The organism is Faecalimonas hominis (assembly GCF_054660755.1).
In genome coordinates this window covers 57672-115342 of the sequence record NZ_BAAHSH010000024.1, presented here as the reverse complement: position 1 = coordinate 115342, position 57671 = coordinate 57672, and the positions used below count along the sequence as shown (strand labels likewise).

Here is a 57671-nt window from a genome sequence, read left to right as displayed (position 1 = left end):
CTATTGAAGAAGGAATTGGAAAAGGGAAAACTGATGATCGGTGAATCGGCAGGTGCGATTATATGCGCTCCAACTATCCAATATATTGAACAAATGGATGAAAAGCCGGAGGACTACTCACAAGAAGATGATGCAGGGCTTGATTTGATTGATTTCTATGTTCTTCCGCATTATCTTACAGCACCATTTAAGAAAGTTACCGAGAAAATAATAACTGAGTTTTCGGATTTGAATCTATGCCCAATTAACAACAGTCAGGGAATTGTAATTGATGGTGAAGATTCAAAGGTTATTTGCAAAGACTAATTTGAAAATTCAAGTTTGTTAAATTGGAAAACTAGAATTTTTGAGGAGATAGATATAAAATGACCTTCCAATTAGTTTGTATAGAACCAAAAGAATTAACGCAATACAAGGCGGATATGCAGGAAGCATTTCAGAAAGGTTTTGAAGATGCTTTTGGGAAAACAGATGCTGTTATTCTGCCTGAAAAGGACATTGACCAGTCGCTGAATGCGGAGGGTTCTGCTGTCTATAAAGCCGTTGTCGATGGAGAAATGGTGGGCGGTGCTGTTGTTATTATCAATGAGAGTACACAGCATAACCATCTTGACCTGCTTTTTGTAAAGAACGGAGTTCAGAGCAATGGTATCGGTAAGAAGATATGGTTTGAATTGGAACGAATATATCCGAACACGAAAGTATGGGAAACCTGTACGCCGTACTTTGATAAGCGCAACATTCATTTTTATGTGAATGTCTGCGGCTTTCATATTACAGAATTTTTTAATGAAAAACATCCTATGCCGGATACACCGGACGATTTTGTCGGTGATGGCAATGAGGGAATGTTTGCGTTTAAGAAGCAAATGCGTTTATGAAATTCCAGCTTGTCGAACTGAAAAACACTGTAATAACATGTGTAAAACAAAATGTAAAACACCCCACTGAGTAGGTAGGACTAAATACTCCTATGATTTCGATTTTGAAGTCATAGGGGTATTTTTTTGTGCAGAAAAATAAAAAATTTCCTTTTCCACCCTGTATTTTCCCCTCTGAGCCTTTCGTTATATGAGGACAAAAAAATAAAATTCCTTTTTTATTTGTAAAAAGTCCTCTCTACGTTCTGATATATGAGGAACAAATTACATTTGCCTTAAAAGAATCGGGCCTGATTCAAGAACAAACAAAAAACGAAAAGAGAAAGGAGAAATTACATGAACAAAACAATCTTAATGGGAAGACTGACAAAAGATCCGGAGGTGAAATATCTCCAGGATGAAAACAGTACTGCAATGGCAAGATACACGCTGGCAGTAGACAGACGATATCGAAAGGATGGAAAGGCAGAAACAGATTTTGTTTCTTGTGTTACCTTTGGGAAGAATGCTGAGTTTGTAGAAAAATATCTGCAAAAAGGTTTGAAGATTTTAGTAAGCGGACGGATCCAGACAGGAAGTTATGTGAATCAGGATGGGAATAAAGTTTATGCCACTAACGTGATTGTAGAAGAACATTATTTCACAGAAGGGAAGAAACTGTCAGGATCAGAAAAGAAAGAAGATACCGATCCAGATGGATTTATGCATCTTCCAGACGGAGAAGAACTTCCGTTTGAGTAAGAGAAACTCGGATGCTGAAAGCAGAAGGGCGCACTTATATACCTTAAAAGGTATGTACGTACTACGGAAGCAGCATCTTTCTGAAGGGGAATTCCGAAAGTGTTTGCGGATGATCCATCCGAAGAAGGGTTCCCCTTCCGGCAGAAATGCCTATCCCATAACAGAGAAAATAGAAGAGTAGAAAAAGGAGGAAAAGAACGATATGGCGAAGAAGAAAACATTACAGGAATATACCCAGGAAGCACTTTTTGAGATTGAAAAAACAGAAGCGGCATTGAAACAGGCAAAGCTTGAGAAAGAACAGGCAGAACATAGGATCCAGAGATCCTTGAATTATCTGGATACACAGAAAAAGAAAAAACGAAAGGCACGAACCCATCTGTTGATTCAGAAAGGAGCAGTTATAGAAGCAATCTGTAAAGATACCAAATATCTGACAGAGGCAGAATTTTATCAGCTGATGGACGAACTTCTTCATGATCCTGCTTGTAAGTTTTGTGACGTTGTTCATGAAATGGTTCGTGGTCGGGCAGAAATTGCAGAAGCGAAGGAGCGAGAATTCGTAGAAGAGGAAGCACTTTTAAAGGCAATGCAACGAGGCGAACCGCTACAGGGAGATGAGTAAGATGGGATGTTATCACTTTCATCTGAATCAATTATCCAGAGGAAAAGGACAGTCTGCCATTGCCAGTGCTGCCTATCGAGCCGGTGCAAAACTGGAATGTACGTATTACGGGGAAGTAAGTGATTATACGAGAAAAGGCGGTGTGGTGTTGGCGGAAATCCACCTTCCCGAACAGGCTCCGGAGAGATTCAAAGACAGGGAGACCCTTTGGAATGAGGTGGAATGGATCGAAGGAAACAAGAAAGCACAGTTGGCACACAGCTTTGATATTGCTTTGATGAATGAGTTTTCTATGGAAGAAAACATTGAGCTTGCAAGAAGATTTGTGGAGGAACAGTTAGTCGCAAGAGGGATGATCGTAGATCTAGCAATCCATGATCCGAAGAAGACAAAGGATAAAATTCCCAATCCCCATATGCACATCATGGTTCCCATCCGCCCTTTACAGGAAGATGGTACCTGGGGACAAAAGCAAAAAAAGGTTCCAGTACTGACACCGGATGGACAGCCGGTTTTGAATCAGAAAGGACAACCGGTATTTCGGGCGGTACATACAACGGATTGGAGTAGGAAAGAAACCTTGGAAGAATTGAGAAGTGCCTGGGCGAGGATGTGCAATGAACTGTATGAAGAAAAAGGACTTACAGAAAGAGTCGATGCCAGATCTTATGAGGAACGGGGGATTGATAAAATCCCGATGGTGCATGAAGGACCGAATGTACAAGCAATGGAAGCACGAGGAATTTCCACTGCACTGGGAAGTTTAAACAGACTCATACGTGCCTTGAATGATATGAAAGAACGGGCAAAGAATCTTCTTCAATGGTCTTTGTTTCGACAAAGCCAGTTGATGGAACGGATGCTGTTCTTACATCAGCCAACTTTAGCGGATTATCTAAGAAACTATTATGACAAGAGAAATGCAGTCGCAGGATCCTACGCTTATGGAACACAAAAGGCGAAGAATACAAATCTGAAACAATTTGCAGAGACGATCCGCTTTCTGGAAGAGCAGGATGTGAGAACCCCAGAACAGCTGACAGAGAAAATCCAGGAATTAGATACTCAGCTAAAAGAGGTAAGTCAGCGGTTGAATCGACAACTGGCTGCTTTACAAAGGGTCAATGTCAACCTTTATGCAATGAAAGAGTACTTTGAAACAAGACCTGTTTATCTGGAATTAAAGAACAAATATTTTGGCAGGGAAAAATTCAAAGAGGAACATAAGAAGGAACTTAGCGGATATTATCGTTCGGAAAGGATCTTAAAAGAAAACCTGGATCCAAGTGGGAAGATTCCAGAAGGACAATGGAAACGAGAAGTCGCTAGTTTATCAGAAGAGATAGCTGCTTTACGAAAAGAAGACAAACGGATCCATACGATGTTACGAAAGTATGAGGGGATCAAAAATCATGTGGAGGCTTTGATGGCAGAGGAGGACGAAGGAGCTTGTCTTCTAGAAACAAACAAGAGGGAGCAATCCACAGAAACAAAAGAGGTAGTGAGAACCATGAAACCAAAGAAGAAACATCATGTAATGGAGTTATAGGAGGAATTTTAGAAGATGGAAGAATATACAAGAGAACAGATCCAAAGGGCAGATGATACCGATTTATATGTTTTTCTTTCTGGGAGAGGAGAACAGTTCAAACGATGTGGAAAGGAATACCGGTGGTTACGACATGACAGTGTGATGATCAACAAGAATGAATGGTATCGTTTTAGTCAGAATAAAGGCGGTCATGCCATCGATTTTATGAAAGAATTCTACGGTCTTTCTTTTGCAGAGGCAGTTAAAGAATTATTAGGAGAAGAGGGAGCTGGAGAAACCAACAGAAGAACGGCAAAGGAAGATGCAGGCAGACAGAAGGTCTGCCCCATCCCCTTGCCTGGATTGGAACTGCCAGAAAGAAATGAAAGCTGTGAGATTGCAAGGAAGTATCTCATTGAACAGAGAAAACTATCGGAACAACTGGTAGATCAGATGATTGAAAAGGGGGATATTTATGAAAGTAAAAACTACCACAATGTGGTGTTCGTTGGAAGAGATAAAGAACAGAATCCCAGATATGCAGCTATGCGTGGAACTGATGAGAACAGATATCGTGGGGAGGCAAGAGGTTCGGAAAAAGCCTATGGATTTGGCCATATAGGAACGGATGAAAAACTGTTTGTGTTTGAATCTCCCATTGATCTTTTATCTTATATCACCGCAGTTCCGGAAGAATGGGAAAAGCATAGTTATATTTCTCTGGGAGGATTGAGTGAAAAAGCAATGAAACGGATGTATACAGAATATCCTCAGATCCATTCCATCTACTTGTGTCTGGATAATGATGAGCCTGGAAATGAGAGATGCAGGCAGTTTGTTTCTCTTATTCCGGAGGAACTGAGTGTGTACCGATTAGAACCGGTGAAGAAAGACTGGAATGAATGTCTGGTAGCAGAAGTTCCGGTAGAAAATATGGCAAAGCAGATGTGTTGGAAAGATGCCAGGGAAAAACCAGTTCCGGTCATGAAAATGTCGGAGGTTGAGGAAACGGTGGTTCAGTGGTTATGGTATCCGTTCATTCCCTTTGGAAAGGTTACTTTGATCCAGGGAAATCCGGGAAAAGGAAAAACATGGCTTGCAATGGCAATTGCCGCATACTGTACCAACGGAAAGGAACTTCCCAATGCACTACCCATAGAACCCTTTAATGTGTTGTATCAAACAGCAGAGGATGGGATTGCAGATACCATTAAACCCAGATTAGCAAAATGTGGTGCAGATATGACAAGGGTACGATTCATCAATGAAGAAGAAAAACAGCTTTCTATGACGGACGATCGGATTGAAAAAGCCATCCGACAGAATAATGTACGACTCATGATCATGGATCCCATACAGGCTTATCTGGGAGCCAATGTGGATATGAACCGGGCAAATGAGATCCGTCCCTTATTTCGACATCTCAGTACGATTGCAGAGAGAACTGGATGTGCCATTGTTCTCATTGGACATTTGAATAAGTCGTCGGGAAGTCAGAGCGATTACCGTTCCCTGGGATCCATTGATATCGCAGCGGCAGTACGAAGCATCTTATTTGTAGAAAAGGTGGAAAAAGAGAAGGAACAGGATGTCCGAGTGGTATATCAGCAAAAGGATTCTCTTGCTAAAAAAGAAAATCCGATAGCATTTTCTTTAGGAGAAGAAGGATTAACCTGGTTAGGAGAATATGATATATCCATTGAAGATCTGCTGATGGGAAAAGCAGGAACGAAAAAGGAAACGAAACTGGAAAAGGCACAGAAGTTGATCCTGGAGTTATTAACCAAACGAAAAGTAATGTGTTTAGAAGAATTAGAGGCAGAACTACTAGCCTATGGGATTTCTTCCAGAACAGGAAGAGATGTAAGAAAGCAATTGGAAAGTAGATTAAGCTATGACTGGTGTCAGGGAAGAAAAACAGTTGCGTTAATCACAGAATAAAAGATGACATTGGCAAAAAAATACTTTGGCATTGGCAGTCTTTATAGATACCTTTGCCAGCCGCCAATGTCAAAAACAAAGATAATAGAAGGAGGCATACAAATGACAAGTTATGATATACCTTATTGGAAGAAGTATACATTATCCATTGAAGAGGCAGCATCCTATTTTCGTATTGGAGAAGGAAAGCTTCGTAAGTTAGTCAGTGACAATCCAAATGCAGAGTATTTGCTTTGGAATGGGAATCGTGTACAGATAAAACGAACAAGATTTGAAAAATTTATTGATACACTCAGTGCGATATAAAATGAAATTTAAAAGAAGGAGGTGTTCGAATTAGGGGTTACATGATATACTAACAATATCATGTTGCGTCCCCTTGGAGGTAGGATATGATTTCAAAGAGACGTGATGATAAAGGCAGAGTTCTCCAGCAAGGAGAATGGCAGGAACCAAGTGGACGTTACCGCTATAAATATACAGATTCACTTGGTAAGCGTAAAATATTATATAGTTGGAGATTGACAGAAGCAGATAAGATGCCGGAAGGTAAACGGGCAGATCTTTCTCTCAGGGAAAAAGAAAGAAAAGTTCAGTCCTTACAGATGCAAGGGATTACAGGAAGTAACATTACAGTGCTTGAACTTGTGGAACGATATCTTTCCCTGAAAACAGGAGTAAAGCATAATACTTTAGCAAATTACAAATTTGTGGTGAATGTATTGAAAAAGGAAGAATTCGCTTATAAGAAAGTGGATGATGTGAAACTTTCTGACGCAAAGATTTTTCTGATAAAACTACAAAGAGATGGTAGAGGATATAGTTCCATTCATTCCATCAGAGGTGTTTTAAGACCTGCTTTTCAAATGGCTGTGGATGATGACTTGATTCTAAAAAATCCATTTGGATTTGAATTAGGTACAGTACTTGTTAATGACAGTCAGAAAAGACAAGCTGTTTCTCCGGAAGATGAAACTAAATTTCTTGATTTTGTAAAGAATGATCCGCATTATAATCAGTATTATGATGCATTTTATATCTTATTCAAGACAGGTCTTAGAATATCTGAATTTTGTGGACTTACTGTAAAAGACTTGGACTTTAAAGAAGATATTATCAATGTGAATCATCAGTTGCAAAGAACTCGAGAAATGAAGTATATCATCGTATCTACAAAGACAACAAGTGGTACGCGGTTACTTCCAATGGAAGCGGATGTAAAAGAAGCATTTCTTCGAATCTTGAAGAATAGAAGGAAACCAAAACGTGAGCCGATGGTGGATGGATATGGAGGATTTCTGTTTCTGGACAAGAATGGAAGGCCAATGGTTGCACTTCATTGGGAAAAGTACATGCAGCATGCAAGAGAAAAATATAATCGTGAGAATTTGTTGCAATTGCCGCCAGTTACTCCACATATATGCAGGCATACTTATTGTACAAATATGGCCAATTCAGGGATGAACCCAAAGACACTGCAATATCTGATGGGGCATTCAGATGTATCTGTAACACTTAATATTTATACGCATACCGGCTATGATGATGCAAAGAAAGAACTTGCCAGATTAAAAGAAGCAAGGGATGAACTGGAAAAGAAAAAGTTTATAACCCAAAAACATGCACAAACAACTCATGTAAGCCTTATCTCATAAGGAATTTGGGACTTTAAAAATAACCCATTTGTACCACAAATGCCCGAAAAAACATGAGAAAATACAAGAATTTATAAGAAAAAGAACCTTTCAAGTAAAAAATGCACAAAGGCTGAAAAGCCAGTATTTATAAGGCTTTGAGAGGATATGAGGAGATAAAATGGAGAAAATAAAGGTACTATTTATTTGCCACGGCAACATCTGCCGCTCCACAATGGCAGAATACGTTATGAAAGATTTAGTAAAAAAATCAAATTTAACAGAGGAATTTTATATTGATTCTGCTGCCACAAGTCGGGAAGAAATCGGAAATCCGGTTCATCGCGGTACGCGGCAGAAACTAAAAGAAAAAGGAATTTTTTGTGGAGACCACCATGCGCGTCAAGTAACTAAAAAAGAATATGCAGAATACGATTACATTTTAGGTATGGATACATGGAATATGAAAAACATGATGAGAATTTTCGGAAGTGATCCCGATGAAAAAATACATAAATTGCTTGATTTTTCGTCCGCGCCAAGAGACATTGCGGATCCGTGGTATACGGGAAATTTTGATGCCACATATGATGATGTATCCGAAGGGTGTCATACACTTTTAAACCATATTTTGGAGAAAGGACAAGTTGCTCAAAGACAGTAGGTTTAAATAAAAGGATTTGAGTATCGTTTAATAAAATGAAAACAAAAAATATAGATTTAACGCAGGGAAACGAAATGAAGTCAATTGTTTTGTTTTCGCTTCCCCTGATTGCAGGAAACCTGTTTCAGCAACTTTATAATCTGGTTGATACAATCGTTGTCGGAAAATTTGTCGGAGCGGACGCATTGGCAGCGGTTGGTTCTTCCTATATGACAATGACTTTTTTGACTTCTATTATTATCGGACTTTGTATGGGAAGCGGCGTTATCTTCTCATATTTTTACAGTGCAAGAGATTCAAAACAGTTGTCTCAAAGTTTTTTTCAGTCATTTATATTTATTTTTGGTGTGACCGTTGTAATTAACGGGCTTAGTTTTTTGTTTATTGATGAAATTTTGCGGTTGTTGAATATAGAAAAAAGTATTTTTGCCATGACAAAAGATTATCTGTTGATTATTTTTGCGGGTATGTTTTTTGTCTTTCTGTACAATTATTTTGCCGCAGTCTTGAGAAGTATGGGGAATTCCTTTATTCCGCTTATATTTCTCGTGATTTCGTCCGTGGTGAACATTGTGTTGGATTATCTGTTTGTTGTGCCATTTCAGATGGGCGTGCAGGGAGCGGGATATGCCACTGTCATCGCTCAGATTATTTCGGCAGTGGGGATAGCGTGGTATACATTGAAATGTGTTCCTGAAATGAAATTTCAAAAGGAAATGTTTGTCATAAAGAAAAGTTTAATGAAAAAGATAATAGATCAGTCTGTTATGACAAGTATTCAGCAGTCTATTATGAATTTTGGAATCCTGATGGTGCAGGGGCTGGTAAACAGTTTTGGGATTACCGTTATGGCAGGATTTGCAGTTGCGGTCAAGATTGACAGTTTTGCCTATATACCGGTACAGGATTTCGGAAATGGATTTTCTACTTATGTGGCACAAAATCGTGGTGCGGGCAAAACTGAACGGATTCATACGGGAACAAAGGCAGCGGTAAAATTGATTTTAATGACCTGTATCGTTATTTCCACGATTGTTTTTTTATTTGCTTCGCAATTAATGAACTGCTTTGTTTCGGCAGGAGAAACTGAAGTAATCGCAGAGGGAGTGCGTTATCTCCAAATTGTCTGTCCGTTTTATTGTCTGATTGGATTTTTGTTTATGTTTTACGGATTGTACAGAGGAATGGGGAGACCTCAGATGTCTATCGTATTGACGGTTATTTCTCTTGGAACGAGAGTTGCTCTTGCATATATTCTGTCAGATATAAAATGGATAAGTGTTGTTGGCATATGGTGGGCAATTCCGATTGGCTGGTTTTTGGCGGACCTTGTGGGACTTGTGTACTATAGAAGATACAGGGGAAAAGGAAATTTGGAGTGATAATCCTTATAAAAACTTAAGATTATCCTAAAGTATTTTTACAGTTTTTTTGATAGAATACTTTCTGGTAAAATTGTTTTTATTTGTAGAAGGAGAATTATCTATGCGTACAGTAAGAAAAATCATTAAAAATATTTTTATAGTGCTTTTAGTTGCATGTATCGGAATCTGCTCGTATTTAATTTATCAGGGTTATACAATGTATAAAGATGCGGTAAATGAAGTGAGTATTGAAGAGAAAGTTGCAGAAATCAGAAGCAAAAAGCAATATACGTCTGTTGAAGAATTACCGCAGATTTATAAGGACGCCATCATTTCCGTGGAGGATCACAGATTTTATTCCCACCCGGGTATCGACATACTTGCAACCGCAAGAGCGGCAATACATGATATTCAGGCAATGTCTCTTGTGGAGGGAGGGAGCACGATCACTCAGCAGTTAGCAAAAAATCTTTATTTCACTCAGGAGAAAAAGTTTGTCCGCAAAATAGCGGAAGTATTTGTAGCAGTAGAAATGGAAAGAAAATATACGAAGGACGAAATTCTTGAGTTGTATGTAAACTCCATATATTTTGGAAATAACTGTTATTGTGTGAAAGACGCAAGTATGACATATTTTAATAAACTGCCAAAAGATATGACGGACTATGAGAGTACTCTGCTGGCGGGAATTCCAAACGCACCTTCCGCATATTCGTTAAATGTAAATCCCACTTTGGCAAAACAACGTCAGAGACAGGTGATAGAGAAAATGGTTGAATTTGGACATTTAACACAGAAAGAGGCAAATGCTATTATAAAGTAATAAATCTGAGTATATTACATATATTACTATAAACTTATATGTGTGGCATTTGTGATGAAAGAGTCTTTGAAAAAGAAAATGGCGTGTACGACAAATCTTCCAAAAGATGTCATTTTTGGTGTTCCGATTATAACGATGACGGGACAGTTGGAAGTTTGCGTTGAAAATTATAAAGGGATTATGGAGTATACGGATACATTGATACGCATTCGGAGCAAAGTCGGTCAGATACGGGTAACAGGAAGAAATATGCAAATTGAATATTATACGAATGATGAGATGAAAATAACAGGTCAGATTAAATCGGTTGAGTATTCTTAAAGGAGGCAAATGTGTGCTACTTTCTATCATTCGCTATATAAAAGGCTATCTGCGTATAAAAATTATCGGATATTCTCCGGAGCGTTTTTTAAATTTATGCCGCCATCATCATATTTATTTATGGGGGCTGACTCCGCGTATGCATGATTACGAAATGTTTATCAGCATAAGCGGTTTTAGAAAATTAAAACCTATTTTGAAGAAAACGAAGACAAAAGTTGTGATTTTAAATCGATATGGTCTTCCTTTTTTTTTACATAAATATAGAAAAAGAAAAGTGTTTTTTATCGGTGCAGTCGGCTGCATGCTTTCTATCTATCTTTTTTCTATGATTGTATGGAATATTCATATTGAGGGAAACTATTCACAGACAGATGAGGTAATTTTGGAGTTTTTGGAAACGAAAAAAGTGTATCATGGAATGCCGAAGGCAAAAATTAACTGTGAACGTATTGCAAAAGATATACGGAAACAATTTGATGATATAATATGGGTTTCGGTCTCCATACAGGGAAGTCGTCTGATGATTCAGGTAAAAGAAAATACGGATACAGTTCCGCAAAAAGTAAATAAGGAGGAGAAGGTCACTGATCTGGTTGCCTCTGAAAATGGAGAGGTAGTGGAAATCATTGCCCGTTCAGGAGTACCGCTTGTTTCTGTCGGAGACAAAGTAAAAAAGGGAGATGTACTTGTCAGTGGGAGAGTAGAAATTAAAAATGATGCGAAGGAAGTGGTGGAGTATCGTTATCAGCCGGCTGATGCAGACATTCGCCTAAAGGTCTCGCACTCATATCAGTCTGAAACTCCCACAGATTACATGAAAAAGAAATATACGGGAAAAACGAGGAGCCAGATGTTTTTGAAAACGGAACAACATTTTTTTGGTCTCGGATTTATGCACAATAAGTTCAAATATAAGGAGACGTATACAAGCGAGAGCAGGTTAAGGCTTGGAGAACATTTTTATTTTCCGTTATCTTACGGCAAAATGAAAGTGAAAGAATATAAACCGGAGAGGAAAAAAAGAAGTGATAAAGAAATACAGAGGATTTTGAGTGAAGAGTTTCAAAATTTCTGTAAAGATTTGGAAGAAAAAGGGGTAGAAATAATTGAAAAAGATGTTAAAATATACAAAGGGTCAAAAACCGCTAAAGCAAAGGGGGAACTGACTCTGATTAAATCTGAAAAAATGAGAAAAGATACGACTATCCTTCAGATAAAAGAAAAGGAATCAAAAGGAGTTGATTAAATGGGAATACTTGAAAGAGTTATGGAAGTTTCAGCGGAACATGAGAAAAATGTTTTCGGGGAATTTGATAAATTTGCAAAAAAAATTGAGCGTACACTTCATGTGACATTGATTGCAAGAAATGGGGAAGTAAAAATATTGGGGGAATCCTCTTATGTGGAAAAGGCGGAGAATGTTCTTTCCCAGTTGCTTGAATTATCAAGGAGAGGGAATGTGATTCAGGAACAAAATGTGGATTATGCCCTTTCGCTTTCGTTTGAGGACAATACGGACGGACTTTTGCAGATTGATAAAGAGATTATCTGTCACACACTGCAGGGGAAACCGATTAAACCAAAAACATTGGGACAAAAGAAATATGTAGACGCCATCAGAAAGCAGATGATTACATTTGGACTTGGACCGGCAGGAACAGGGAAAACATATCTTGCTATGGCGATGGCAATCACTGCATTTAAAAATAATGAAGTGGGACGCATTATTTTAACCCGTCCTGCCATTGAAGCAGGAGAAAAACTGGGATTTTTGCCGGGAGATTTACAGAGTAAGATTGATCCGTATTTAAGACCTCTGTATGATGCGTTATACCAGATTATGGGAGCGGAGTCTTTTATTAAAAATTCGGAAAAAGGACTGATAGAGGTAGCACCGCTGGCATATATGAGAGGACGTACTCTTGACAATGCGTTTATCATTTTAGATGAGGCGCAAAATACGACGCCTGCTCAGATGAAAATGTTTTTGACACGAATTGGTTTTGGCTCAAAGGTTGTTGTCACAGGTGACTCTACACAAAAAGATTTACCGTCAGGAACAACCTCCGGGCTTGACATTGCAAAGAAAGTATTGAAAAACATAGAAGATATTTCTATTTGCAACCTGACAAGTAAAGACGTTGTGAGACACCCGCTTGTACAAAAGATTGTAAAAGCATATGAGGAATTTGAAAAGAAAAATACATCTACACATGAAAAAAGGAGAAGATAATGACAATATATTTTGAAGAGGAAGGCGAACTGAAACTGGATTTAGAGTGTGAAACACTTGCAGAGACAGTTGTTGAGGGCGTGTTGGATTATGAAAAATGTCCTTATGAGGCGGAAGTGAATTTACTTTTAACGATGAATAAGGAAATTCAGGAGATGAATGCTGAGTTCAGGCATATAGACAGGGCTACAGACGTATTGTCTTTCCCGATGATTGATTATGAAAAAGCAGGCGAGTTCGCTTTTTTGGAGGAAGATGACAGTTATTTTAATTGTGATACAGGAGAATTGATGCTTGGTGATATTGTGATTTCTAAAGAAAAGGTAATCGCACAGGCAGAGGAATACGGGCATACAATAAAAAGAGAATATGCTTTTCTAATCGCGCACAGTATGTTACACTTACTTGGTTATGACCACATGGAAGAACAGGAACGTTTGGAAATGGAAAGAAAACAAAAGGAAATTTTGGAACAGTTAGGGATAACAAGATAACTTAGGTGAGGTATAATACATGGAAACAAAAGGAAAAAAACACGAGGGAGCATTTCTCGTTCAGGGTATGATTTTGGCTTCGGCCGGAATTATTACGAAAATTATAGGGGTTATTTACCGTATTCCCCTCATTAACATTATGGGGGATCAGGGGCAAGGATATTATGGTATTGCCTTTGAGATTTATTCGCTGGCGCTTCTTTTGACTTCATACAGCCTTCCCCTTGCCGTTTCAAAACTGGTATCGGCCAGGGTGTCAAAAGGCGAGAGAAGAAATGCGTTTAAGGTGTTTAAATCGGCATTAATTTTTGGACTGGTGTCCGGTTCGTTAATCGGTCTGATTGTCTTTTTTGGAGCAGATTTTATTGCAACAAAAATTATGGCGATGGGTCCAAGCCAATATGCATTAAGGGTACTTGCACCTTGTCTTCTCGTTGTGGCAATTATGGGAGTTGTACGCGGATATTTTCAGGGGCTGGGTACAATGATTCCCACTGCAGTGTCACAGATTTTAGAGCAGATTGTCAATGCGATTGTCAGTGTTGTCGGAGCCAGTTATTTATTCGAGTTTGGGAAAAAAGCGGCTGAAGCAAAAGGCAAAGAATATTTAGGACCGGCTTATGCGGCAGCAGGAGGTACTCTTGGAACCTTTGTGGGAGCGGTCTCAGGACTTTTATTTTTACTTTTTGTTCTGTTTATCTATAGAAAGATTATTAGAAAACAGTTAAGACGTGACCATACAACTTATCAGGAAGAATATGGAACAATTTTTCCTATTTTATTGATGACAATTATTCCTGTCATTTTAAGTACTGCCGTATATCAGAGTACAAAGATTTTAGATGCGGGTATTTTCAGTAATATAATGTCGATACAGGGAATGTCGAAAGAAAAATACGAAACACTCTGGGGAATGTATACGGGGAAATTTAATACACTTGTAAATGTACCGCTTGCCATAGCGAATGCTATTGGTGCATCTGTTATTCCGAGTCTGACTGCAGCGATGACATCGGGTGACCGCAGACTGGTACATAGTAAAATTCAGTTGGCGACACGGTTTTCCATGTTGATTTCCATTCCGAGCACGATTGGATATATGGTTCTTGCAAAACCGATTATGAATTTATTGTTCAATGGTGATAATTCCACACCTGCTCTTTTGTTGATAACGGGTGCGATAACCATTGCATTTTATTCGCTGTCTACAATTACAAACGCTATGTTACAGGGAATTGACCGTATGACTACACCGATTAAAAATGCAGCAATTTCTCTTGTGATTCATCTGGTTTCACTGTTCATTATGCTTGTTGTGTTAAAGATGAATATTTTTGCGGTTATCGGAAGTACAATTGTATTCTCGCTCAGTATGTGCATATTGAACGGGCGTGCATTGAGAAAGGAAATCGGATACCATCAGGAATACTATAAAACATTTATTCTTCCGCTTATTGCGTCAATCATTATGGGTGTGATTGCATTTGTCATTCAGGTAGCATTTGCAAATATTATGCCGGAAAAAGTGGCGACAATCATTTCTGTTCTTGTAGCGGTTCTCGTATATTCTTTGGCGTTGCTGCTGCTTGGAGGACTTACGGAAAGTGAAATCCTTGCCATGCCGAAAGGAAGAAAAGTAGTTAATGTATTGAAAAAATTTCATTTATTGAGAGAAGAGGAAGAATAGATGAAACCGATAAAAAAAGTTGCCGTACTCCATGATATATGTGGAGTGGGAAAAGCGGGAGCGATGAATATGATTCCTATTTTGAGTGTGATGGGAATGGAAGTTTGTCTGGTTCCTACAATGCTTTTGTCTACGCATACAGGAGGATATGGGAAGCCGGTTATATGTCCGGTTTCTCCCGATTATCTGAGCGACTGCGCAAAGCATTACAAAAAAGAAAAAATTGAGTTTGATTTTATTTTTGTCGGTTATTTGGGAAACTGCGATATGGTTGACGGGGTGCTGGACTTTATCCGGCATTTTCCGAAAGCAAAAGTGGTTACGGATACGATTATGGGAGATAATGGTGAGTTTTACGGTAATTTTGATTCTTCCTATTTACAGGCGGTGAAAAAACTGTTAGCGTTTTCAGATTTAATCCTCCCAAATTATACGGAAGCATGTTTTCTTGCGGGAATGGAATACAGGAAAAATCCAAGTCAGACTTATCAAAATGAACTGTGCGAAAGACTGATGAAACTTGGCGCAAAGGATATGGTGATTACAAGTGTGACGGCAGCAGAAGGGACAGGCATTCTTTATTGTGAAAAAGGGAAAAAAGATTGTCTTTATCTCGACTGTGAGCCGCACAATATACATGGAACGGGAGATGTATTTGACGGAGTGATTTTAGGAAACTGTATGAGAGGACTTCCTTTAAAAGAAAATATTGTAAAAGCGCATCAGTTTGTAAAAACATGTATTGCGGAAACGTATCGTTATGACTACAATAAACGCGAAGGCGTTCTTTTAGAAAAAATGCTTCCCATGCTTGTATAGATTAGGGATAACAGGCGAATACTGTAAATAAAAAAGGGGTTGTCCTATGAAAAAGAAATACAGTATTCGTTTTCTCGTTGCAACAGTAACATGTCTGATAGCATTGACGGTTGCATATCAGATGAGTTATCATCATGCGAAAATGGAACTTGAAAAAGAAACCGAGGCAGAAGAAAATAATCCGTCTGTGGCAACGGAGGGCGAAGCGTTTCAATCTGATATTTATTATTTGCAGGAATTAAATGGGTTTATTGCTGTATATCAGAGTGACAAAAAAACAGTGTTTGAATATACGGATATCCGTATGGAGGAACTTCCAAGCGACTTGGCGAATGAAATTAAGAAAGGGAAAAAACTTCCGGGACTTGAGGAAGTATACGGATTTTTAGAAAATTATTCCAGTTGATAAAAGAAGAGAAAGGACAAAAGAGATGTTAGAAGAAAAAATTCAGAGAATCAATGAATTATATAGAAAATCAAAAGCAGAAGGGCTGACGGCGGAAGAATTTCAGGAACAGAAAGTATTAAGGGCAGAATATATAGATGCATTTAAGAGAAATCTTCGTGGGCAGTTAAATAACATTTCCATTCAGGAAAAGGACGGAACAATTACAAATTTAGGAGAAAAATTTGGAAATAAAAAAGCAAATTAGAAGACGGATATTAAAAAGAAGAGAGTCACTTTCTAAAGATGAATGGAGAAGAAAAAGTGATAAAGTGATAGAAGAACTTATTGCACAGCCAATTTATAAAGAAAGTAACACAATCTATAGCTATGTGTCCTATCGCAACGAGCCGGACACATGGCGTTTTATTATATATAGCCTGAAGGCCGGAAAGAAAGTGGCTGTCCCTAAAGTCATCGGAAACGAAATGAAATTTTATTATATTCGCGGAATAGAGGAATTGGCGGAAGGGTACAAAGGAATTTTTGAACCGCCGGAAACAAATGAGGAGGCAACGGAAGACAATGCTTTGCTGATAATGCCGTTGGTTGCTTTTGACAGAGAAAAACACCGCTTGGGATATGGAGGCGGTTTTTATGACAGATACTTACAGAAATATCCGAACCACTTTAAAATAGGAATCGGATTTTCTTTTCAGGAAGCAGAAAGCATACCCGCAGAAAAATATGATGTTAGTCCGGATAGTATATGGACGGATAAAGGAGAAATAATATGATGAACTTGCCGAAAGATGCAATACTTTTATTGAGTGTTGTCAATACAAAATTAAGAGATTATTATAAAAGTTTAGATGATTTGTGTGAGGATATGAACGCAGAGAAAAAAGACATTATACATAAACTTGAGGGCATAGGGTATGAATATGATGGAATAAAAAACCAGTTTGTATAGAGCAGATTGTATTCTTGCAAAAGGGTGCGCTATATCGTATAATTGTAAAGTCATATATCACTTTTGATAAAAGAAAGGAAAACATATGTTAAAAGATTTAGATAAAGTAATTGGAGAAATCGATTTGAATAAAGAAGCACCTGTCAATGAACCGGACAGACAGTATTATTATATGGCGAAAGCAAAAAAATATGTCGCTGAACAGGCAGAAAACTTAGGGCGTTCCCTTACTTTCTGTGTAACAACATTCGGTTGTCAGATGAATGCAAGAGATTCTGAAAAATTGGTCGGTATTCTGGAACAGATAGGATATGTGGAAGAAACTGATGAAGAAAAGGCAGATTTTATTATTTATAATACATGTACAGTTCGCGAAAATGCCAATATGCGTGTCTACGGACGTCTTGGACAGTTAAAGAGAGTGAAAAAAGAAAATCCACATATGATGATTGGACTTTGTGGCTGTATGATGCAGGAACCGGAAGTGGTGGAGAAATTAAAGAAGAGTTATCGCTTTGTTGATTTGATTTTTGGAACACACAATATTTATAAATTTGCCGAATTAATCGTAACTCGTTTTGAGTCGGAACGTATGGTAATTGATATTTGGAAAGACACGGACAAAATCGTGGAAGATTTACCTAGCGAGCGTAAATTCTCCTTTAAATCCGGCGTTAATATTATGTTTGGCTGTAACAATTTTTGCAGTTACTGCATTGTTCCATATGTGCGTGGACGTGAGAGAAGCCGTAATCCAAAAGATATCGTAAGAGAAATTGAGCGTTTAGTTGCAGACGGTGTTGTGGAAGTTATGCTTCTCGGGCAGAATGTAAACTCCTATGGGAAAAATTTGGAGACACCGATGACGTTTGCACAGTTATTACAGGAAGTGGAGAAAATTGACGGACTGAAGAGAATCCGTTTTATGACATCACACCCGAAAGATTTGTCCGACGATTTAATTGAAGTGATGAAAAACTCCAAAAAGATTTGTAAACATTTACATTTACCTGTACAGTCAGGAAGTTCACGGATTTTACAGAAGATGAACCGCCGTTACACAAAAGAACAATATTTGGAATTAGTCAGAAAAATCAAAACCGCCATTCCGGATATTTCTCTGACAACAGATATTATTGTCGGCTTCCCTGGAGAGACGGAAGAAGATTTCCTTGAGACAATGGACGTTGTGAAACAGGTTCGCTACGACAGTGCGTTTACATTTATCTACTCAAAACGTACAGGTACACCTGCTGCCACAATGGAAAATCAGATTGCTGACGATGTTGTAAAGGATCGTTTTGACCGTCTTCTAAAAGAAGTACAGGGAATTTCTACAGAGGTGTGCGGTGTACATACGGGAACAACGCAGGAAGTCTTAGTCGAATCGCTAAATGACCATGACGATTCTCTTGTGACAGGCAGACTAAGCAATAATATTTTGGTGCATTTTCCGGGAGATGAAGACCTTATCGGAAAAATTGTTGATGTAAAATTAGAAGAATGTAAAGGGTTTTATTATATCGGTACGAGAGTGGAATAAGAAATAACTACCACCCATATTTTAAGAAGATACGTCCAAACTATTTACTAAGAACAATAAAGTAAATAGAAAGGGCGTTTTTTCTTTGAAAAGGTTAAGTGAATATCTATTTATATGGGCGTTGGGTGGAACGCTCTACTATACTTTTGAAATGTTTTTTCGGGGATTTTCTCACTGGACAATGTTTGTTCTCGGAGGAATCTGTGCAGTTTTCTGCGTATGGCAGGGACTTGTGCTAAAATGGAGGGAACCTTTATGGATACAAATTATAAGATGTACAATTTTCGTTATTGCCGGAGAATTTATTACCGGAATTGTTGTAAATAAGTGGCTTCGTTGGCAGGTTTGGGATTATACGGACCAGCCTTTTCAGTTATTTGGACAAATCTGCGCGCCTTTTGCCATAATTTTTTCGGGGCTATGTGCATTGGGAATAATTGGCGGAGGGTATTTTGTGCATTGGATTTATGGGGAGGAGAAACCGGATTTTCATGTGCTGTAAATAAAAAGGGAAATTTGATAAAAGCATATAATAATACCTATATTTTTTACATTGAAAAGCACTTTGAAATTTGTTATGATTGATAAGATATGAACATAATGGAAAAATGACAAAAGAAATCACTGTAAAAATAAGGAGGAAATGGGAAAATGTCTGAGTTGACTCCAATGATGCAACAGTATGTTGAAATGAAAAAACAGTATCAGGACTGTATTTTATTTTATAGATTAGGAGATTTTTATGAGATGTTCTTTGACGATGCGGTGACGGCGTCGCAGGAACTGGAATTGACATTAACAGGGAAAAACTGTGGTATGGAAGAGAGGGCGCCAATGTGTGGTGTTCCTTATCACGCTGTGGAAGGTTATCTGACAAGGCTTGTATCAAAAGGATATAAAGTGGCTATTTGTGAACAGGTGGAAGATCCGAAAGTTGCAAAAGGAATCGTAAAGCGTGAGGTCGTCCGAATTGTTACCCCGGGAACAAACTTAAATACACAGTCTTTAGATGAATCCAGAAATAATTATATTATGTGTATTGTATATATTGCAGACAGATACGGATTGTCGGTTGCGGATATTTCTACCGGAGATTATTTTGTGACAGAATTGGATACGGGAAGAAAACTGTTAGATGAGATTGCTAAGTTTGCACCATCGGAAATTATATGTAACGAGCCATTTTATATGAGCGGGCTTGATATAGATGATTTGAAAAATCGTCTTGGAATTGCAATTTATTCTTTGGACGCATGGTATTTTGATGATGCCATGTGTACGAAAATATTAAAAGAACATTTTAAAGTAAGTTCTCTTGAGGGATTAGGACTTGGAGATTATAACTGCGGCGTAATAGGTGCAGGAGCGCTTCTTAAATATCTTTATGAGACACAAAAAACGACACTCTCACATCTTACGGGGATTATCAGTTATACAACAGGAAAATACATGCTGCTTGACAGTTCCACAAGGAGAAATTTGGAGTTATGTGAAACGCTTCGGGAAAAGCAGAAGAGAGGTTCTCTTTTATGGGTTTTAGATAAAACAAAGACAGCCATGGGTGCGAGAACATTGAGAAGTTATGTGGAGCAGCCTTTAATTAATAAGGAAGATATTCTGGCAAGACTTGATGCGGTGGGAGAGTTAAAAGATAATGCCATCGCAAGAGAAGAAATCAGAGAATATTTAACTCCTGTCTATGACTTGGAGAGATTAATCAGCAAGATTACATATCAGTCGGCAAATCCGAGAGATTTGACTGCGTTTCAAAGTTCTCTTGCCATGCTGCCGCACATTAAATATATTTTATCTGATATGACATCACCATTATTGATGAGCCTGTACAGAAAATTGGATACGTTGGAAGACTTGTGTGAACTTGTACAAAGTGCAATTAAAGAAGAACCTCCTCTTGCCATGAAAGAGGGAGGTATTATTAAGGACGGATATGATGCGGAAGTAGACAAACTTCGCAATGCAAAAACGGAAGGAAAAACATGGCTTGCAGAGTTAGAAGCGGAAGAGAGGGAAAAAACAGGAATTAAAAATCTGAAAATCAAATATAACAAGGTATTTGGTTATTATTTGGAAGTGACAAATTCATATAAGGAACTTGTACCGGATTACTATACAAGAAAGCAGACGCTTGCAAATGCGGAAAGATATATCATTCCACGACTGAAAGAATTAGAGGACACGATTTTAGGTGCAGAAGACAAACTGTATGCGTTGGAATATGAAATTTACTGTAAAATCCGTGATAAAATAGCAGATGAGGTAGTACGCATACAAAAGACAGCGAAAGCAATTGCGAAGATAGACGTGTTTGCATCACTGGCTCTTGTGGCAGAGCGAAATAACTATGTTCGCCCTAAAATCAATGAAAAGGGTGTTATTGACATTAAAAACGGCCGTCACCCCGTTGTAGAAAAAATGATTCCAAACGATATGTTTATTGCTAATGATACATTACTTGATGATAAGAAAAACAGAGTTTCCATTATCACGGGACCAAACATGGCAGGTAAATCAACGTACATGAGACAGACAGCTCTTATCGTTCTTATGGCACAGATAGGAACATTTGTACCTGCTGAGAGTGCAAATGTTGGAATTGTTGACCGTATTTTCACAAGAGTAGGTGCATCAGACGACCTGGCATCGGGACAGAGTACGTTTATGGTTGAAATGACGGAGGTTGCCAATATTTTGAGAAATGCCACAAACAGAAGTTTGCTTATTTTAGATGAAATCGGCCGTGGAACAAGTACGTTTGACGGATTGAGTATTGCGTGGGCAGTTGTTGAACATATAAGTAATGCAAAACTTCTCGGAGCAAAAACACTGTTTGCAACACATTACCATGAACTGACGGAACTGGAAGGAAAGATTGACAGTGTAAACAACTACTGTATCGCCGTAAAAGAAAAGGGCGATGACATTGTCTTTCTCAGAAAGATTGTAAAAGGCGGAGCAGATAAAAGTTACGGAATTCAGGTTGCAAAACTGGCAGGAGTTCCGGAGTCTGTCATCTTAAGAGCGAAGGAAATCGTCAGTGAATTAAGTGAAGCGGACATTACAACACGGGTGAAAGATATCAAAATTCAGGGGCAGGAATCGAAAGCAAGAACAAAACAAAAGAAGTACGATGAAGTAGATTTGGCTCAGATGTCATTGTTTGATACGGTTAAAGATGACGACGTGTTAAAGGAACTGGAAGAACTGGACGTAAGTCGTATGACACCTATGGACGCACTAAATACGATTTATCGTTTGCAGAATAAACTGAAAAACAGATGGTAAAAGAAAAGGGGAAGATATATGCCGAATATTCAAGTCTTGGACCAGATTACAATTGATAAAATAGCAGCAGGAGAAGTGATTGAGCGCCCGGCTTCCATTGTAAAAGAATTGGTGGAGAATGCGATTGATGCAAATGCAACCGCTGTAACGGTAGAAATCAAAGAGGGCGGAATATCTTTTATCAGAATAACGGATAATGGCTGCGGAATTCCGAAAGAGGAAGTTTCACTTGCCTTTCTTCGTCATTCCACAAGTAAGATACGTTCAGAAAAAGATTTGGCAACAGTTTCTTCTCTAGGGTTTAGAGGCGAGGCGCTTTCCAGCATTTCAGCGATAGCGCAGGTGGAAGTAATCACAAAAACAAAAGAAAATGATTTTGGAGTAAAATATACAATAGAAGGCGGTGTGGAGAAAAGTCTTGAGGAAGTGGGTGCGCCTGACGGCACTACATTTCTCGTACATCAGATTTTCTATAATACGCCTGCCCGACGCAAATTTTTGAAGACGCCGATGACAGAGGCAAGCCATGTAAATGAGTTGATGGTACGTCTTGCTTTATCACACCCGGAAGTTTCGATTCAGTTTATTAACAATGGACAGAGTAAATTGCATACGGCAGGAAACGGTAAAGTAAAAGATGTAATTTACCATGTTTTTGGCAGGGAAATTGCAAATAATCTGTTGGAAGTGAACCGTGATGAAGGCAAAATGCGAGTGAGCGGTTATATTGGAAAACCGCTTATTTCCAGAGGAAACCGCAATTACGAGAATTACTATATCAATGGCAGATATGTAAAAAGCAACATTATTGCGAAAGCGATTGAAGATGCATATAAAGATTTTACCATGCAGCATAAATATCCGTTTACCGTACTTCATTTCTGGCTGGACGGAAATGATATTGATGTAAACGTACACCCGACAAAAATGGAACTTCGTTTTAGCCACCGGCAGGAAGTATATGATTTCGTTTATCGCGCAGTGAAGGAAACTCTTATAGAACCGGAACTGATTCCGAGGGTGGAAATTTCAAAGCCGGCAGAAGAAAAGAACGTACCTGAAAAAAAGGTTCCGGAGGTGCATGATGAAGCATATTTTATGAAAAAGATGAGGGAACGTGTACAGTCTTATCATCGTCAGGCATCACAGGCTGAAGTGAAAGATACAACGGAATTACATCGGGGGAATCTGCAAATTGACAGAATTAAAGAGGCGGTTACTTACAATAAAAATCGGGAACGGGAAGAACGGTCTGCACAGCCCGTAATGCAACCGGCACAACCCGATATGTCGCAGGAAATGAAGGCAGAGCAGTTAAACTTTTTTGAAGAAAAATTGCTTACAAAAAAAGCCGTTCAGGAGTATAAACTGATTGGACAGGTATTTGATACATATTGGCTTGTGGAATTTCAGGAGCAGTTATATATTATAGACCAGCATGCGGCACATGAGAGAGTGTTGTATGAAAAAACATTGCATGGCATGAAGGACAGAACATTTACTTCCCAGTATTTGAGTCCGCCGATTATTTTAAACCTATCCATGCAGGAGGCGCGGTTATTGACGGAGCATATGGATTTGTTTTCCAAAATTGGATTTGAGATAGAAAATTTTGGAGGCGATTCATTTGCGGTGAGAGCGGTACCGGATAATTTGTTTAGTATTGCAAAGAAGGAATTATTAATGGAAATGTTGGATAACCTTTCAGATGATATTACTTCAGCGGAAGCGCCGGATCTGATTGGAGAGAAAATTGCGTCCATGTCATGTAAAGCGGCGGTAAAGGGAAATGCGAAATTATCTTCTGCGGAAGTAAATGCGTTAATAGGAGAACTTTTGGAGTTGGAGAATCCGTATCATTGTCCTCACGGAAGACCGACGATTATTGCAATGACAAAAAGAGAATTAGAGAAAAAGTTTAAAAGGATTGTTTAGAATGAGTAAAAAGCCATTAATTATATTAACAGGACCTACTGCTGTCGGAAAAACAAAAGCATCTATAAATTTAGCAAAAGCACTTGGAGGGGAAATTATCTCTGCGGATTCCATGCAGGTTTACAGGCATATGGATATCGGTTCGGCAAAAATTACCAAGGAGGAAATGCAGGGGGTAAAGCATTATTTAATTGATGTGCTGGAGCCGGACGAGGAATTCCATGTGGTAAAATTTCAGCAGTTGGCGAAAGCGGCGATGGAGGAAATCTATGCGAAAGGGAAAATCCCTATTGTTGTAGGTGGAACGGGATTTTATATTCAGGCGCTTTTGTATGATATTGATTTTACGGAAAACAATGAAGATACGTCGTACAGACGGGAGTTGGAAGAGATTTCCCGTACAAAAGGAGCAGAGTATCTCCACGAGATGCTTAAGGCGGTTGACGAGAAATCGGCTCAATCCATTCATGCAAATAACGTGAAACGTGTGATAAGAGCGCTGGAATTTTTTAGACAGACAGGGCAGAAGATTTCTGAGCATAACGAAAAAGAGAGGGAGAAAGAATCTCCGTATCAATTTTGTTATTTTGTCTTAAACGATGTCAGGGGACATTTATATAAACGGATTGAATTGCGTATAGATGAAATGATTAAAGAGGGGCTTGTGTCTGAGGTGGAAGCGCTAAAAGAAAAGGGATATACAAGGGAAATGACTTCCATGCAGGGACTTGGCTATAAAGAAATTTTAGATTATCTAAACGGTGTCACTTCTCTCGAGGAAGCCGTTTACATTTTGAAAAGAGACACAAGACATTTTGCAAAACGTCAGATTACGTGGTTTAAACGTGAAAAGGACGTTATCTGGGTAAATAAAGATGAATTTGATTACGACGAGGAGAAAATCTTAGCATTTCTTCTTGAGAAGATAAAAGAAAGGATTATATTTCCATGTTAGAAACAAAAACACAGTATGAACAATTAGGAATTTCAGAAGAGGTATATGCTTTTGGAAAGAAGATAGAAGAAAAACTGACGGAACGTTTTCAGAAGGTAGATGAGGTTGCAGAATTTAATCAATTGAAAGTGATTAAAGCAATGCAGGACAGGAGAGTGAGCGAGGCGTGTTTTAACTATGCCAGCGGATACGGGTATAATGACTTGGGACGTGATACACTGGAAGAGGTATATGCAAGTGTATTTCATACAGAGTCGGCTTTAGTAAGACCTCAGATTACATGTGGAACACATGCTCTTGCCCTTGCGCTCAGCGCAAATTTAAGACCGGGAGATGAACTTTTATCTCCCGCAGGGAAACCGTATGACACACTGGAGGAAGTAATCGGAATTCGTGAATCGAAAGGTTCTCTTGCTGAGTATGGAATTTCTTACCGACAGGTGGATCTGCTGGAAAACGGAACATTTGACTACGAAAGCATTGAAAAAGCGATAAATGAAAAAACAAAACTGGTTACAATTCAGCGCTCAAAAGGGTACCAGACAAGACCGAGTTTCTCTGTTTCACAGATTGGCGAACTGATTGCTTTTGTAAAAAAAATTAAACCGGACGTAATCTGCATGGTGGATAACTGTTACGGTGAGTTTGTAGAAACGATTGAGCCAAGTGACGTGGGCGCGGATATGGTTGTAGGTTCTCTTATTAAAAATCCGGGCGGCGGTCTTGCACCAATCGGGGGATATATAGCAGGGAAAAATGAATGTATTGAGAACTGTGCTTATCGTCTTACTTCTCCGGGCTTAGGAAAAGAGGTGGGAGCATCTCTTGGAGTTATGCAGTCTTTTTATCAGGGATTGTTTTTGGCACCTACAGTAGTAAGCGGTGCGCTAAAAGGCGCGATATTTGCCGCAAATATTTATGAAGAGTTAGGATTTCCGGTGATTCCAAATGGAAGTGAAAGTCGTCACGATATTATTCAGGCAGTTGAATTTGGAACGCCTGATGGAGTAATTGCTTTCTGTAAAGGAATTCAGGCGGCAGCACCTGTGGATAGTTATGTTTCACCGGAACCGTGGGCAATGCCGGGGTATGACAGTGATGTCATTATGGCAGCAGGTGCGTTTGTACAGGGTTCTTCCATTGAGTTAAGTGCAGACGGACCGATTAAACCACCGTATGCCGTATACTTCCAGGGTGGTCTTACATGGACACATGCGAAACTGGGAATTTTGATGAGTTTGGAAAAATTAGTGCAGGGCGGCCTTGTAAAACTGCCTTAGTGAAAGGATAGTATGAAAAAAAGTAAGAAGATTGTCGTTATCGGCGGTGGAGCGTCCGGTTTGGTGGCTGCTATTACTGCTGCAAGAAACGGTGCGGACGTTATTGTTTTGGAACACAAAGAAAAAGTTGGGAAGAAAATATTGGCCACCGGAAATGGCAGATGCAATTTTACAAATGAATATATGGAAATAAGTTGTTTCCGCGGGGAAGACGTGGAACGCATTGATGCCGTATTAAAAAAGTTCGGTACAAAAGAAACGCTGCATTTTTTTGATGAGTTAGGTGTCTTTCCAAAGAGTCGAAACGGATATTATTATCCGAAATCCAATCAGGCAGCAGCCATTTTAGATGTACTTAACATGGAATTAAAGAGGCAGCAGGTGGAGATTGTCTGCAACAGTCATGTAACGAAGATAGAAAAGACAAAACAGTTTAAAGTACTTTCTTCCACGGGAACATATATGGCAGATGCCGTTATTCTCGCAGCGGGAGGAAAGGCATCTGCAGTTCTTGGTTCTGACGGAAGCGGGTACAGCCTTGCAAAAATGTTTGGGCATACAATTTCTCCGGTAGTGCCGGCGCTTGTGCAACTGCGTGGGAACGGAACGTTTTTTAAACAGATTTCAGGAGTGCGTGCAGACGCGAAAATATCGCTTTATGTTGATGGTGAATTATTAGGAGAAGATACGGGGGAAGTGCAGTTTACTGATTACGGACTGTCGGGAATTCCGGTTTTTCAGATTAGCCGTTTTGCTGCTCTTGCCCTTTATCAAAAGAAAACGCCGAAGGTGAGAGTAGACTTTTTCCCTGAATTTATGGGAGAAGAACTAACTTTATTTTTTGAAAAGAGAATACGCCAAAATGGAGAAAAAAAGGCGGGAGAATTTCTTGTGGGACTGCTCAACAAGAAACTGGTGCCGATTTTACTTCGGGCATCAGGAGTACGGGAGAGAACGCTTATCTCCGAGGTGGAGAAGGAACGGTTGGAGCGCTTAATTGATAAATGTAAAGGATTTGAGATAGAAATCACAGAAACGAACTCTTTTGAGCAGGCGCAGGTTTGTGCGGGAGGAGTTCGCTTAAATGAGATAGATATAGAGACGATGGAATCTTTATATGAGAAAGGACTTTACCTTGCCGGAGAAATTTTAGATGCGGACGGTATTTGCGGCGGTTACAATTTGCAGTGGGCATGGGCAACCGGATATTTGGCAGGCAAGAATGCGTTGAAAGGGAAAAAATATGATTAGAATTCATCAGATTAAATTACCGATTACACATACGCAGGAAGATTTGAAAAAGAAGATTGGGAAAATACTGCGTATATCTGTTTCAGAAATAAGAGAAGTGAAAATTGTCAAGCAGTCTACCGATGCGCGAAAAAAGCCGCAGATTTTTTACACATATACGGTAGATACGACGATTACAGGAGAAAAGAAAATTTTACAAAAAGTAAAAAGTAATCAGATTATGCCGTCTCCGTCAAAGGCATACCAGTTTAATGCTGTCGGGGAAAAAGAGATGCGATTTCGTCCGATAATTGTAGGCAGCGGTCCTGCCGGGCTTTTTTGTGCATATATGCTTTCGGTACACGGTTATCGTCCGATTTTATTGGAGCGCGGCGCTTCGGTAGATGAAAGAATAAAAGATGTGGAATCGTTTTGGAAAAGCGGCAAATTAAACCTTAATTCTAATGTGCAGTTTGGAGAAGGTGGTGCGGGAACGTTTTCAGACGGCAAATTAAATACGCTCGTAAAAGATTCTTTTGGCAGAAATCAAAAAGTTTTAGAGATTTTTGCAAAGCATGGAGCGCCGGAAGACATTTGTTATACGAACAAAGCGCATATCGGCACGGATATTCTTACAGATGTAGTAAAGCAGATGCGTCAGTCGATTATTTCTCATGGCGGAGAAGTCCGATTCCACAGCCAGGTGACGGATATATGTGTGGAAGATAACAAGATAACACATCTGATCATAAACAGAGAGGAAAAAATTCCATGTGAAGTGGTCGTGCTCGCCATAGGACACAGCGCCAGAGATACATTTGAAATGTTAAATAAAAGGAAAGTGCCGATGGAGGCAAAATCTTTTGCGGTTGGTGTCAGAGTGGAACATCTTCAGTCAATGATAAATCTCTCTCAATATGGTATGGAAGAAAATTCGTTGCTTTCTGCGGCGTCATATAAAGTGGCTGAACAACTGGACAATGGAAGAGGGGTATATTCTTTCTGCATGTGTCCGGGAGGATATGTGGTCAATGCATCTTCGGAAGAGAAACGCCTTGCCGTCAATGGAATGAGTTATCACAGTCGAAGCGGAAAGAATGCAAACAGCGCCATTATCGTTACGGTGACACCGGAAGATTATGGCGGAACAGATGCACTTTCAGGAGTGGAATTTCAAAGAAAACTGGAAGAAAAGGCGTACAATTTAGCGGAAGGAAAGATTCCGGTGCAGCGCTATGAAGATTTTTGTAAGAATCAAATCTCCTCTCAGTTTGGGAAAGTAACTCCATCTATGAAAGGAAATTATGCTTTTGCCAATGTACGTTCCATTTTTCCGGAAGAAATTTCCCAATCCATCGAAGACGGAATAAAAAAATTTAACAACAAAATTCGAGGGTTTTCGCAGGAGGATACATTACTCTCCGGTGTGGAAAGCAGAACTTCTTCTCCGGTCAGAATAAAAAGAGGGGAAGGACTTATGAGCGAGATAGCGGGACTTTATCCGTGTGGAGAAGGAGCGGGCTATGCAGGCGGAATCACTTCTGCCGGAATGGACGGATTAAAGGTGGCAGAAGAAATCGCAAAAACCTACCGTGCTTTCGACTAAATTCGTCTTTCTTCAGAAAAATTTAATTTGTTTGGTGTATACACATATTTTAAAATATGCTAAAATAAATCTTGTGTCGTAATGAGTCTATAATTGAAATGAGTCAAACAAAGAAAATTAAAGATATGTTGGAAGAGGAACGTCCATACGAAAAGTGTGAACGTTTAGGCGTAAGTAGTTTGACAGATATTGAACTTTTAGCCGTCTTGTTAAGAAATGGAGCAATCAACAGTAATTCTCTTGAACTGGCAAGACGCATTTTATATCCTTTGAATCAAAGAGGGGGACTTATCAATTTACACCAATACTCTTTGGCACAACTTAAGAAAATTCACGGAATTGGACGTGTAAAGGCACTTCAGATAGTTTGCATTGTGGAATTAAGCAGAAGACTTTCCAAAGCCTCCGCAATCAAAGGTCTTGATTTTTCGTCTGCCGCAAAGATTGCAGAGTATTACATGGAAGACCTGCGGCATCATCAGCAGGAACATATGAAACTTTTAATGTTAAACACAAAAGCGAGGTTAATAGGAGAAACGGATATTTCAAAAGGAACGGTGAATGCATCTTTAGTATCTCCTCGTGAATTATTTATTGAGGCTTTGCAAAAAAATGCTGTATCTATTATATTATTGCACAATCACCCAAGCGGTGATCCGACTCCAAGTAAGGAAGACATTTTGATTACAAAAAGGATAAAAGAGGCAGGCAGTTTAATCGGAATTGAACTGCTGGACCATATTATTATTGGGAATAACTGTTATATCAGTCTGGCGGAAAAGAATCTGGTATAACCTATTGAGAGGAAAAATCATGTTAGGAAATATATATGGATTAGACCTGGGAACTTATGAGATTAAAGTCTATGACAAAAAGAAAGATACGATTTGGACAGAGAAAAATGCCATTGCCATTGAGAACGAAGACACTATTTTTTCTGTGGGTGATGAGGCGTATGAGATGTACGAAAAAGCGCCGGATAATATAGAAATTGTTTTTCCGATGAAAGAAGGAGAGATTTCCCATTTCAATGATTTACAGTATCTTCTCCAGAATTTGTTAAAAAAAGGAAAAAGATTTGCCCGGGGGTCTAAATATATAATCGCCGTTCCGACAGATGTTACAGAAGTACAGAAAAGGGCTTTTTTTGATTTGGTGATTCACTCAACTGCGAAGGCAAAAGAAGTTAATATTGTGGAACGCGGTATAGCGGACGCGGTTGGAATCGGTTTAGACGTACAAAAAGAAAAAGGACTTTTTATAGCAAACTTCGGCGGAGAGATTACAGAGTTATCTGTTTTATCTTACGGAGGGCTTGTGCTGAATCGAATCGTAAAGGTCGGAGGGGTAACTTTGGACGAAGCAATCGTCAACAGAGTTCGACGTAACCATGATTTTCTTATCGGAAGGCTGACAGCAGAGACATTGAGAAAGGAATTCGGTATTTTTGATGATGCCAGTGATCATACGTTGTCTGTAGCGGGACGCAACTTGATTTCAGGTGTTCCTACACAGTACGATGTTTCTATCAGTCTTGTAAGAGCAGCCATAAAGGAATCTTTAGAAGAGATAAGCCGTTCCATAAAATCTTTGATTGAACGTACACCTCCGGAAGTGTTGACGGAAGTAAAGAAAAACGGAATCTATATGACAGGAGGACTTGCAAATCTGCGGGGCCTGTCAACATATATAGAGGGAAGAACGGGATTGAAAGTAACACTTGCCAAAAATCCTGAATTGTGTGCAGTCAACGGATTAAAAAAAATAATTTTATCAAAAGAATTACAAAAACTGGCATATTCAATGCTTGATGAAAATTTTAGGTGGATGAGATAATATGAAAGGAAAAAATCAACTATCAGTACCAAGTAAATACTGGTTATTAATTATTACAACAATCTGTATTATTTTTATCGGATTGTCTTTAGTTTCGGACAAGACGTCAGGACCATTTAAAGTGGTTGCAGATTATACAGTCGTACCTATGCAGAAAGGAATCAACAGAGCGGGAATGTTTCTGAATGATTTGACGGAAAATTTCGATACTCTGCAAGACGTGAAAGCAGAAAATAAATCGTTGAAAAAGAAAGTGGATTCTCTGACAATCTCAAACAATCGTTTACAACAGGAAAAATATGAATTGGAGAGATTACGTGAATTATATAAATTAGATCAGACGTATTCTGATTATGAAAAAATCGGTGCGCATGTCATCGGTAATAATGGAAGTAACTGGTTTAGTACATTTACCATTGATAAAGGAAGCGAAGATGGTATCAAGGTGGACATGAATGTTATGGCCGGAGCAGGTCTTGTCGGTATTGTAACGAAAGTCGGGCCGCACTCTTCAGAAGTACGTGCAATTATCGATGACCAGAGTAATGTGAGTGGAATGGTGTTATCAACATCGGATACATGTGTGGTTCGAGGAGATTTGAAGTTGCTGGCAGACGGGCGAATCCGTTTTGAACAACTTGCCAATAATAATACAAAAATCAAAGAGGGAGAACAGGTTGTCACTTCGCAAATCAGTTCAAAATATGTGCAGGGAATTCTTATCGGATATATCAGTGAAATCAATGTTGATGATAATAACTTAACCCGCTCAGGCTATATTACACCTGTTGTAGATTTTAAGAAACTTCAGGAAGTGCTTGTTATCACTTCTACGAAGAAGGATTTAGTCGAGAAAAAAAAGTAAGGGGAGAAGTCTGATGAAGATAAAAAGGAAAATGATAACTCTTTTAATTATTCTGGTTTGCTTTTTACTTGAAACGACCGTCTTTCCAAGTATTTCGCTTGCAGGCATAACACCGAACCTGCTTGTTGTGGTTGTCTCTTCGTTTGGATTTATGCGCGGTAAAAATTCGGGAATGGTTGTAGGATTTATCTGCGGATTAATGACTGACATATTTTTCGGACTGCAGGGAGTAATCGGATTTTATGCCTTGATTTATACACTTATCGGTTATGGAAATGGATTTTTTAAACGGTTATTCTATGACGAGGATATAAAACTTCCGCTGGCTCTCATTGCCGGAAGTGAATTTTTATATGGAATCGTTATTTATATCTGTGTTTATCTGATGAGAAGTAAATTTGACTTTATTTATTATTTATCGCATATTATTATGCCGGAACTGATGTACACGATTTTAGTTACTTTAGTGTTGTATCAGATTATTTTACACATTAATCGAAAACTTGAAACCGAAGAGAAAAGGAGTGCAAGTAAATTTGTTTAATCGGATAAAAGACGCAATTAGTGAAGTGGTAAAATCCAGATTGTTCATTATTATTATTGTATTCATCATTATGTTTGGAATACTGATACAGAGATGCTTTAGTCTGCAGATCGTAAATGGACAGGATTATTTGGATAACTACAAATTACAAATACAAAAGACAAGAGAAGTGCAGGGAACACGTGGCATTATTTATGATAGAAACGGGCAGGTGCTGGCTGAGAATAAACTGGCATATACGGTAACTATTGAAGATAATGGAACCTACGAAGATAAGGAAGAGAAAAACGAAAAAATCAATAAAACAATAGAAAAAGTGATTGGGATTATTGAAAAAAACGGTGATTCCATCATCAATGATTTTGGTATTGTTTTAGATGAAAATGAGGAATATAGTTTCCTCAATCCGGAAGGGACATCAAGAAAGCGTTTTATTGCAGACGTATATGGAAAAGCGAAAATTGATGACTTGACGAAGGAGCAGAAAGCCTCCACTCCAAATGATATTATAAGATATCTTTGCGAGGACGAAAAGTACGGCTATGGTATTAACCGAAAGAAATATAGCAAAGAGATGGTTTTAAAATTAGTAAATGTCCGTTATGCAATGGGATTAAACAGTTTCCAAAAATATATTCCGACTACGATTGCATCAGATGTAAGCAATGAGACTGTGGCGGCAATTATGGAGAATTTGGATTCATTACAGGGTGTGGACATTCAGGAAGATTCTCTTCGCCATTATCCGGACAGTAAATACTTTGCTTCCATTTTGGGATATACGGGAAAAATTTCCACGGAGGAGTACGATAATTTTAAGGCGGAAGGTAAAGACTATTCCAAAACAGATATTATCGGAAAAGCGGGCTTAGAGCAGTCGATGGACTCTATTTTACAGGGAAAAAACGGTAAGGAAGTTCTCTATGTAAATAACGTGGGAAAAATCATTGAGAGAGATAAGACGACAAAAGCGGAGGCAGGAAACAATTTGTATCTGTCTATCGATAAAAACCTTCAGATTGCCACATATAAGATTTTGGAAGAACAGTTGGCAGGTATTATTCTCTCTAATATGAGAAATACAATGAATTTTGAAAAACGTGCGGGAACGGAAGACGTAAATATACTTCCATTTGATGACGTTTTAAATTCTTTCTTTGCAAATAATATTTTAGATATAAAGCATTTTGCAGAAAAAGATGCACAGTCCAGAGAAAAGGCTGTTTATCAGAAATTTCTTACGCGAAGAGAAACGGTGTTAAAGCGCATTACGGAAGAGTTGAATTCTTCTTCGGCAAAGCCGTATAAAAATCTTTCAAAAGAAATGCAGGCGTATATGAGTTACATTGCAAATGATGTGTTGACAGAAAACACAGGTATTTTAGTGAAAGATAAAATCGATACTGACGATAAAACATATAAGGCGTGGAAAGAAGACGATTCCATCAGTTTAAGAGAATATTTACAGTATGCCATATCGAAGAACTGGGTAGATACTTCTAAATTACAGGAATATATAGAGGGAAAAAGCGATTATTCCGATGCGAATGAAGTGTACGAAGGAATTGTGGCATTTCTTAAAGAATACCTTTCTTCCAATACAGGATTTGACAAACTGATTTATAAATATATGATTAAAGACGGAAGTATTACGGGAAGAGAAGTATGCCTGATGCTGTATGAACAGGGTGTTCTTAAATATGATGAAAAACAGGTGAGCGCTCTGAATGCGGGAACCGTAAGTGCATACGATTTCATTCGCGGCAAGATTAAATCGTTGGAGATTACTCCGGGACAATTGGGACTTGAGCCTTGCACTGCTTCGGCGGTTGTCACTGATGTAAATTCAGGTGCAGTGTTGGCGTGTGTTTCTTATCCGGGCTATGATAACAATCGTCTTGCAAATACGATGGATTCTGAATACTATAATGAGTTGGTTACAGGATTATCAAGACCGCTCTATAATAATGCAACACAGGAGACAACTGCGCCGGGTTCCACATTTAAGCCGGTTTCTGCAATCGCAGGTTTGACGGAAGGAGTAATTGGCGGCGGAACGGTATTTAACTGTTCGGGAAAATTTACAAAAATCACTCCGAGTCCAAAATGTTGGATTTATCCGGGAGCACATGGCGGTTTGAACATCACTGGTGCAATATCTCATTCTTGTAACGTTTTCTTCAGTGAAATGGCATATAGAATGAGTATGGACGATAAAGGAAATTATTCAAGTAAAAAAGGTACTGAAATTTTAGAAAAATATGCAAAAATGTTTGCGTTAGACCAAAAATCAGGAATTGAAATTCCTGAGTCTGAGTCTACCATTTCTACGGAAGATGCGGTTCGTTCCGCTTTCGGACAGGGTACAAATAACTATACCGTCACACAACTTTCACGATATGTGTCAGCGGTGGCAAATAAGGGTACGGTATATGATTTAACTCTGTTAAATAAAGTGGAAACAGTAGATGGAAAAACGGTAAAAGAGTATGAACCTAAAGTAAACAATGAAATAAAAGAAGTTTCAAAGACAACGTGGAATCTTGTTCATCAGGGTATGGAAAGTATGGTATCCTCAAATCGTATTTTTAATGATTTGAAGAAATCTAATTTTAAAATGTCAGGTAAAACGGGTACTGCCCAGCAGAGTAAATTACACCCAGACCACGCTTTGTTTGTGGGATTTGCACCGAGTGACGCACCTCAAATCAGTGTTGCCATTCGTATTGCAAACGGTGATAAGTCCGCATTTGCTGCAGAAATCGGACGTGATATTGTAAGGTATTACTTTAACCTGGCAGACAGTTCAGAGATTATCCATAATGGAGCGTCCACTGTCACATCTGCAACAGCAGGAGATTAATTTAAAGGGGTGAGAATAATATGAATCGCTTAGTTACAATTAAAAGTAACAAGTACGGCCTCTTGATTCGATTGCAGCCGGAAGTGCCTTTTCAGGAACTTTTGGCTGAAGTTAATCGAATATTCAGTGATACGGTTAAATTTTTTCATCATGCAAAATTAGCTGTTTCATTTGAAGGGCGTATTCTCACAAAAGATGAAGAACATCAATTAATTGAGATGATTTCCAAAACCGCTCAAATTGAAATTGTATGTATAATAGACAATGACAGAGAACGAGAGCAAATGTACAAAAGATATGTAGAGGAAAGTCTGGCAGAAACAACATTAAAAGACGGACTTTTCTGTAAAGGTACACTTCATAAAAAACAGGTATTAGAGTCTGAAAAAAGCGTTGTGCTTTTGGGAGATGTGGAAGAAGGTGCGACAATCGCAGCCAAAGGCAGCATTGTTGTTCTTGGCACATTAAAAGGAAATGCATATGCGGGAGTTACGGGAAAGAGTAATTCTTTTGTATTTTCCCTTTCCATGCAGCCTAATCAGTTGAAAATAGGAAATGTGGCAGTACAGCCGGATACAGTAACTAAAAATGAATATATGTCTATGATGCCTCAAATAGCAATACAAAATGGCGGGAATATTATGATTCAATCTATTTTTGATGATGAGGCTTACATACAGGAGGAAATGAAATGGGCGAAATTATTGTAGTAACATCAGGAAAAGGTGGTGTGGGAAAGACAACCACCACAGCAAACATCGGTGTTGGATTGGCAAAACTACATAAGAAAGTAGTTGTCATTGATACAGATTTAGGTTTAAGAAATTTAGACGTCGTCATGGGACTTGAAAATCGTATTATTTATAATCTTGTAGATGTCATTGAAGGAAATTGCCGATTAAAACAGGCATTGATTAAAGATAAGCGATATGAAGAACTCTATCTTCTTCCATCGGCGCAAACAAAAGATAAAACAGCGATTTCTCCGGAGCAAATGAAAAAACTGACTGCAGAATTGAAAGAAGATTTTGATTTTATCTTACTTGACTGTCCGGCGGGAATTGAACAGGGATTTCAAAATGCAATTGCAGGAGCAGACAGAGCGATTGTGGTGACAACTCCGGAAGTATCTGCCATTCGAGATGCAGATAGAATTATCGGGTTGCTTGAACAAAACAAAATAAAACAACTGGATTTAATTATAAATCGAATTCGCATTGATATGGTAAAAAGGGGCGACATGATGTCGGTAGATGATGTGACGGAAATTTTGGCAATCCATTTGCTTGGAGCAATTCCTGATGATGAAAACATTGTTGTCTGCACAAATCAGGGGGAAGCTGTCGTGGGTGGTGAAAGCCTTTCCGGACAGGCATACGAAAATATTTGCCATCGTATTTTAGGCGAAGAGATTCCTTTGTTAGATTTAGATGAACATAAAGGATTTTTCAAAAAACTTGCCAATCTTTTTCAAAAGAATTAGGAGGTTGGGAAGATGAATGTATTTGAATCAGGACAGAAGAAAAACTCTGTTGTCATTGCAAAAGACAGATTAAAAGTACTTTTAATATCAGACAGAGTAAATTGTACACCCGATACATTCGAAAAACTGCGGAATGAACTATATTTAACAGTTTCAAAATACATAGAAGTAACACCCGAAATATTTGATGTAGAAATTACCCAATCGAATATTTCCATCAGATTATCGGGAGAATGTAATTAACTGGAGGATAAACAGTGAAATTAACAAAGAATTATCAATTTAAAAACTTAAAAATTTCTCTCATTGTACTTGTTTTGGCAATTTCCACAATAGGGATACTTGTTGTGGGGAGTGCTAAGCCAAGTTATCAGGGAAAACAAATCATGGGGGTAGTTTTAGGGGTTATTGCCATGCTCGTTGTATCCATGATAGATTATAACTGGCTTTTGAATTTATCATGGATAATGTATGCGGTTAATGTGGGATTGCTTGTTCTTGTTAAACTGATTGGTAAAGAGGTAAATGGAGCGCAGAGATGGATTGATTTAAAAGTTATCAGTGTTCAGCCATCAGATTTAACGAAAATCTTTATGATTATCTTTTTTGCTAAGTTTTTAATGGATCATGAGGAAGATTTAAACGAGCCAAAGAACATTATCAAGGCAATTCTTTTAATTTTACCGTCACTGATTTTGATTGTTGTACAGCCTAACTTATCAAATACGATTTGTGTTGCAACACTTTTTTGTGTGCTAATGTTTATTGGCGGATTGAGTTATAAGTTTATAAGGAATGTGCTTCTAATTGCGGTTCCATTGGTTGTGATTTTTTTAGTGATTGCCGTACAGCCAAATCAGAAACTGCTTAAGCCATATCAGCAGAAACGTATTTTATCATGGTTGGAACCTGATAAATATGCCGATCAGGAGGCGTATCAGCAGATTAATTCTCTTATGGCAATCGGTTCCGGGCAGGCAACCGGAAAGGGATTAAATAATCAGGGGAGCACTTCTGTAAAAAACGGAAATTTTATTTCCGAACCCCAGACAGACTTTATTTTTGCCATTATCGGAGAAGAATTGGGATTTGTAGGCTGTTGTATTACAATAATTTTGTTGTTATTAATAGTAATACAATGTATAATAATAGGTACGAAAGCACAAAATTTAGCGGGGCAGATTATTTGCGGAGGAGTAGCCGCACTAATAGGTATACAGAGTTTTATTAATATTAGTGTGGCGACACGAATTTTCCCAAATACAGGTATTCCTTTACCATTTGTCAGTTATGGATTAACTTCCCTTGTAACTTTCTTTATTGGGATTGGACTAGTGCTAAATGTTGGTTTACAACCGAAAAAATATTAGTTAGGAGTGATTTACGAATGAATATCGGATTAATTGCACACGATGCGAAGAAAACTCTGATGCAGAACTTTTGTATTGCATATCGTGGCATTTTGAAAAAACACAATTTATTTGCAACAGGGACAACAGGACGTTTGATTGAAGATGTCACCATTTTGAATATTACAAAGTATCTTGCAGGCCCACTCGGTGGTATGCAGCAATTGGGGGCACAGATTGCGCAGAATGATATTGATGCATTAATATTCCTTCGTGACCCGATGAATGTGAAACCACATGAACCTGATGTGAATGATGTTGTACGTTTATGCGATATGCACAATATCCCAATCGCAACAAATGTTGCCACAGCAGAAGTACTGATTTTAGCAATAGAACGAGGAGATTTGGATTGGCGTGAAATGTATAGGTAGATATATTAAAGTGCTCTTATGTGTGGCGCTGTGTTCTTCATTGCTTATCGGTTGTACTTCGTCCGGGAAGAATATTGACGCGTATGAGAGTACTGATTATAAAAAAACAGCATACAGAGCAGAGGGATTCGCGGAGCAGTTATGTGTAACTCCTGAGGAAGAAGTTTCCTATAAATCTGTTAATACGGATATGGCATTGAGCGCCGCAGGTTTATTTAGTCTTGATGACAAAGAAGTGTTATATGGAAGAAATATTTACAAGAAAATTTATCCGGCAAGTACAACAAAGATTTTAACTGCTTTAGTTGCTTTGAAATATGGAAATTTAGATGATGTGGTTACTGTTTCAAAAACGGCTACGGAGTTTCCGCCTGCCGCTTCTTTATGTGGAATAAAGGAAGGGGATAAACTGACTTTAAGGGAATTACTGTACGGGCTCCTTCTTCCGTCAGGGAATGATGCGGCAGTGGCAATTGCGGAGCATATTTCCGGAAGTGTAGAGGAATTCGCAAAATTAATGAATAAAGAGGCATATAGTATAGGTGCTACCCATACGCACTTTGTAAATCCACATGGTTTGCATGATGATAATCATTACACAACAGCATATGATTTGTATCTTATTTTTAATCAGTGCATTCAGTATGACGAATTTATTAAGATTGTATCCGAAACAAAGTATGACCTTCCTGTTACAAGTGCGGACGGTACATCGCGTACATTAAACTTGGAAACAACAAGTCTCTATGGACTGGGAGAGGCAGAAAAACCGGAACATATGACTGTAATCGGAGGGAAAACAGGTAATACCGGTGAGGCGAAGAGATGTCTGATTTTACTTTCTAAAGATGAGCAGGGACATTCGTATGTATCCATTGTTATGGGGGCAGAAACAAAATCTCTCGTATACACAAATATGAATAAAATGCTTAATGCAATTTCAGAATAAACAAAGGGAGGTGAGAAGACCTCCCTTTGTTTATTCCTTTATATGTCTTTGATTCGGCCATATAAACTAATTAAATATAAACCGCAAAGTCCGATAATTGTATATACTGCTCTCGAAAGGAAAGATAACTCCCCAAATAAAAAAGCAACGATGTCGAATTGAAAAATTCCAATTAAAAGCCAGTTAATTGCACCTACAATCACTAAAGTAAGTGCCGTGTTATCAAACCATTTCATGTAACTTCCTCCTTATTCATGATGTAAGTAGTATGTACGAAAAAACGAAATTTATACACAGAGGATTGAACGATGAAGGAAAAATTTTTATATAATAAATATTCTGATTACTTAAAAGAAAGATATGGAGAAAAAGTATATAAACTTCCAATTAATCTGCCGTTAACCTGTCCGAATAGGATAAATGGACATGGCTGCAGTTTTTGTGCAGATGTAGGAACAGGATTTGAAGCGATGGAGTCCTCCGTCTCAGTTACGGAGCAGTTGGAAAAGACAAAGGAATACATATCAAAGAGGTATCACGCCAAAAAGTTTATCGCCTATTTTCAAAATTATACAAACACGTATATGCCTTTGGAAATATTTAAAAAATATATATTGGAGGCAGTCAGTATTCCGGATATTGTGGAAATATCCATTTCTACAAGACCTGACTGTGTGAGAGAAGATTATCTTCAGTTTTTAAAAGTGATAGAGAAAACATATCATATTTCCATTCACTTAGAACTGGGGCTTCAGACGGTTAATTACCATACACTTGATTTCATATCAAGAGGGCATGGACTTGCAGAATATATAGATGCTGTCAGGAGAATACAGAAATACGGATTTTCAATCTGTACACATCTGATTTTAAACCTGCCTCATGATACATTGCGGGATACAATTGAAACTGCAAAGACGATGTCAGCGCTAGAGATAGATATTGTGAAACTCCATTCACTTTATATTCCAAAAAACACACCATTGTGTGAGGCGTATGAACATGGTACAATTAATTTATGCTCCAAAGAAGAATATATAGAACGTCTTGCAACGTTTCTTGCTTATTTAAGCCCACAGATTATCGTGGAGAGGTTATTCAGCCGTGTACCCGAAAAAGATGCTGTTTTTTCAAACTGGAATACGAGTTGGTGGAAATTACAGGACGAGGCGTTAACTTATATGGAAGAAAAAGAGTATTATCAGGGAAAATTTTGTAATTACTTAAACGGAGCGGGACTAAACAGTCTGTAAACAGGAGGCTTTTATTTTGGCAGAAAATAAAAAGATATTAGTTTATCGAAAAAAATGGAAAATGAATATTGGCATTCTATTGTTCGGCATTATATTTATTTATCTGATTGCCATGATTTTTTCCTATGCGACGAAAGATAAAGTTACCTCATATGAGGTGCATATGGGAAGCATATTAAACGATGAAAACTATACGGGAATGGCAATCCGGGAAGAAAAGGTGGTATCTGCTGAGAAGGACGGATATGTAAACTATTACTCCATGGAAAATAAAAAGATAAAGGCGGGGGCAGGCGTATGTGGGATTTCTCCGGAAAAACTTTCCTTTCAAAAAAGTGATAGTGATACAAATACGGGTAGCGAAACGGAACTGACAGACGAACAACAGAATTCACTGGGACTTACGGTGCAGGCTTTTACGGATAATTTTACGGAATCCATGTTTGCGGAAGTATATTCTTTTAAAGATTCTGTGAGAAATGCATTGTCTGATTTTTCATCGCCGGACGGAGAAAATGTTCTGGATACAATGTTGAACGGTCAGCCGGGAAGCAGTTTGTTATATAGTACAGACGATGGCGTGATTGCCTATGAAACAGACGGATTTGAGACATTTACGGAAGAACAGGTCACATTAGAAAATTTCAATCGTGAAAAATACTATGCGAAAGAATTACATAACAATATGAAAGTTGCTGTCGGAGAACCGATATATAAACTAATTACTTCAGAAGAATGGTCTGTCGTTGTTCCAATCACAGAAAAGACAGCGGAAGAGTTAAAAGACAGGACGAATATCACTGTGCGCTTTTTAAAAGATAATGCAACGATGGTTGGAAATCTGTCAATTAAAAAGCAGGGTGAACAATATATGGCGTATATAGGTTTTTCCGGTGGAATGATACGATATGCAGATGAACGTTTCCTTGACTTGGAATTAATTATAACAGATTATACCGGGTTAAAGATTCCAAAATCATCGATTGTAAAAAAACCATTTTTTGTCGTACCTACAGAATATGTGATTCAAGGTGGGAACAGCGATGAAAAAGGGGTTTTGAGAAGGGGAAAAGACAATCAGAACACAACAGAGTTTGTTCCGCTGGATATATATTATACGAAAGATAACCTGGCTTATTTTGATTTGACGGAATTAAATAAGGGGGATATTTTGATAAAACCGGATTCAAATATCACTTATGTAGTCGGAGAACAGAAAAAATTAACAGGTGTTTATCAGATTAATAAAGGATATGCGGTATTTAAGCAAATTCAGATTCTTTGCGAAAGTAAGGAATACTATATTGTACAGGCGAAAAATGAATTCGGGCTGACGAACTATGACCATATTGCGCTGGATAGCAGCAAGATAAAAGAAAATGATATTATTACACAGTAGGAGTGAAAAAGATGTTAAAGGACAATCTGAATCATGTTATTGAAAATATTCATAAAAGTTGTAAAAATGAAGTGACTTTAATTGCAGTGAGCAAAACAAAGCCGGCGGAGATGATACAGGAATTATACGATGCAGGCTGCAGAAACTTTGGAGAAAATAAAGTTCAGGAACTAATTGATAAATATGAGATATTGCCTAAAGATATTTGTTGGCATATGATTGGACATTTACAGCGGAATAAAGTGAAATATATTGTAGATAAAGTTTCTCTAATTCATTCCGTAGACTCACTTCGCCTTGCCCAAACAATTGAAAAAGAGGCAGAAAAGAAAAATTGTGTTGTCGATATCTTAATTGAAATCAATATGGCAAGAGAGGAGAGCAAATATGGAATTTATCCGGAAGAACTGGAAGCGCTCCTAAGAGAAATAAGCCATTTATCTCATATCCGTGTAAAAGGATTAATGACAGTTGCACCAAATGTAAAAAATCCGGAAGAAAATCGAAAAATTTTCACTGAAATGAAGAAATTATCTGTTGACATTGCAAAGAAAAACATTGATAATATTATTATGAGCATTCTTTCAATGGGAATGAGCAATGACTATAATATAGCAGTCGAAGAAGGAGCCAACATGGTTCGTGTAGGTACGTCCATTTTCGGTGCGAGAAATTATAATATATAATAAGCAGACGTAAGGAGAGTATACAACAATGGGTGTTTTAGACAAATTCTTAAATATTATGAAATTAGATGATGATTACGATGAAGAGGAAGATTTTTTAGGTGAAGAGGAAGAATTTGAAGAGTATGAACCGAAGCCAAAGAAATCTTTATTCAAAAAAGAGAAAGAAGAATATGAAGATTTTGATTTGCAGGAAGACCACAGAGGAAAATCAACTTCCGTAGCGGGCAATTCCAATAACAAGGTAACTCCGATGCGCCAGCCAAATGCAAAGAGAAGCGCAAGTATGGAAGTATGTGTAATTAAGCCTACTGCAGTGGACGATGCAAGAGAAATCACGGAGACTTTATTAAGCGGACGAACTGTCATTTTGAACTTGGAAGGAATTGACTTGGAGATTGCACAGCGCATCATTGACTTTACATCAGGTGCTACATATGCCATTAGCGGTAATTTACAGAAGATTTCAAATTACATTTTCTTAGTGACTCCTACAAATGTAGAGATTTCAGGGGATTTACAGGACTTATTAAATACGTCTTTTGATGTACCATCAATTCGGACAAGATTTTAAGGACAGTAATATGCAGAAAGAAGAGATTGTACTACAGAAAAGATTATTGGAATTGTCAAGAGTGGCATACCAGAAGGGGATTGTTACCTATTCCGATTTTTTAAATCTCAATGAATTGAATATTTTACACACAACGCCTAAGAATGAGTTTTTTACTCAGTACGAAACTTTCGGAGGATACAGTGATTCAGAGCGTCAGATGGTTGCTTTTCTACCTGATGCTCTTTATTATGCACATTTTTATCCGATAAAAGTTTTGAAAATATCTCCTTTGCAAAAGAAATTCGCGGAGTCACTATCGCATAGAGATTACTTGGGCGCTATATTGAACTTAGGGATTGATCGGTGTAAATTAGGAGACATTTTACTGATAGATGGAGATGCGCATCTTTTTGTTCAGGAATCGTTGGCGGACTTTATCTGCCGGAATCTGACAAGAATACGGCATACTTCCGTGTATGTGGAAGTCGAAGACGAACAGACATTTTCTTATACTCCTGCCATTGAAGAGATTAAAGGAACAGTGGCATCTGTACGTCTGGATAGTCTGCTTTCCCTTGTTTTTCCGGCATCGCGCAGTAAACTGGTGCCTTTGATTGAAGGAGGCAGAGTTTTCGTGAATGGAAAATTAATCACGACAAACAGTTATAATGTAAAAGAAAATGCTATTGTGTCTGTGAGAAAATTGGGACGGTTCAGATATAAAGGGGTTCTTTCCCAGACAAAAAAAGGGCGCTATTATGTCCTATTAGAAAAATATATATAACAGAAGGAGAATTACATGAAGAAAGAAAGAATAAAATATTATGCATGTGCAGTATTAGCAGTGATTGCAGGTATCGTTTTTGACCAATATACAAAGTTTCTGGCGGTGGAGCATTTAAAGGGACAGCAGCCTTTTGTCCTTATTAAAAATGTCTTTGAATTAAATTATTTAGAAAACAGAGGTGCGGCATTTGGTATGTTACAGAACCAAAAAGCCTTTTTTATTTTCAGTTTTGTGCTAATTATTGCGGCTGTGCTGTATTTGTATGTGAAACTTCCGCTGGAAAAACGTTTTTTGCCTTTGCACATTTGTAGTATACTCATTGTCGCAGGGGCGGTAGGAAATATGATAGACAGATTGAAGTTGGGATATGTTGTCGATTTTTTCTATTTTAAACTAATTGACTTTCCGATTTTCAATGTGGCAGATATTTTTGTTGTAGTAAGCGTGATTTTGCTTGCCATACTTGTTCTGTTTGTCTATAAAGACGAGGAAATCAATCAGATTTTTAGTTTTAGAGTAAATGGAAGAGGAATGAAATAATATGCAGGAAGAACAGTTTATAATAAATCAGGAAGAAAATGGAATGAGAATTGATGTATTTCTCTCCAAAAAGATGGACAATGTTTCCCGATCCTATATTCAAAAACTCATTAAGGAAAAAGAAATTTCTGTAAATGGAATGGCTGTTAAGGCAAATTATAAGGTATCTGCAAATGATATAGTACAATTGACGATTCCGGATCTGTCTGAACCGGATATTTTACCCGAAAATATCCCTTTGGATATTTTATATGAAGATGCCGATATTCTGATTGTAAATAAGCCGAAAGGAATGGTCGTACACCCTTCTCCAAGCCATTATACAGGCACATTGGTAAATGCGCTAATGTATTATTGTAAAGACGATTTATCGGGTATTAACGGGGTTATGCGGCCGGGAATCGTACATCGGATAGATATGGACACAACAGGTTCGCTTCTTGTCTGTAAAAATGACTTTGCTCATCAAAAACTAGCCGAAGATTTGAAGGTGCATAACATAAAACGGATTTATCACGCCATTGTACACGGAGTTATAAAAGAAGATGAGGGAACGGTTGAAGGGCCAATCGGAAGACACCCGATTGACAGAAAGAAGATGAGTATCAACTATAAAAATGGAAAACCTGCAGTAACTCACTATAGAGTGTTAAAAAGGTTTTCCAACTATACTTATATAGAATGTCAACTGGAAACGGGAAGAACACACCAAATTCGGGTTCACATGGCAAGTATACATCATGCACTTGTAGGTGATACAGTGTATGGTCCTGCAAAATCACCGTTTCATTTGCAGGGGCAGACATTGCATGCAAAAATTTTAGGGATTCATCACCCAAGAACAAATGAATATTTGGAAATAGACGCGCCTCTTCCGGAATATTTTACGGATTTGTTAGAAAAATTGGAAAGAATGTCGAAGTAATTTTTCAGAATATATGTACTTTCACGCAAAAATATTGTATAATATTAATAACATTATTTACAATGTATTTATGATTTGCGTAAGGAGCGTGACTGGTATGAAGGAAATGGATACAATTATTACGATAGGACGGCAATTTGGAAGTGGCGGACGTGAAATTGGCAATTTGCTGGCGGAAGACTTACATGTAAAATTGTATGACAAAGAGATGCTGGCAATTGCAGCAAAAGAAAGTGGAATTTGTGAGGAACTTTTTGAGACACACGATGAAAAACCGACAAACAGTTTCCTATATTCACTTGTGATGGATACATATTCAATGGGATATTCTCAAAATGCTTTTTTAGATATGCCGATTAACCACAAAATTTTTCTGGCACAGTTTGATGCCATCAAGAAGATTGCAAATCAGGGACCTTGTATTTTGGTAGGAAGGTGTGCGGATTATGCTTTGGAATCCTACAAAAACAGAGTGAGTGTATTTATTCATGCAGATTTATCTGCCCGTATTAAGAGAATTGCCCGTCTTTATGATTTGACAGATGCAAAAGCAAAAGATTTAATTATAAAGACAGATAAGAAGAGAGCAAGTTATTATAACTATTACAGCAATAAGAAATGGGCTGATGCTGAGAGTTATGACTTGTGTTTGGATAGTTCTAAATTGGGGGTAAGAGGAACTGCAGATGCAATTTTGTCTTACATTGAAGTAAAGAATAATGTTAAAGATATAAAACTTTAAAAAGGAAATTCCCTTTCTCCAACACTTGATGGAGAGAGGGAATTTTTTTATCGTGTATGTAATGTTCTTTCAGGCCAGCCGGCAATATCTCCATTTAAAATGGCGGTAAACATTCTTTCTTTTGCTCCGTTATGCTCAGTGTTTAACTGTTTCACAAGTTCTTTAGCGTATTGGCGCTTTGTATGGCCGTCCACGGAACATTTGTTTTTTACTACAGGTAAATTATATTTATTTTTGAAACCGATTACATCTGCCTCATCGACGAACATCATCGGACGAATTACCGTTAAATCCATACGATCTAAGTAAGTCTTTGGAGAGAAAGAGTGAAAACGTCCTTCAAAAATCAGTGAGAGAAGCATTGTTTCTATAATATCATCTTTATGATGTGCATATGCCACTTTATTGCAGCCCATTTCTTTAACCGCTTCATTTAATGCTCCTTTTCGCATTTTAGCGCAGAGAGAGCAGGGATTGGATTCTTTCCGTTCCTCAAATAAAATACGTCCGATGTCCGTTTTTACAATCTTATATGGCACATCTAATTCGCGGCAAAGATTTTCTACGGGCGTCAGGTCAAAATCGCTGTATCCTAAGTCAACAGTGATGGCGCTCAATTCAAATTTCTTTGGATAAAATCTCTTCAGACCGTGGAGGGCATAGAGGAGAGTGAGACTATCTTTTCCTCCTGAAATACCTACAGCAATATGATCACCTTCCTGAATCATATTATATTCATCTATTGCTTTTCGTGTAAAACTAAATAATTGTTGTAATTTCATTTTGTTTATTCCTTTCCTGCTTTTTAGAAAATATTTTGCAAAACGTCTTGATTATAGTATCTTATTTTTACTTGAAATACAAGTAGATATAGTGATATGATAGCGTTAATTGATAAAAAATAGGAGGAAATACAAATGAAATTTGTTATTCAGAGAGTTACGGAGGCTTCTGTTTCCGTCGAGGGTGAAGTAATTGGAAAGATTGGGAAAGGATTTCTTGTTCTGATTGGTGTAGGAGAGTCAGATACAAAGGAAATCGCAGATAAATTAGTGAAAAAGTTGGTAGGTTTACGCATTTTTGAAGATGAAAACGGAAAAACAAACCTTGCTTTAAAAGATGTGGACGGAGAACTTCTTCTTATCTCACAATTTACACTCTATGCCAACTGTAAAAAAGGCTATCGCCCAAGTTTTACGGAAGCGGGAGCGCCGGATAAGGCAAATGAATTTTACGAATATATTATAGAAGAATGCAGGAAAGCAGTGCCATCTGTTCAGAAAGGACAATTTGGCGCCGATATGAAAGTTTCTCTTATAAATGACGGACCATTTACAATTCTTTTGGATTCAGAACAATTATAGATAGAAAGGGGCGCCTTGAAGGTGTCCCTTTCTATGGTTCTCTAAGTTTGACGGCACTTGCGGCCTGTCTGCGCCTAGCATCATCAATGGCAGCATAATGTTTCTTTGTCGTATTTACATCTCGGTGTCCTAAAACATCTGCCACAAGGTAAATATCACCGGTTTCCTTATAGAGAGACGTACCGTATGTGCTTCTCAGTTTATGAGGGGTAATTTTTTTATTAGGAGTTACTTCACGGGCATATTTTTTTACCATATTTTCGACTGCCTGCACACCCATTCGCTTCTTTTGGGTAGATAGGAAAAGGGCATTCTCATGTTCGGGCAGGGGAGTAATGGTATTTCTTGTTGTCTCCAGATAATCAATAAGTGCTTTCCGCACCTCCGGTCCAAAGTAGACAACCATTTCATTTCCACCTTTTCGCATCACTTTGATTCCGTTATTTTTAAAATCTATATCCGGAATGTCGAGTCCGACGCATTCTGATACACGTATACCTGTTCCGAGCAGGAGAGTAAGAATAGCCAAATCCCGTGTCTTATTTTTTTCATAATATACCTTTTTCTGACCTGTCAGCTGATTTCCGCAATTTTCCACATACTCAAGTAGCAGAGCCACTTCATCGGTATCCAGGCGAACAATGGCTTTATCGTGGATTTTTGGCATATCAACGAATAAAGACGGATTTTTCTCAATCATCTGATGTTTGTAATAATAATTATAAAAACTTCTCAATGCGGACATTTTGCGTGCAAGACCTTTTTCTGCGTTGGTTATCTGTTTGTCCTCATTTTGATATACTTTTAAATATTCCTGATATTCCTCAATATCTACAGGAGCGATGCGTTCCAAGTCTGAAACCTGAAAATCAGTCATTTTATATGATTTATAAACAGGATTATTTTCCAGAAGGAATTTAAAGAAAATACGAATATCATAAGCATAGGAAATTCTTGTCTTAACTGAAGTGGTCGGCTCAATGGCACGAAAATAATCTCTGACAAAACCGGGCATCGTATTTAAAACGTCACGCAGACGCAAAGTATTATCTATATACATAAGTTCATGATAAGTTTTAGATTCTTTTGCCATAAAAAATAGTTCCTTTCTAAAATGATAAAAATCGATTAATTTATGGATAGTATAGCATATCCGGAGAAAAAAGTATATATCTATTTAAAAAATCGGTATTTGTCGTATAGATATATAGATAAAGAAAAGAAAGAAAAAACTACTTTATACCAACAAACAACCCATACGGTCTTTCACATGTGTGCGTAAAAACTGTATGGGTTGTTATATTGATATATACTATTCTTTAAATTCTGTATCGTAATAAGCAATTAACAAATGCTTGCTTTCCTGAATGTTGTCGGAAGTCAATCCGTTTAATTGTTTAATCTCTTTGATATACTGTTGTGGAGAATCATATTCATCTGTCATATATTTTTGAGCAATTCCCCATAGTGTATCTCCCTGTTCGATTTTTATACTTTTATAATACTTAAATCCTACAGGTTCTTCTTCCAAATTACCGTGTGCATTGGAAAGAACTCCTCCGCAGTAAATCGTTCCTGCCAGTACGGCGAGTAATATAGGTAAGACGAAAAAGACTTTAATATTTCTTCGTATTGTTTTTTCTCTTCTTTTCTTCTGATTGTAATTTCTCTCTGACATAATTATCCCCCTTGTATATTATGTAAAATAGTATTGCGAACATCTGTTCCTTATGGTTATATATTAAACTACGAACGTCTGTTTGTCAATAGATTCAGCAATAAAAATCGAACATATTTTCTAAACATTTGTTTGCTTTTTTTGTCGTTATGTGTTAGAATAAAGAAAAGGTTAATTATGGGAGGATTCTATGTCATACGGAAAAATAAGTCAAAAACAATCAGAAATTTTAGAATATATTAAATCAGAAATTTTAAAAAGAGGTTATCCGCCTGCTGTCCGTGAAATCTGCGAGGCAGTAAATTTGAAGTCTACCTCTTCTGTCCATTCACATTTGGAAACATTGGAAAAGAACGGATATATTCGTCGAGATTCTACAAAACCGCGTGCAATCGAAATTATTGACGATATGTTTAATTTAACACGCAGAGACCTTGTTCAGGTTCCTATGATTGGACGTGTGGCTGCAGGGGAGCCTTTACTTGCACAGGAAAATATTGAAGACTACTTTCCTATTCCGGCTGAACTTATGCCGAATAATCAGGTGTATATGCTTCAGGTTCAAGGGGAAAGTATGATTAACGCCGGTATATTGGACGGCGATTACGTCTTAGTAGAACAATGCAACACTGCGTCTAACGGACAGATGGTTGTTGCACTTGTAGAGGACGGTGCTACTGTCAAGACGTTTTATAAGGAAGAAGGTATTTATCGTCTTCAGCCTGAGAATGATACAATGTCGCCGATTATCGTACAGGAAGTGACTATTTTAGGAAAAGTTATAGGAGTCTTCCGTATGATGAAATAATGATTTCATTTATATGTTAAAATGTAAAAGACGGAAAGTTTGTGAACTCTCCGTCTTTTTGCATTTTAGTATTCTCGCTCAAAACTTAAGTATCGTGTTCCCTGGAACGTTAATTTACCATAATCTTTTTCTGCAAGAATTCCATATTCTTTTCCGGAAACTGAAAACTCTATTCTGTCTCCGCTGGATACTTGAAACGTTACATAATATGATGTAGAAGTTGTAGTGTATGATCCACTCATACCTGTCTGATCGCCTGCATTAGCGTGTGTATGATGAGATACAGATGTTCTTTTAGCAACAACAGATGCATCAACGGTTAATCGTGGCGAATTGTTATTTTTGTGCCATGTCCCTACGCCTCTAATTATAGTCATAATGAATACTCCAATTATAAATAAAAAGACTAAGGGAAAAAGTAAATCCATAATAGTTAGTATAGCAGAATCAAATCCCATCATATGCTCCTCCTAGGTAAAACTAAAATTTTTACAGTTCATCAATATTTTCAACTACTCTTCCATCTCTCCAGATACGTTCTAAGTCATAGAAAAGTCTGTTATCTTTATCAAACACATGAACGATAATATCACCGAAATCAAGCAATACCCAATTGCCAAGACCGTAACCTTCACGCTGCTTTAATGTATAGCCTGCTTTTTCAAGTTTTTCTTCTACGTTTTCTACAAGGGCATTTACCTGGCTTTCATTTGTACCGTTGGCAATAATAAAATAGTCTGCCAAGGTAGAGATTTCTGAAATATTTATAACACGAATATCTTCACCTTTTTTTTCAGATAAGGCTTCATATGCCAAGCGTGCCATGTTTTTTGCCTGTTCCATTATTTTCCCTCCAATTCGAGTTGATTTCTATAAAATTCATACGTTTCTTTTGTAAGCGCATCAATAACGCTGTTTCGATTTTCCAGAAGATAATTTAATATGTCACCGGAAACCTGCAAGATGGCTTTGTTGATGTCTTCAAATGCCAGTCTGCGTACGAATGAAAGATTTTCTGCATGATGTCTTCCCGGTTCGATATAATCAGCAATATAGAGAATTTTCTCTAACATAGTCATATCAGGGCGGCCTGTAGTGTGATACATTATGGCGCTTAGAACGTCTTCGTCTGTCACTCCATATTTTGACTTCGCCAAATATGCGCCGAGTTTTGCATGAATCAGAGCAGGGTTCTTTTCTTCACTTTCAGATAAAGAAATACTGTATTCTTTACATAAGTTCTTTTGCTCTTCCACCGGCAAACATTTGGCACAATCGTGCAGGAGTCCGGCGGGCATTGCCTGATCTAAATCTACGCCATACTTCATTGCCAATGCTCCTGCCGTGTACATAACGCCTAATGTATGCCGAAACCGTGATACAGTTAATGTTTCTTCCAGAATTTTTTCGATTTCTTCTAATGATTTCATTTATTTTTCACCTCATATAATCCGTGTGACTCGATATACGCAGAGACTTTTTGGGGAACGAGATTGTCGATATTTTCACCGTTCTCCCGTTTTTGGCGAATATCACTTGAAGATATATCTATCAGAGGCATCTTTAGTAATTCGATTTTTGCGCTGTATTTTTCCGTTAAATAAGAAATCTGTTTATACATTTTGTCCATATCTTTATCGTCTCTGCAGGCAGCGAGAATTATGCAGGAATGCATAATCCTAGCAGGTTCTTTCCAAAATTCAATTGTAAAAAGCGAGTCTGCGCCGATAATAAAATAAAATGTATCCTGCGGATATAATTGATGCAACTTCTCCAGTGTTTCATAAGAATAGGAATGTTTTTCTTCTTCGATTTCAAATGTACTTAAACAAAATTCTTCCTTGCCTTCGATTGCCAGTTTAACCATATCTAAACGGAAATCTACGTTAATTTCTTTTGATTTATGAGGCGGATTTCCGTTTGGCATAAACCAGATTTTATCTAATTGAAAATTGTCATAAGCATATGCGCCAAGCATAAGATGACCGTTGTGTATTGGATCAAAAGTTCCACCTACAATTCCAATCTTCATACTATAACCTCTCTCACACATTTATTATTTTGGCAATTCGATTTTCTTTTTATCGTCTTTTCCTTCCTTATATAAAACGATTTTCTTACCAATGACCTGTACAACCTGCGAATGTGTACGCTCTGCAATCATGGCAGCAAGTTCTTTCGGATCATCTGCACAGTTTTTTAAAACGCTGATTTTAATCAATTCGCGTGCAGTTAAAGCCTCTCCAATTGCTTCCGTAAGCGCAGGAGTCATGCTTGATTTTCCGATTTGGAAAATAGGATCCATTGTCATTGCAAGACTTTTTAAATAGGCTCTTTGCTTTGTTGTCATTGTTCTCTTCTCCTTATATGATTTTATTTATAATAATCAAACTGTAATCCGTACATACGAACAGTATCACCTTCCTGGATACCTGCATTCTCAAGTTCGTCCAATATACCTGTATCTTTGAGGAATTTTTGGAAGAAAGCGAACCCTTTCTCAGAATCTAAGTTTGTGTATCCAAGCATTTTTTCGATTTTTGGTCCTTCAACAACATACATATCGTCTTCTTTTTCGACAGTGTATGGTAAATCAATGTGAATCAATTCTTCTTCAGGGAAGTATTCCTGCTCAAATACAATTGTTTCCTGATCTAATGTTTTTAACTGTTCGCTCACATAGTAAAGTAATTCGCGGATTCCCTCTCCTGATACACCGGAAATGGCAAATACTTTGATTCCCTGTGGTTCAAACTCTTTTCGGATTCTCTCTACCGGATCTTCATCTTCAGAATAAATAGCATCAATTTTGTTGGCGGCGATAACCTGCGGTCTTTTAGCAATATCCTCGTTATATGCCTTTAATTCTGCATTTATTTTGTAAATGTCATCAATCGGATCACGCCCTTCCGTGGAAGCGGCATCTACAACATGAATCATCATTTTCGTTCGTTCGATATGGCGCAGGAATTCATGTCCAAGCCCTACTCCTTCAGAAGCGCCTTCAATCAGTCCCGGTATATCTGCAATGACAAATCCGTCTGCACCGTCAATATCGACAACACCTAGGTTTGGGTTGATTGTTGTAAAATGATAATTGGCAATTTTAGGATTTGCGTTTGTTACTCTTGATAAAAGAGTTGATTTTCCAACGTTTGGGAAACCAATCAGTCCCACATCAGCAATTACCTTCAATTCCAATTTTACCCAGAGTTCCTGCGCAGGCTGTCCCGGCTGAGCGTATTTTGGAATCTGCATTGTAGATGTTGCAAAGTGCTGATTTCCAAGACCGCCCTTCCCTCCTTTTAAAATAACCTGTCTTCTGTTATCTCCGGACATATCTGCGATAATTTTATCTGATTCGGCTTCTTTGATAATTGTTCCTTCGGGTACTTTCAGAATAATATCTTCAGCATTTTTCCCATGACAGCGTCTTTTACCACCCTGTTCGCCGTCCTTTGCAACATATTTTCTTCTATGACGGTAATCAGCAAGAGTATTCAATCCTTCGTCAATTTCAAATATGACATCTCCGCCTCTCCCGCCGTCTCCGCCGTCAGGTCCGCCGTTTGGTACATATAACTCTCTTCGGAAACTTACATGACCGTCTCCGCCTTTTCCTGAGCGTATATAGATTTTTGCTCTGTCTGCAAACATATTTTTATTTCCTTTCTATATATCGTCTATATCAAAACAAGGCTCCAAACCAAAAGATTTGAAGCCCATGTTATTCATTATTATTCAACTACTGGATAGATAGAAACCTGTTTCTTATCTCTTCCTTTTCTTTCGAATCTTACAACACCGTCAACTAAAGCGAATAATGTATCATCTCCACCACGTCCTACGTTAAGACCTGGGTGAATTTTAGTTCCACGCTGTCTGTAAAGAATATTTCCAGCTTTTACAAATTGTCCGTCAGCTCTTTTCGCACCTAATCTTTTTGATTCAGAATCTCTACCGTTCTTTGTAGAACCAACTCCTTTTTTATGAGCGAAAAATTGAAGGTTTAATTTCATCATGGCTTACACCTCCTCAAATGTTAAATCAATATACTCTTCGTAACTTTCGTCACTTGCCATCTCTCGTAAACCTAATATCATGGCCTTCAGTAATAATGTCGCTTCTTTCCCGGGTCTGCCATCTATCTTATAATCAATAAAACCTGATTCCTCATCAGAAACTAAAGAAGTCTTTTCTTCAGTAAACTTATCAATGGAATTGATAGTATTGATAATAAGAACGGAAACAGCAGCGCAAACAATATCCTGTCCGGACTCACTGTAACCTGCATGCCCCAATGTCTTAAAGCCGACATACTCATGCTTTTCATTTTTATAAATTGATACCGTAATCATTTATGACACCAATTTCAAATTAAGCGTTGATTTTTTCAATCTTAACAGCTGTGTACTGCTGTCTGTGTCCATTTTTCTTATGGTATCCAGTTTTTCTTTTATACTTGTAAACGATAACTTTTTTTGCTTTTCCGTCACCAATTACTGATGCTTCTACTGTAGCACCTGCTACTGTTGGGTTTCCAACTTTTAATTCAGAATCGCTTACTGCAAGTACCTGGTCAAATGTAAAAGTTTCTCCAGCTTCTACACCAAGTTTTTCTACTTTAATGATATCGCCTTCGGCTACTTTGTACTGTTTACCACCTGTTGCTATAATTGCGTACATATGGCACCTCCTATTTATCATTACTCGCCAACTTCGGTGTTCATTTTCACGAAACTTATAACCTCGTTGTGCGGCATACCGTTGTATTATAGCATCACTTTTTATATGCGTCAACCTATTTTTCAATATTTGTCATTTTATTGTAGCAATATCCAATAATATCTTTTCGAGTGATGATACCGATAAAGTTTCCCTGATCATCTACAACGGGAACAAAGTTTTGATCCATCGCTTTCTCAACTAAGTCTTCAATGTCAGCGTTAATGTTCACTGCCTGATAGTCAGTTCTTCTGTCAATTTCGGTAATTGGAATTAATTCCGCCTCTTTCAAATTCAAATTGTATTTATTTTTAATTCCCCAGAGCAAATCTCCTTCCGTGATACTTCCAACGTATTTTCCGTCTATATTGATCATGGGGATAGAGGAATATTTATGATATTCCATTTTTTCAATCGCCTGTCTTAATGTATCTTCCTTATGTATAAATGCAATTTCACTTTTTGGTTTTAAAAAAAATAATATATTCATTCTATATCCTCTTATTTCATTTAAACTATTTGTCCTTTTAAAATTTTATCAGCGGTCTCAGATGTAAATAAAATACCATGTATGCCCAACTCTTCTGCTGCTCTGACATTTTCTTCTCTGTCGTCAAAGAATAATGCCTCCTCAGGAGCAATGTGGTATTTTTCCAGAAGACGTTCATAAATGAGTTTATCCGGTTTAATACATGTTTCCTCAAAAGAAAAGACTCCGCCGTCAAACGTTTCTATAAATGAAAGTGTTCCCTTTGTCTTCTCATACAGATATTCCGAGTAATTGGACAGAAAAAGAATACGGTAGCCGTTTTTTCTGAAAAATTGTATTAATTTTAATGTATACGGGAAAAGGTAAACACACTTCTCAAGATTTTCATAAACCATGCGTATTTCTTTCTCATATTCGGGAGCGTTTTCAATAAAGAGAGACAGCCATTGTTCAGCATCTGCTCCTCTGTCTCCTTCTTCCCAGTCGCTGTTTAAAAACATGGCATTCGCAATCGTATGAAATACATTGTCGTCGAAAGAAAACGTTTTTAAATAAGACTTCCAGTCATATGCGACAAGGACATTTCCTAAATCAAAAATTACAGTTGTCTTTTTCATGATAAATGCTCCTTATGTAAAAATTACATCTGCAAATTCAGCGCGAACAACGTTTGCCAAATCGTGAGGGGATAATTTCAGTTGCAATCCTAATTTACCGCCACTTACAATGATATGAGGCAGTTCAAATGCAGACCGGTCGATGACCGTCGGAAATTGTTTTTTCATTCCGATGGAAGTACAGCCGCCTCTCACATAGCCGGTCAACGGAGTCAAATCTTTTAACGGAAGCATTTCCAATGATTTCTCTCCCACAGATTTTGCTGCTTTTTTAAAATCGATTTCCTTTTCAATCGGAAGAACAAACACATAATACCCTTTGCTCTTTCCAACCGTAACAATTGTTTTATAAACAATTTCATGTGGAATCCCAAGTTTATCAGCGATATGAATACCGTCAATGAACTCGTCACATTCGTAAGTCATCATCTCAAATGTAATTTTATTTCTTTCCAGTATATGGACGGCATTCGTTTTTGTTTCTTTTTTTGCCACAAAATTACCCCCTTATATTTTCGTGTAATGGTTTTCGGACTTTTTTTCGGGTGATTTCTACCAGCTGCAGCTTAGTGACATCAACGAGAACAGTCTGTATAGGATCTTTTCGCAAATGTATTTTAAGATAATTTAACAGTTCTTCCCACTTTTCTTTGTCGTCCAAATTAATGAAATCAACCAAAATGATTCCGGATAAATTCCTCAGGCGGATTTGCCTTGCCACTTCTTTTGCCGCTTCTATATTAATCTTTAAATAAGCAACTTCGTCCCTTTTTTTTCCTATACATTTTCCCGTATTTACATCAATGACAGTCAACGCCTCCGTAGGCTGGATAACCAAATATGCACCTGATTTAAGCCAGACACGTTCTTTCAGAGCATTTTGCAGAACAGTTTCAATGCTGTATAATTTTGCCAGAGGAAGTTGCTTATCTTCATATAATCGCAGTTTGTCTAAATCTTCCGGTTGTTCCCGTTGTAAGAAAGAATATACATGATTGTAAATCTCTTTATCTTCAATCACAATATCCGTAAGTCCCTCCTGATAAATGTTCTTTAAATCTGCAATATACGGTTTTTCATTTTCTTTCAGACATGAGAAACAGACACGGGTAGGAGCAATGCGAAAAATGTATTCATATTCCTCAATTAAACGGTTTATTTCTTCTGCAATATCACAGACTGCTGCTCCCTTTGCGTTTGTCCGCAGAATAAACCCATATTTTTCGGAGTGATACGGTTCCATAAATTGTCTTAATTCTTCACGTTTTTCTTTATCTATTTTAGATGAAAAACTGATACGGTTGTCACCGACAGTCAGTACACAATATTTCCCCGTAAAACTGATTTTTCTTGTCACGGCAGGCTGCTTTGTTTTGATTGCTTCCTTACTGATTTGTACAATCAATTCCTCGCCAACACGAAGCGGTTTATTGCCGTGCTCAGTCATATCATAATAACATTCCACACCCTTATCAATCTCGATAAAGGCGGCCTGAATGTTAGAAACAATTTTTTTTACTTTTCCAATATATATATTTCCAAGTCTGTATTTATCTTCTGTATTGCTTATATGAAGTTCAACTATTTCATCATTCTCCTTAACGGAAGTCAGCACATTTTCCTGTAGTTTTGTCATGATAAGTTTACGATCCAATTTTTGTACCCAAACTTTCCAGAGAAACGAATTCTCTTTTTTCTTCTGATCCGGCATTGGCATATACTTCCAGCCGATGATGAGAAAATGTGATTGAGGAGGAATCTATTCCTAAATAGTTTAAGAATGCTTCCATAACCAGTCCCGGCTTTA

The 57671-nt window shown here is 37.9% G+C and carries 68 protein-coding genes (2 of these 68 cut by a window edge); 50 read left to right on the top strand and 18 right to left on the bottom strand.

Annotated features, from left to right (window positions below):
- The 40 genes from ACYQ35_RS04140 to ACYQ35_RS03945 all read left to right on the top strand — a co-directional run.
- Positions 1-306, top strand: partial view of a Type 1 glutamine amidotransferase-like domain-containing protein gene (locus ACYQ35_RS04140; RefSeq protein ID WP_459830539.1) — the 3' portion only. 297 nt of this gene lie to the left of the window's left edge; 306 of the gene's 603 nt are visible here — the last part of the coding sequence; its start codon lies off the left edge, out of view; it ends in the stop codon at positions 304-306.
- 59 nt (positions 307-365) lie between these two features.
- A complete protein-coding gene (locus ACYQ35_RS04135) occupies positions 366-881 on the top strand; it encodes a GNAT family N-acetyltransferase (RefSeq protein ID WP_009244780.1) in 516 nt (171 codons plus the stop codon).
- A gap of 336 nt (positions 882-1217) precedes the next feature.
- Positions 1218-1622, top strand: coding sequence for a single-stranded DNA-binding protein (locus ACYQ35_RS04130; protein ID WP_459830535.1), 405 nt, complete (start codon positions 1218-1220; stop codon positions 1620-1622).
- A 202-nt stretch (positions 1623-1824) separates the two neighbouring features.
- Positions 1825-2247 (top strand): DUF3847 domain-containing protein, encoded by a 423-nt coding sequence (locus ACYQ35_RS04125; RefSeq protein WP_459830530.1) that lies wholly within the window; start codon positions 1825-1827, stop codon positions 2245-2247.
- Between the two features lies 1 nt (position 2248).
- Positions 2249-3796, top strand: coding sequence for a MobQ family relaxase (gene mobQ, locus ACYQ35_RS04120; RefSeq protein ID WP_459830528.1), 1548 nt, complete (start codon positions 2249-2251; stop codon positions 3794-3796).
- 15 nt (positions 3797-3811) lie between these two features.
- Positions 3812-5719, top strand: a complete 1908-nt coding sequence (locus ACYQ35_RS04115) for an AAA family ATPase (protein ID WP_459830525.1) — start codon at positions 3812-3814, stop codon at positions 5717-5719.
- Positions 5720-5821: 102 nt separating this feature from the next.
- Positions 5822-6025 (top strand): excisionase, encoded by a 204-nt coding sequence (locus ACYQ35_RS04110; protein ID WP_009243293.1) that lies wholly within the window; start codon positions 5822-5824, stop codon positions 6023-6025.
- An 86-nt stretch (positions 6026-6111) separates the two neighbouring features.
- On the top strand, positions 6112-7374 hold the full coding sequence (locus ACYQ35_RS04105; RefSeq protein ID WP_004840332.1) for a tyrosine-type recombinase/integrase: 1263 nt from the start codon (positions 6112-6114) through the stop codon (positions 7372-7374).
- 160 nt (positions 7375-7534) lie between these two features.
- Positions 7535-8017, top strand: a complete 483-nt coding sequence (locus ACYQ35_RS04100; RefSeq protein ID WP_459830520.1) for a low molecular weight protein-tyrosine-phosphatase — start codon at positions 7535-7537, stop codon at positions 8015-8017.
- A gap of 74 nt (positions 8018-8091) precedes the next feature.
- Entirely contained in the window at positions 8092-9399 is a 1308-nt protein-coding gene (locus tag ACYQ35_RS04095) for an MATE family efflux transporter (protein ID WP_459830517.1), read from the top strand.
- Positions 9400-9502: 103 nt separating this feature from the next.
- Positions 9503-10204, top strand: a complete 702-nt coding sequence (locus ACYQ35_RS04090) for a transglycosylase domain-containing protein (protein WP_009757056.1) — start codon at positions 9503-9505, stop codon at positions 10202-10204.
- A 54-nt stretch (positions 10205-10258) separates the two neighbouring features.
- Positions 10259-10525, top strand: coding sequence for a sporulation protein YqfC (gene yqfC / locus ACYQ35_RS04085; protein ID WP_009757055.1), 267 nt, complete (start codon positions 10259-10261; stop codon positions 10523-10525).
- A gap of 13 nt (positions 10526-10538) precedes the next feature.
- Positions 10539-11774: a sporulation protein YqfD gene (locus ACYQ35_RS04080; protein WP_009757054.1), complete on the top strand. Its 1236-nt coding sequence runs from the start codon at positions 10539-10541 to the stop codon at positions 11772-11774.
- Positions 11775-12761: a PhoH family protein gene (locus tag ACYQ35_RS04075; RefSeq protein ID WP_009757053.1), complete on the top strand. Its 987-nt coding sequence runs from the start codon at positions 11775-11777 to the stop codon at positions 12759-12761.
- The gene (ybeY, locus tag ACYQ35_RS04070; protein ID WP_009757052.1) at positions 12761-13255 is read left to right on the top strand and encodes an rRNA maturation RNase YbeY; all 495 of its coding nucleotides are present in this window, start codon (positions 12761-12763) and stop codon (positions 13253-13255) included. The genes ACYQ35_RS04075 and ybeY overlap by 1 nt, the downstream gene beginning before the upstream one ends.
- A gap of 19 nt (positions 13256-13274) precedes the next feature.
- Entirely contained in the window at positions 13275-14942 is a 1668-nt protein-coding gene (locus tag ACYQ35_RS04065) for a putative polysaccharide biosynthesis protein (RefSeq protein ID WP_009757051.1), read from the top strand.
- A complete protein-coding gene (locus ACYQ35_RS04060; protein ID WP_009757050.1) occupies positions 14943-15761 on the top strand; it encodes a pyridoxamine kinase in 819 nt (272 codons plus the stop codon).
- A gap of 46 nt (positions 15762-15807) precedes the next feature.
- Complete coding sequence (locus ACYQ35_RS04055; RefSeq protein WP_459830510.1) at positions 15808-16167, top strand: hypothetical protein; 360 nt, start codon at positions 15808-15810, stop codon at positions 16165-16167.
- 25 nt (positions 16168-16192) lie between these two features.
- On the top strand, positions 16193-16414 hold the full coding sequence (locus tag ACYQ35_RS04050; protein WP_459830508.1) for a DUF896 domain-containing protein: 222 nt from the start codon (positions 16193-16195) through the stop codon (positions 16412-16414).
- Positions 16392-16943 carry a 5-formyltetrahydrofolate cyclo-ligase gene (locus ACYQ35_RS04045; RefSeq protein WP_459830506.1) on the top strand — a complete coding sequence of 184 codons (552 nt, stop codon included), beginning with the start codon at positions 16392-16394 and terminating at the stop codon, positions 16941-16943. The genes ACYQ35_RS04050 and ACYQ35_RS04045 overlap by 23 nt, the downstream gene beginning before the upstream one ends.
- Positions 16940-17119 carry a DUF4250 domain-containing protein gene (locus tag ACYQ35_RS04040; RefSeq protein ID WP_009757046.1) on the top strand — a complete coding sequence of 60 codons (180 nt, stop codon included), beginning with the start codon at positions 16940-16942 and terminating at the stop codon, positions 17117-17119. The genes ACYQ35_RS04045 and ACYQ35_RS04040 overlap by 4 nt, the downstream gene beginning before the upstream one ends.
- Before the next feature lie 85 nt (positions 17120-17204).
- Positions 17205-18662: a tRNA (N6-isopentenyl adenosine(37)-C2)-methylthiotransferase MiaB gene (gene miaB, locus ACYQ35_RS04035; protein WP_459830502.1), complete on the top strand. Its 1458-nt coding sequence runs from the start codon at positions 17205-17207 to the stop codon at positions 18660-18662.
- Between the two features lie 85 nt (positions 18663-18747).
- The gene (locus ACYQ35_RS04030; RefSeq protein WP_459830499.1) at positions 18748-19164 is read left to right on the top strand and encodes a putative ABC transporter permease; all 417 of its coding nucleotides are present in this window, start codon (positions 18748-18750) and stop codon (positions 19162-19164) included.
- Positions 19165-19313: 149 nt separating this feature from the next.
- Entirely contained in the window at positions 19314-21965 is a 2652-nt protein-coding gene (mutS, locus tag ACYQ35_RS04025; RefSeq protein WP_459830497.1) for a DNA mismatch repair protein MutS, read from the top strand.
- Between the two features lie 18 nt (positions 21966-21983).
- Complete coding sequence (gene mutL / locus ACYQ35_RS04020) at positions 21984-23900, top strand: DNA mismatch repair endonuclease MutL (protein WP_459830495.1); 1917 nt, start codon at positions 21984-21986, stop codon at positions 23898-23900.
- A 1-nt stretch (position 23901) separates the two neighbouring features.
- Positions 23902-24855 carry a tRNA (adenosine(37)-N6)-dimethylallyltransferase MiaA gene (miaA, locus tag ACYQ35_RS04015; RefSeq protein ID WP_459830493.1) on the top strand — a complete coding sequence of 318 codons (954 nt, stop codon included), beginning with the start codon at positions 23902-23904 and terminating at the stop codon, positions 24853-24855.
- Positions 24849-26135 (top strand): methionine gamma-lyase family protein, encoded by a 1287-nt coding sequence (locus tag ACYQ35_RS04010; protein ID WP_459830490.1) that lies wholly within the window; start codon positions 24849-24851, stop codon positions 26133-26135. Before miaA ends, ACYQ35_RS04010 begins: the two co-directional genes overlap by 7 nt.
- 12 nt (positions 26136-26147) lie before the next feature.
- Entirely contained in the window at positions 26148-27386 is a 1239-nt protein-coding gene (locus tag ACYQ35_RS04005) for a BaiN/RdsA family NAD(P)/FAD-dependent oxidoreductase (protein ID WP_459830488.1), read from the top strand.
- Entirely contained in the window at positions 27379-28971 is a 1593-nt protein-coding gene (locus tag ACYQ35_RS04000) for an NAD(P)/FAD-dependent oxidoreductase (protein ID WP_459830485.1), read from the top strand. The genes ACYQ35_RS04005 and ACYQ35_RS04000 overlap by 8 nt, the downstream gene beginning before the upstream one ends.
- 98 nt (positions 28972-29069) lie before the next feature.
- Positions 29070-29765, top strand: a complete 696-nt coding sequence (radC, locus tag ACYQ35_RS03995; RefSeq protein ID WP_009757037.1) for a RadC family protein — start codon at positions 29070-29072, stop codon at positions 29763-29765.
- 19 nt (positions 29766-29784) lie between these two features.
- A complete protein-coding gene (locus tag ACYQ35_RS03990) occupies positions 29785-30807 on the top strand; it encodes a rod shape-determining protein (RefSeq protein ID WP_009757036.1) in 1023 nt (340 codons plus the stop codon).
- A 1-nt stretch (position 30808) separates the two neighbouring features.
- The gene (gene mreC, locus ACYQ35_RS03985) at positions 30809-31672 is read left to right on the top strand and encodes a rod shape-determining protein MreC (protein WP_009757035.1); all 864 of its coding nucleotides are present in this window, start codon (positions 30809-30811) and stop codon (positions 31670-31672) included.
- 13 nt (positions 31673-31685) lie between these two features.
- On the top strand, positions 31686-32216 hold the full coding sequence (mreD, locus tag ACYQ35_RS03980) for a rod shape-determining protein MreD (RefSeq protein WP_009757034.1): 531 nt from the start codon (positions 31686-31688) through the stop codon (positions 32214-32216).
- Positions 32209-35079 (top strand): penicillin-binding transpeptidase domain-containing protein, encoded by a 2871-nt coding sequence (locus ACYQ35_RS03975; RefSeq protein ID WP_009757033.1) that lies wholly within the window; start codon positions 32209-32211, stop codon positions 35077-35079. The genes mreD and ACYQ35_RS03975 overlap by 8 nt, the downstream gene beginning before the upstream one ends.
- A gap of 20 nt (positions 35080-35099) precedes the next feature.
- A complete protein-coding gene (locus tag ACYQ35_RS03970; protein ID WP_009757032.1) occupies positions 35100-35789 on the top strand; it encodes a septum site-determining protein MinC in 690 nt (229 codons plus the stop codon).
- Entirely contained in the window at positions 35771-36562 is a 792-nt protein-coding gene (gene minD / locus ACYQ35_RS03965) for a septum site-determining protein MinD (RefSeq protein WP_009757031.1), read from the top strand. The genes ACYQ35_RS03970 and minD overlap by 19 nt, the downstream gene beginning before the upstream one ends.
- A gap of 12 nt (positions 36563-36574) precedes the next feature.
- Complete coding sequence (minE, locus tag ACYQ35_RS03960; protein ID WP_009757030.1) at positions 36575-36805, top strand: cell division topological specificity factor MinE; 231 nt, start codon at positions 36575-36577, stop codon at positions 36803-36805.
- 14 nt (positions 36806-36819) lie between these two features.
- Positions 36820-37932: an FtsW/RodA/SpoVE family cell cycle protein gene (locus ACYQ35_RS03955; protein WP_459830476.1), complete on the top strand. Its 1113-nt coding sequence runs from the start codon at positions 36820-36822 to the stop codon at positions 37930-37932.
- 17 nt (positions 37933-37949) lie between these two features.
- The gene (locus tag ACYQ35_RS03950; protein WP_009757028.1) at positions 37950-38345 is read left to right on the top strand and encodes a methylglyoxal synthase; all 396 of its coding nucleotides are present in this window, start codon (positions 37950-37952) and stop codon (positions 38343-38345) included.
- Positions 38329-39294: a D-alanyl-D-alanine carboxypeptidase family protein gene (locus ACYQ35_RS03945; protein WP_009757027.1), complete on the top strand. Its 966-nt coding sequence runs from the start codon at positions 38329-38331 to the stop codon at positions 39292-39294. Before ACYQ35_RS03950 ends, ACYQ35_RS03945 begins: the two co-directional genes overlap by 17 nt.
- A gap of 38 nt (positions 39295-39332) precedes the next feature.
- On the opposite strand, the gene ACYQ35_RS03940 is transcribed toward ACYQ35_RS03945, so the two are convergent.
- Positions 39333-39530, bottom strand: a complete 198-nt coding sequence (locus ACYQ35_RS03940; RefSeq protein ID WP_009757026.1) for a DUF378 domain-containing protein — start codon at positions 39528-39530, stop codon at positions 39333-39335.
- Between the two features lie 72 nt (positions 39531-39602).
- Here ACYQ35_RS03940 and ACYQ35_RS03935 point away from each other — a divergent pair, with 72 nt between their 5' ends.
- From ACYQ35_RS03935 to ACYQ35_RS03900, 8 genes are all read left to right on the top strand, one after another.
- Entirely contained in the window at positions 39603-40547 is a 945-nt protein-coding gene (locus ACYQ35_RS03935; protein WP_459830471.1) for a TIGR01212 family radical SAM protein, read from the top strand.
- A gap of 16 nt (positions 40548-40563) precedes the next feature.
- Positions 40564-41946 (top strand): HlyD family efflux transporter periplasmic adaptor subunit, encoded by a 1383-nt coding sequence (locus ACYQ35_RS03930; protein ID WP_459830469.1) that lies wholly within the window; start codon positions 40564-40566, stop codon positions 41944-41946.
- An 11-nt stretch (positions 41947-41957) separates the two neighbouring features.
- Positions 41958-42632 (top strand): YggS family pyridoxal phosphate-dependent enzyme, encoded by a 675-nt coding sequence (locus tag ACYQ35_RS03925; protein ID WP_009757023.1) that lies wholly within the window; start codon positions 41958-41960, stop codon positions 42630-42632.
- A 28-nt stretch (positions 42633-42660) separates the two neighbouring features.
- Positions 42661-43206 (top strand): cell division protein SepF, encoded by a 546-nt coding sequence (locus ACYQ35_RS03920; protein ID WP_009757022.1) that lies wholly within the window; start codon positions 42661-42663, stop codon positions 43204-43206.
- Positions 43207-43216: 10 nt separating this feature from the next.
- On the top strand, positions 43217-43972 hold the full coding sequence (locus tag ACYQ35_RS03915) for a YlmH family RNA-binding protein (protein WP_459830465.1): 756 nt from the start codon (positions 43217-43219) through the stop codon (positions 43970-43972).
- Positions 43973-43987: 15 nt separating this feature from the next.
- Positions 43988-44515 carry a signal peptidase II gene (lspA, locus tag ACYQ35_RS03910; RefSeq protein WP_009757020.1) on the top strand — a complete coding sequence of 176 codons (528 nt, stop codon included), beginning with the start codon at positions 43988-43990 and terminating at the stop codon, positions 44513-44515.
- Position 44516: 1 nt separating this feature from the next.
- Positions 44517-45440 carry an RluA family pseudouridine synthase gene (locus ACYQ35_RS03905; RefSeq protein ID WP_009757019.1) on the top strand — a complete coding sequence of 308 codons (924 nt, stop codon included), beginning with the start codon at positions 44517-44519 and terminating at the stop codon, positions 45438-45440.
- A 97-nt stretch (positions 45441-45537) separates the two neighbouring features.
- Positions 45538-46182, top strand: coding sequence for a cytidylate kinase-like family protein (locus ACYQ35_RS03900; protein WP_009757018.1), 645 nt, complete (start codon positions 45538-45540; stop codon positions 46180-46182).
- 47 nt (positions 46183-46229) lie between these two features.
- Here the strand turns inward: ACYQ35_RS03900 and ACYQ35_RS03895 are convergent, their stop codons facing one another.
- Positions 46230-46964 carry a tRNA lysidine(34) synthetase gene (locus ACYQ35_RS03895; protein WP_009757017.1) on the bottom strand — a complete coding sequence of 245 codons (735 nt, stop codon included), beginning with the start codon at positions 46962-46964 and terminating at the stop codon, positions 46230-46232.
- 135 nt (positions 46965-47099) lie between these two features.
- On the opposite strand from ACYQ35_RS03895, the gene dtd reads away from it, so the two are divergent.
- Positions 47100-47546: a D-aminoacyl-tRNA deacylase gene (gene dtd / locus ACYQ35_RS03890; RefSeq protein ID WP_459830460.1), complete on the top strand. Its 447-nt coding sequence runs from the start codon at positions 47100-47102 to the stop codon at positions 47544-47546.
- Between the two features lie 31 nt (positions 47547-47577).
- Here the strand turns inward: dtd and ACYQ35_RS03885 are convergent, their stop codons facing one another.
- Both ACYQ35_RS03885 and ACYQ35_RS03880 read right to left on the bottom strand, forming a co-directional pair.
- Complete coding sequence (locus tag ACYQ35_RS03885) at positions 47578-48639, bottom strand: tyrosine-type recombinase/integrase (protein ID WP_009757015.1); 1062 nt, start codon at positions 48637-48639, stop codon at positions 47578-47580.
- 219 nt (positions 48640-48858) lie between these two features.
- The gene (locus tag ACYQ35_RS03880) at positions 48859-49224 is read right to left on the bottom strand and encodes a LysM peptidoglycan-binding domain-containing protein (RefSeq protein WP_009757014.1); all 366 of its coding nucleotides are present in this window, start codon (positions 49222-49224) and stop codon (positions 48859-48861) included.
- 190 nt (positions 49225-49414) lie between these two features.
- Between ACYQ35_RS03880 and lexA the strand changes: the two genes are divergently transcribed.
- Positions 49415-50032 (top strand): transcriptional repressor LexA, encoded by a 618-nt coding sequence (gene lexA, locus ACYQ35_RS03875; RefSeq protein WP_459830455.1) that lies wholly within the window; start codon positions 49415-49417, stop codon positions 50030-50032.
- Between the two features lie 65 nt (positions 50033-50097).
- On the opposite strand, the gene ACYQ35_RS03870 is transcribed toward lexA, so the two are convergent.
- The 14 genes from ACYQ35_RS03870 to ACYQ35_RS03805 all read right to left on the bottom strand — a co-directional run.
- Positions 50098-50460, bottom strand: a complete 363-nt coding sequence (locus ACYQ35_RS03870; RefSeq protein ID WP_147625485.1) for a DUF2500 domain-containing protein — start codon at positions 50458-50460, stop codon at positions 50098-50100.
- 61 nt (positions 50461-50521) lie between these two features.
- A complete protein-coding gene (gene rsfS, locus ACYQ35_RS03865; RefSeq protein WP_459640433.1) occupies positions 50522-50875 on the bottom strand; it encodes a ribosome silencing factor in 354 nt (117 codons plus the stop codon).
- A complete protein-coding gene (gene yqeK, locus ACYQ35_RS03860) occupies positions 50875-51462 on the bottom strand; it encodes a bis(5'-nucleosyl)-tetraphosphatase (symmetrical) YqeK (RefSeq protein WP_459830450.1) in 588 nt (195 codons plus the stop codon). The genes rsfS and yqeK overlap by 1 nt, the downstream gene beginning before the upstream one ends.
- Positions 51459-52064, bottom strand: coding sequence for a nicotinate-nucleotide adenylyltransferase (gene nadD / locus ACYQ35_RS03855; RefSeq protein WP_009757009.1), 606 nt, complete (start codon positions 52062-52064; stop codon positions 51459-51461). Before nadD ends, yqeK begins: the two co-directional genes overlap by 4 nt.
- A 24-nt stretch (positions 52065-52088) precedes the next feature.
- Positions 52089-52382, bottom strand: coding sequence for a ribosome assembly RNA-binding protein YhbY (gene yhbY / locus ACYQ35_RS03850; RefSeq protein WP_009757008.1), 294 nt, complete (start codon positions 52380-52382; stop codon positions 52089-52091).
- A gap of 23 nt (positions 52383-52405) precedes the next feature.
- Positions 52406-53689: a GTPase ObgE gene (gene obgE, locus ACYQ35_RS03845; RefSeq protein ID WP_009757007.1), complete on the bottom strand. Its 1284-nt coding sequence runs from the start codon at positions 53687-53689 to the stop codon at positions 52406-52408.
- Between the two features lie 80 nt (positions 53690-53769).
- Complete coding sequence (gene rpmA / locus ACYQ35_RS03840; RefSeq protein WP_009757006.1) at positions 53770-54054, bottom strand: 50S ribosomal protein L27; 285 nt, start codon at positions 54052-54054, stop codon at positions 53770-53772.
- A 3-nt stretch (positions 54055-54057) separates the two neighbouring features.
- Complete coding sequence (locus ACYQ35_RS03835; protein ID WP_459830439.1) at positions 54058-54390, bottom strand: ribosomal-processing cysteine protease Prp; 333 nt, start codon at positions 54388-54390, stop codon at positions 54058-54060.
- A 19-nt stretch (positions 54391-54409) separates the two neighbouring features.
- Positions 54410-54718 (bottom strand): 50S ribosomal protein L21, encoded by a 309-nt coding sequence (rplU, locus tag ACYQ35_RS03830; RefSeq protein WP_009757004.1) that lies wholly within the window; start codon positions 54716-54718, stop codon positions 54410-54412.
- A gap of 115 nt (positions 54719-54833) precedes the next feature.
- Positions 54834-55247 (bottom strand): CBS domain-containing protein, encoded by a 414-nt coding sequence (locus tag ACYQ35_RS03825; RefSeq protein ID WP_009757003.1) that lies wholly within the window; start codon positions 55245-55247, stop codon positions 54834-54836.
- A 20-nt stretch (positions 55248-55267) separates the two neighbouring features.
- Positions 55268-55864: an HAD family hydrolase gene (locus ACYQ35_RS03820; protein ID WP_009757002.1), complete on the bottom strand. Its 597-nt coding sequence runs from the start codon at positions 55862-55864 to the stop codon at positions 55268-55270.
- 12 nt (positions 55865-55876) lie between these two features.
- Positions 55877-56359, bottom strand: coding sequence for a Cys-tRNA(Pro) deacylase (ybaK, locus tag ACYQ35_RS03815; RefSeq protein WP_459830434.1), 483 nt, complete (start codon positions 56357-56359; stop codon positions 55877-55879).
- 4 nt (positions 56360-56363) lie between these two features.
- The gene (locus ACYQ35_RS03810; protein WP_040449813.1) at positions 56364-57518 is read right to left on the bottom strand and encodes a ribonuclease E/G; all 1155 of its coding nucleotides are present in this window, start codon (positions 57516-57518) and stop codon (positions 56364-56366) included.
- A protein-coding gene (locus ACYQ35_RS03805) for a TIGR03936 family radical SAM-associated protein (RefSeq protein ID WP_459830432.1) crosses the window boundary here: on the bottom strand, positions 57508-57671 show its final stretch. The gene runs 544 nt beyond the window's last position; only the last 164 of its 708 coding nucleotides appear in the window; its start codon lies off the right edge, out of view; it ends in the stop codon at positions 57508-57510. Before ACYQ35_RS03805 ends, ACYQ35_RS03810 begins: the two co-directional genes overlap by 11 nt.

Coding starts and splice junctions, on each gene's coding strand:
- ACYQ35_RS04065 (WP_009757051.1), top strand. CDS start 13,275: ATGGAAACAAAAGGAAAAAAACACGAGGGAGCATTTCTCGTTCAGGGT.
- ACYQ35_RS03885 (WP_009757015.1), bottom strand. CDS start 48,639: ATGGCAAAAGAATCTAAAACTTATCATGAACTTATGTATATAGATAAT.
- rplU (WP_009757004.1), bottom strand. CDS start 54,718: ATGTACGCAATTATAGCAACAGGTGGTAAACAGTACAAAGTAGCCGAA.
- rsfS (WP_459640433.1), bottom strand. CDS start 50,875: ATGGAACAGGCAAAAAACATGGCACGCTTGGCATATGAAGCCTTATCT.
- ACYQ35_RS03900 (WP_009757018.1), top strand. CDS start 45,538: ATGAAGGAAATGGATACAATTATTACGATAGGACGGCAATTTGGAAGT.
- ACYQ35_RS03950 (WP_009757028.1), top strand. CDS start 37,950: ATGAATATCGGATTAATTGCACACGATGCGAAGAAAACTCTGATGCAG.
- lexA (WP_459830455.1), top strand. CDS start 49,415: ATGTCATACGGAAAAATAAGTCAAAAACAATCAGAAATTTTAGAATAT.
- ACYQ35_RS04010 (WP_459830490.1), top strand. CDS start 24,849: ATGTTAGAAACAAAAACACAGTATGAACAATTAGGAATTTCAGAAGAG.
- ACYQ35_RS03835 (WP_459830439.1), bottom strand. CDS start 54,390: ATGATTACGGTATCAATTTATAAAAATGAAAAGCATGAGTATGTCGGC.
- ACYQ35_RS04060 (WP_009757050.1), top strand. CDS start 14,943: ATGAAACCGATAAAAAAAGTTGCCGTACTCCATGATATATGTGGAGTG.
- ACYQ35_RS03940 (WP_009757026.1), bottom strand. CDS start 39,530: ATGAAATGGTTTGATAACACGGCACTTACTTTAGTGATTGTAGGTGCA.
- minE (WP_009757030.1), top strand. CDS start 36,575: ATGAATGTATTTGAATCAGGACAGAAGAAAAACTCTGTTGTCATTGCA.
- ACYQ35_RS03905 (WP_009757019.1), top strand. CDS start 44,517: ATGCAGGAAGAACAGTTTATAATAAATCAGGAAGAAAATGGAATGAGA.
- ACYQ35_RS03895 (WP_009757017.1), bottom strand. CDS start 46,964: ATGAAATTACAACAATTATTTAGTTTTACACGAAAAGCAATAGATGAA.
- lspA (WP_009757020.1), top strand. CDS start 43,988: ATGAAGAAAGAAAGAATAAAATATTATGCATGTGCAGTATTAGCAGTG.
- mobQ (WP_459830528.1), top strand. CDS start 2,249: ATGGGATGTTATCACTTTCATCTGAATCAATTATCCAGAGGAAAAGGA.
- ACYQ35_RS03935 (WP_459830471.1), top strand. CDS start 39,603: ATGAAGGAAAAATTTTTATATAATAAATATTCTGATTACTTAAAAGAA.
- ACYQ35_RS04095 (WP_459830517.1), top strand. CDS start 8,092: ATGAAGTCAATTGTTTTGTTTTCGCTTCCCCTGATTGCAGGAAACCTG.
- mutL (WP_459830495.1), top strand. CDS start 21,984: ATGCCGAATATTCAAGTCTTGGACCAGATTACAATTGATAAAATAGCA.
- ACYQ35_RS04050 (WP_459830508.1), top strand. CDS start 16,193: ATGTTAGAAGAAAAAATTCAGAGAATCAATGAATTATATAGAAAATCA.
- yqeK (WP_459830450.1), bottom strand. CDS start 51,462: ATGAAATCATTAGAAGAAATCGAAAAAATTCTGGAAGAAACATTAACT.
- ACYQ35_RS04105 (WP_004840332.1), top strand. CDS start 6,112: ATGATTTCAAAGAGACGTGATGATAAAGGCAGAGTTCTCCAGCAAGGA.
- ACYQ35_RS03820 (WP_009757002.1), bottom strand. CDS start 55,864: ATGAAAAAGACAACTGTAATTTTTGATTTAGGAAATGTCCTTGTCGCA.
- ACYQ35_RS04125 (WP_459830530.1), top strand. CDS start 1,825: ATGGCGAAGAAGAAAACATTACAGGAATATACCCAGGAAGCACTTTTT.
- mreD (WP_009757034.1), top strand. CDS start 31,686: ATGAAGATAAAAAGGAAAATGATAACTCTTTTAATTATTCTGGTTTGC.
- ACYQ35_RS04130 (WP_459830535.1), top strand. CDS start 1,218: ATGAACAAAACAATCTTAATGGGAAGACTGACAAAAGATCCGGAGGTG.
- ACYQ35_RS03825 (WP_009757003.1), bottom strand. CDS start 55,247: ATGAATATATTATTTTTTTTAAAACCAAAAAGTGAAATTGCATTTATA.
- minD (WP_009757031.1), top strand. CDS start 35,771: ATGGGCGAAATTATTGTAGTAACATCAGGAAAAGGTGGTGTGGGAAAG.
- ACYQ35_RS04040 (WP_009757046.1), top strand. CDS start 16,940: ATGATGAACTTGCCGAAAGATGCAATACTTTTATTGAGTGTTGTCAAT.
- ACYQ35_RS03925 (WP_009757023.1), top strand. CDS start 41,958: ATGTTAAAGGACAATCTGAATCATGTTATTGAAAATATTCATAAAAGT.
- ACYQ35_RS03990 (WP_009757036.1), top strand. CDS start 29,785: ATGTTAGGAAATATATATGGATTAGACCTGGGAACTTATGAGATTAAA.
- yqfC (WP_009757055.1), top strand. CDS start 10,259: ATGAAAGAGTCTTTGAAAAAGAAAATGGCGTGTACGACAAATCTTCCA.
- ACYQ35_RS04055 (WP_459830510.1), top strand. CDS start 15,808: ATGAAAAAGAAATACAGTATTCGTTTTCTCGTTGCAACAGTAACATGT.
- ACYQ35_RS03870 (WP_147625485.1), bottom strand. CDS start 50,460: ATGGATTTACTTTTTCCCTTAGTCTTTTTATTTATAATTGGAGTATTC.
- miaA (WP_459830493.1), top strand. CDS start 23,902: ATGAGTAAAAAGCCATTAATTATATTAACAGGACCTACTGCTGTCGGA.
- radC (WP_009757037.1), top strand. CDS start 29,070: ATGAGTCAAACAAAGAAAATTAAAGATATGTTGGAAGAGGAACGTCCA.
- ybeY (WP_009757052.1), top strand. CDS start 12,761: ATGACAATATATTTTGAAGAGGAAGGCGAACTGAAACTGGATTTAGAG.
- ACYQ35_RS04000 (WP_459830485.1), top strand. CDS start 27,379: ATGATTAGAATTCATCAGATTAAATTACCGATTACACATACGCAGGAA.
- ACYQ35_RS04135 (WP_009244780.1), top strand. CDS start 366: ATGACCTTCCAATTAGTTTGTATAGAACCAAAAGAATTAACGCAATAC.
- ACYQ35_RS03915 (WP_459830465.1), top strand. CDS start 43,217: ATGCAGAAAGAAGAGATTGTACTACAGAAAAGATTATTGGAATTGTCA.
- yhbY (WP_009757008.1), bottom strand. CDS start 52,382: ATGACAACAAAGCAAAGAGCCTATTTAAAAAGTCTTGCAATGACAATG.
- ACYQ35_RS04100 (WP_459830520.1), top strand. CDS start 7,535: ATGGAGAAAATAAAGGTACTATTTATTTGCCACGGCAACATCTGCCGC.
- mreC (WP_009757035.1), top strand. CDS start 30,809: ATGAAAGGAAAAAATCAACTATCAGTACCAAGTAAATACTGGTTATTA.
- mutS (WP_459830497.1), top strand. CDS start 19,314: ATGTCTGAGTTGACTCCAATGATGCAACAGTATGTTGAAATGAAAAAA.
- ACYQ35_RS03880 (WP_009757014.1), bottom strand. CDS start 49,224: ATGTCAGAGAGAAATTACAATCAGAAGAAAAGAAGAGAAAAAACAATA.
- ACYQ35_RS03920 (WP_009757022.1), top strand. CDS start 42,661: ATGGGTGTTTTAGACAAATTCTTAAATATTATGAAATTAGATGATGAT.
- ACYQ35_RS04090 (WP_009757056.1), top strand. CDS start 9,503: ATGCGTACAGTAAGAAAAATCATTAAAAATATTTTTATAGTGCTTTTA.
- miaB (WP_459830502.1), top strand. CDS start 17,205: ATGTTAAAAGATTTAGATAAAGTAATTGGAGAAATCGATTTGAATAAA.
- ACYQ35_RS04075 (WP_009757053.1), top strand. CDS start 11,775: ATGGGAATACTTGAAAGAGTTATGGAAGTTTCAGCGGAACATGAGAAA.
- rpmA (WP_009757006.1), bottom strand. CDS start 54,054: ATGATGAAATTAAACCTTCAATTTTTCGCTCATAAAAAAGGAGTTGGT.
- ACYQ35_RS04115 (WP_459830525.1), top strand. CDS start 3,812: ATGGAAGAATATACAAGAGAACAGATCCAAAGGGCAGATGATACCGAT.
- obgE (WP_009757007.1), bottom strand. CDS start 53,689: ATGTTTGCAGACAGAGCAAAAATCTATATACGCTCAGGAAAAGGCGGA.
- dtd (WP_459830460.1), top strand. CDS start 47,100: ATGAAATTTGTTATTCAGAGAGTTACGGAGGCTTCTGTTTCCGTCGAG.
- nadD (WP_009757009.1), bottom strand. CDS start 52,064: ATGAAGATTGGAATTGTAGGTGGAACTTTTGATCCAATACACAACGGT.
- ACYQ35_RS03970 (WP_009757032.1), top strand. CDS start 35,100: ATGAATCGCTTAGTTACAATTAAAAGTAACAAGTACGGCCTCTTGATT.
- ACYQ35_RS04005 (WP_459830488.1), top strand. CDS start 26,148: ATGAAAAAAAGTAAGAAGATTGTCGTTATCGGCGGTGGAGCGTCCGGT.
- ACYQ35_RS04110 (WP_009243293.1), top strand. CDS start 5,822: ATGACAAGTTATGATATACCTTATTGGAAGAAGTATACATTATCCATT.